Origin of the sequence: Mucilaginibacter panaciglaebae, from assembly GCF_039539265.1 — a bacterium.
GTDB lineage: Bacteria > Bacteroidota > Bacteroidia > Sphingobacteriales > Sphingobacteriaceae > Mucilaginibacter > Mucilaginibacter panaciglaebae.
This window is the reverse complement of sequence record NZ_BAABCV010000007.1, coordinates 1-57,671: the sequence shown is the minus strand read 5'-3', so window position 1 is coordinate 57,671 and position 57,671 is coordinate 1. Positions and strand designations below refer to the sequence as shown.

Below are 57,671 nucleotides of genomic sequence, written 5' to 3'. Positions count from 1 at the left end.
CGAAAACCTGCCTCTATATATCATCAACCGGTTTAAATTAATAAATCGTTCAGACGCTTATAAAAATATCCACTTCCCGGAGGATGCCACTAAACTTGCAGAAGCCAGGCATCGTATTAAATTTGAAGAGCTTTTCTTTTTACAGCTTAAGCTGCTTAAAAACAAACTGCTGCGTGTACAAAAGTTTAAAGGGAATATTTTTGACAAGGTTGGCCCCTACTTTAATGAATTTTACCATAATAAACTACCATTTGAACTCACCAATTCACAAAAAAGGGTTTTAAAAGAGATACGCCAGGATACCCAGCGGGGCGTGCAGATGAACAGGTTACTACAAGGCGACGTAGGGAGCGGTAAAACCGTAGTAGCATTAATGAGCATGCTCATTGCCATTGACAATGGCTTCCAGACCTGCATTATGGCCCCTACAGAAATATTGGCTACCCAGCATTACCAAACCATAAAAAACCTGGTAGGCGATGACTTTATCGAAGTTGCGCTGCTGACCGGATCAACCAAGCCTAAAGAACGTAAGCTTATCCACCAGAAACTGGAGAACGGCGAGCTTAAAATATTAATAGGCACGCACGCCTTAATTGAGGACAAGGTACAATATCAAAACTTAGGCATGGTAGTGATTGATGAGCAGCATCGGTTTGGGGTAGAACAACGCGCCAAACTTTGGCGAAAGAACGTAATTCCTCCGCATATCCTGGTGATGACAGCGACGCCTATACCACGTACCCTGGCTATGACCTTATATGGCGATTTAGATATATCGGTGATCGACGAACTACCCGCAGGCCGTAAACCTATCAAGACCATTCACTTTTATGAAAATAGCCGCTTACGGGTATTTGGCTTTATGAAAGAAGAGATAGCTAAGGGCAGGCAGGTTTATGTGGTATATCCATTAATACAAGAAAGTGAAAAGCTCGATTTGAAAAACCTGATGGATGGTTTTGGGGTAATCTCGCGCGAGTTCCCGCTGCCTCAGTACAAACTAAGTGTGGTTTATGGTAAGATCAAGGCCGCGGATAAAGAATTTGAGATGCAGCGCTTTGTAAAGGGCGAAACGCAGATCATGGTGGCTACAACTGTAATTGAGGTAGGTGTAAATGTACCTAATGCATCGGTAATGATCATTGAGAATGCTGAGCGGTTTGGCCTCTCTCAACTGCACCAACTCAGAGGCCGGGTAGGGCGCGGTGCCGAACAGTCTTATTGTATATTGATGAGTAAGGACAAACTGAGCCCTGAAGGCCGCATACGCCTTAATACTATGGTTAAAACCAACAATGGCTTCGAGATTGCTGAGACCGATTTACAGCTACGTGGCCCCGGTAATATTGAAGGCACCCAACAAAGCGGACTATTAGACCTTAAAGTAGCCGACCTTGCTACTGACCAGGCCCTGTTGATGCAGTGCCGTAAATGTGTCGAAGAAATCTTTGCTGCCGACCCGCAACTGGCTTTGCCAGAGCATCAAATTCTAAATCGGGCGTTCATGGCCAAGGATGCCGGTCTCAGTTGGGATAAGATCTCATAGACTCTATCATCCGCTTGTCTAAAAATCAAATAATCTAAAATCTTAGATTCTGAGTCGTAAATTTGCCACATGGCAGATGCTGACAATCAACCTTTACCCACGAATGATTCTTTTATAGCCTTACGTTATAAAGATTTCCGCTCATATCTGGGCATACGTTTCTTCTTCACTTTTGCTTATCAAATGCAAACTACGGTGCTCGGCTTTTATATTTACCAGCTTACGCACAGTAAAGTTGCTATCGCATTTGTTGGCCTGGCTGAGGCAATACCTGCGGTTACCATTGCACTATATGGTGGTTATATTGCTGATAAATATGAAAAGCGCAAAATGCTGCTTTTTGTATACGCCGGCGCCTTTTTGGCGGCGTTGATTATGTATGCTGTTACACTCAACAGCATTCGTGCTTATGTACCGGTTGGCTGGATATTACCTGTAATGTATACCATGATTTTTTGCAATGGGGTGATGCGCGCATTTTACGGCCCTGCTGCTTTTACCGTCTACGCCCATAGTGTACCTCGCGAGGTATACCCCAACGCGAGCACCTGGAGCAGCTCGAGCTGGCAAGCGGCTTCTATCTTAGGGCCAATGGCCGGTGGCTTTATTTACGGCTTTTCTAACCGTATTGTACCCGGGTTAAGCGGTATTACAGCAACCTTTTTTACGATACTTATTTTTTTACTCTTATCAATAATACTGGTTTACAGGCTCCGCAAATATCCGCCGGTTTTTGTTCCTAAAGAGAACATCTGGAAAAGCTTGTCAGAGGGAATACATTTTGTATTTAACAACAAGATCATGCTTTATGCCATGAGCCTTGATCTGTTTTCGGTGTTTTTTGGCGGAGCCGTCGCCCTGTTACCGGTATTTGCTTTAGATATTTTAAAAGTCGGGTCTGAAGGGTTGGGATTAATGCGTATGGCCGCTTCTTTGGGTGCTGCAATTACAATGGTGGTAATGGCCAGATTTTCGCCCATGAACAGGCCCTGGCGTAACTTACTGATCGCCGTAGCAGGCTTTGGCTGTAGCATCATTGGTTTCGGTTTAGCGCGTAGTTTTTATCTGGCGCTTCTGTTCTTATTCGCGCAAGGGGCCTTTGATAGTGTCAGTGTGGTCATTCGCGGCACAATAATGCAGTTGCTCACTCCCGACCATATGCGCGGGAGAGTATCAGCTGTTAATTCTATGTTCTTAAGTTCTTCTAATGAGATTGGTGACTTTGAATCAGGTATGGCTGCTAAATTATTAGGCACGGTTCCGGCAGTACTATTTGGTGGCAGCATGACTTTACTGATTGTAAGCCTTACCTATTTTAAGTCTAAAAAGCTAATACCGTTATCACTTAATGAAATCTCTGTTGTAGAGGTTAAAGAAGAGTTGAGCGTGTAAAATACTACTCTGTCATTCCTTTAGAGGCCTACTCAGCAAGACGGAAAAAAGAGGTTACTGAATTCAAGCCCTACAAAGTTTTAAAAACTTCGCCGGGCTGATAAGATGCTTACTTAGCCACCCACTTATTATCGGCCGGTGTGGCATCCATAAATATGCCGCCGTCAAGATTGATCGATTTGGCAGTTTTATTAGCTTTAATAGTTATGGTGATCTGCTTTTGATCTTTCTCCCAAACCTGGGCTGTAGCGTGTGTGCTTTCGGTGCTGCCGTCGGCATAGGTTACTACGGCATCAAACGGAGCAGCAAAGCCCCCAACGTTGGTAATACTTAGTTTATAGCCCCCTGCTACAGCCTGGGCATTGTCCAGTTTCAGGTCGATGTAGCCATTGGTGAAGAACCAGTTGTTAAAGAACCAGTTTAGATTTCTGCCAGAACCGGCGTTCATCGAATTAAAATAATCCCACGGGATAGGATGTTTTCCGTGCCAGTTATCCATATAGGTATGCAACGCTTTTTTAAATAAGGCATCGCCCAGCATATCTTTCAAAGCCAGGTAGCTTAATGATGGCTTGCCATACGAGTTATTGCCATAGCCATTGCGTTGCTCGCTGGTAGGGGTGATCACCGGAATATCTTCGGCAGTTGATGGGTCATTGATCCATCTTTCTACCCGGAATTTCTTATAAAAGTCGTCGGCTGCTTTTTTGCCATTTTCGGCAGTGCCAATGAGTAGTTCTAACGTCGTTGCCCAGCCCTCATCCATAAAAGCATAGCGGCTTTCATTAATGCCCATATAAAATGGAAAATAAGTATGTGCCTGCTCATGGTCCTGTACCAGTTGTGCAAACTTGATATCGTCCTGGTGGCTATCGTTCACCATCATCGGATACTCCATATCGGCAAAACCCTGGAACACGGTCATCTTAGGAAAAGGATAAGGTACGCCCGGCCAATTGTGCGAGAACCAGCCTAAAGCATTCCGGCTAAATTGTACTGAATGATGGAAATCGGCCGACTGGTCTGGATAAGCAGCCTGTACGCTGGCTAAACGATGTGTAGCGTCATCAACTAAAACGCTTGCGCCGTCCCAGTTATAATGATCGCTTATACCAACGGTCATGTCCGAGATATTGGTTGCTGTCCAGGTCCAGGTGTTGGTTTCGTTTTGCGCGGTGATGGTTTTCGAGGCCAGATCAGCAGGTGTCGCAATGTGTACGGTACTGTCGCTGGCCATAGATCTTTGCAGGCGTTTAGCAAATTCAGGCTGCAATACTTTATCGGCATTACGCAAGGTGCCGGTGCTCCAAACTATAAAGTTTTTAGGGACAGTAACGTTAAGCGTATAGTTGTTAAAGTCATTGTAAAACTCCTGGGCATCAAGGAATGGCAGCGTGTCCCAGCCATTGTAATCGTCGTACACAGACACACGCGGATAAAAATAAGCCAGGAAGAAGGTAGTTGAATCGATGACGCCTTCGCGGTTGCTTTCTTTCGACAATTCATAATGCCAGTCGATATTCAATTTTACAGAGTCGTGCGGCGCCAGCGGTTTAGACAGACCAACCATTTGATTGGTTCCTGATGCCAAGATATTGTTCCAGTTAACTTTGGCATCCCCGATGGTAAAATTGTCGATCTGGATACCTGGTGTCAGGTAGTCGTCGCTTGCATTGCCAAACCGCGCAGCCCCCGGGCGATGAATGTTTAAGATAAGCTTCATGTTGATCCTTTTCAATGTTTCGGGGCTATTATTAATATAAGTGATCTGCTCGGTACCCTTAACTGTACGGCCTGGCGGGGTCACGCTGATAGCTATATGGTAATTACCGGTATTTTGCCAATAGTTTTTACCAGGCTTCCCGCTGGCATCGCGGGTGCCGGCGTCATAGGCTTTCTGAATGTCGCGCGGTATGTATAGCTTTTGGGCGTGGGCCTGTGCCACGAACAGGCATAAGAGGGCCGAAAGAGAGATGGTTCTGAACATCGGAGTTAGCGTTTGAATAATAAATCAGTTTTGTCGGTGTAAAAGTAGTAATTACTCCTTTGATTTTGGGTAAGGGGAAATGTTACAGTTGGCATTGTAATATGATTGGTGATCCACACGAATGTGTATCACTTTGGATCAATTGGATCACCTGTTATTTATAAAATTCTGATAATTAACGATTTGATTTTGCTGCATTTTGAAAGTGGATCAGTTTGGATCACTTTTTATGACTTTTAAGTCGGGATTTTACATCCATTTGGATCACTTTTTACTGACGAAATAGGGTTACCAGATGTTTGAAATTTGCATCGCTGCAGTAACGTTTGGTTGTGGTGTATTGGTATTGGCTTACTTAGCGTGCGCGTCCCTTTGAAAAGGAAGTTTCAAAAAAATGGAATTAATCATCGCGAATCCTTTACAATATCCATTAAAGAAAAAAGCTCAAGAAGTTAACATAGATAAATATCCCTACCTGATTATTTATCGGATACATGCAAAGCGCAAGCTCATATTAGTTGTTTCAGTATTTCACACCAGTCGCCACCCCAAAAGGAAATATTGATTTCCGGTTAAAAAGATTCCATTTTTCAATCATACCCTCATCTGCAAACTTTTCTTGCAAAATAACCCACAAATCCGCTTGCAAATAAATGAAATAACCGTATCTTTGCAGTCCCGAAAAAGCGGGGTTATATTAATATTTTAATAATTTAATTTAAAGCAAGTGAATACGTTAAGTTACAAAACTGTCTCAGCCAACAAAAAAACCGTTAACAAACAATGGGTTGTTGTTGACGCGGAAGGCGAGATTTTGGGGCGCTTGTCTACTAAGATCGCAATGATCATCCGTGGAAAGAACAAGCCAGATTTTACCCCGAACGTAGACTGCGGCGATAATGTTATAGTTATCAATGCAGACAAGGTTAAATTGACCGGAAACAAGTTTAGCGATAAACAATATGTTTCTTACACCGGTTATCCGGGGGGTCAGCGTTTCATTTCTCCTAAGGAGTTAATGGCGAAACATCCTGCACGCGTAATTGAAAAAGCGGTGCGTGGTATGTTACCTAAAAGTCGTTTGGGCAAAGCATTGTTTGGTAATCTGCATGTTTATGCGGGCGACAAACACCCACATGAAGCTCAAAACCCGAAAGCCATTTAATTAAAACACTAAGGAAAAAGAAATGCCAACAACTAACACTTCAGGCAGAAGAAAAACAGCCGTTGCACGTATCTACCTTAGCGAAGGTAGCGGTGCTATTACCGTTAACGGTAAAGATTACAAAGAATACTTCCCTACATTGCCATTGCAATACGTAGTTACTCAATCAACAGAAGTTGCCGGTGTTGCCGGACAATATGATGTTAAAGTAAACGTAGCAGGTGGTGGTGTTAAAGGGCAGGCAGAAGCCGTACGTTTAGCTATTGCTAAAGCTATTGTTGAACTCGATGCTGATAAGAAACCTGCGTTACGCGCCAAAGGCTTAATGACACGCGATATGCGTATGGTTGAGCGTAAAAAACCAGGCCGCAAGAAAGCTCGTAAGAGATTCCAATTCAGTAAACGTTAATATTTTAAGGAGGACAACACAATGGCAAGAACAACATACGACGAGTTACTGGACGCAGGTGTACACTTTGGTCACCTTACCCGCAAATGGGATCCGAAAATGTCTCAATACATTTTCATGGAGCGTAATGGTATCCACATTATCGATTTAAATAAAACCTTATCAAAGGTTGAAGAAGCTGCTGCAGCTATAAAACAAATTGTAAAATCAGGACGTAAAGTTTTATTCGTAGCTACGAAAAAACAAGCTAAAGACATCGTTGCTGATTATGCAAAAACAGTAAACATGCCTTTCGTAACTGAGCGTTGGTTAGGTGGTATGTTAACTAACTTTGCTACTGTACGTAAGTCAATCAAAAAGATGTCAAACATCGACAAATTGACTAAAGACGGTACTTACACCAACCTTTCTAAAAAAGAAAGATTGATGATTCAGCGCGAGCGCATTAAATTAGAAACTTTGTTAGGTGGTATAGCTGATCTGAATCGCTTACCTGCTGCATTGTTTTTGATCGACGTTAAGAAAGAGCACATCGCTGTATCTGAAGCATTAAAGTTAAATATCCCAACCTTTGCTATGGTTGATACTAACTCTGATCCTTCAAACATCGATTTCCCTATCCCGGCTAATGACGACGCCACTAAATCAATTTCATTGATCACCGGTATCATTATAAAAGCGATAGAAGAAGGTCTGGAAGAGCGTAAACGCGAAAAAGACGACGAAGCTGAAAAAGAAGCAGCACAAGCGAAAGCTAAAGCTGATGCTCCGGAAGGCGCAGAGAAACCAACCACTGCCGGCGAAGGCAAAAGAGCACGTAAGGCTCAGGTTGAAGCTGCTGCAGCTATCGAAGAAGAAGCACCAGCTGCTGATACTACTACAGAAGAGTAATAATATTTAGTCGTAAGTCTTGAGCCTATAAGTCTTAAGTGACTTCAGACTCAGGGCTTGCGACTTTTAACTTATAATAAGAACAAGATGTCTACAGTACAAATCTCTGCATCAGATGTAAATAAACTGCGCCAGCAAACCGGTGCGGGTATGATGGATTGCAAAAAAGCTTTAACTGAAACTAATGGTGATTTTGAAGCTGCTATTGATTTTTTAAGAAAAAAAGGTGCTAAAGTAGCTGCCAGCCGTCAAGACCGCGAGTCGAACGAAGGGGTGGTTGTTTCACGTACATCAGCCGACGGCAAACGCGGTGTAGTTATCGAGTTAAATTGTGAAACTGACTTCGTAGCTAAAAACGCTGAGTTCGTAGCATTTGCTAACGCGATAGCTAATGTAGCTGTTGAAGAGAATCCGCAATCAGTTGAAGAACTAAATCAATTATCAATTGATCTTGAAAATTCTCGTTTAACTATCGCTGAAGCGTGCATCGAAAAAACCGGTAAAATCGGCGAGAAAATTGGCGTTTCTAAATTCCAGGTTATTGAAGGCGAGAAAGTTGTTGCCTACATCCACGGTAACTACCGTTTAGGGGTATTAGTTGCCCTGAGCAAAAACGTTGCCGGCGCTGATGAAGCAGGTAAAGACGTTGCTATGCAGATTGCAGCCATGAACCCAATTGCGGTTGATAAAGATGGCGTTGACGCTACTACTATTGAGCGTGAATTGGAAATTGCTAAAGATCAAATTCGTGCAGAAGGTAAACCGGAAGAAATGGTTGAAAAAATTGCTGCCGGTAAATTGAATAAATTCTACAAAGACTCAACCCTGTTAAATCAGGAGTTTGTTAAAGATTCTTCTAAAAACGTATCTCAATTTTTAGATACCATTGAAAAGGGTCTGACAGTAACGGCCTTTAAGCGAGTAGCTTTAGGAGCTTAATCATATAATCCCCCGATAATATCGGGGGATTTTTTTTGCCAAAAAATTTGCAGAGACGCAATACTTTGCGTCTCTTGTAATAAATTAGCCGGAGACACAAAATATTGTGTCTCTGCAAAAGATGATGAAAACCGTTTTACATAATTGCAGGCTAATAACTGATGGTGTAATTACCAATGGCAAGGCTGTTATTATTGAAAACGGAAAGATCGCCGAAGTCATTGAGGATACTCAAATCCCGGCAGACGCAAAACAAGTAGACCTGAATAATAATTATTTGGCACCCGGTTTAATAGACCTACAGGTTTACGGGAGCGGCGGCAAATTATTGGGAAGCATTTACCAGGAAGAAGCCCTGGCCCAAATGGAAGAAGATTTTCTGACGCAGGGCACTACCGGTTTCTTCGCTACTATTGGCACTAACAGTGACGAATTTTTTGAAAAGGTTATCGCAGCCGCAAAAAACTACCGCGATAACTGTAAGGGGAATTTTTTAGGTGTGCATTTGGAAGGCCCCTTTTTAAATCCGTTGCGTAAAGGTGCGCATATGGCAGCGTATATGCATAAGGCCACGCTTGATAAAGTAAAGCTTTGGCTTGATTTGGGCGATGGTGTTATAAAGATGATGACCATAGCTCCGGAATTGCAAGATGATGATGTCATCAACTATTTAATTGATCAGGGCATAATATTATCGTCAGGCCATAGTAATGCGACTTATCAGCAAGGTAAAACATTCCTTAATAACCCTATAAAAGCGGTAACACATTTGTATAATGCCATGCCGCAGATGCATCACCGCGAGCCTGGATACATCCCTGCGATTTTTGAAGAACGCCCTTACACCAGCATAGTTGCCGATGGCGTTCATGTTGATTTTGCAATGATCCGTTTGGCAAAACGCGAATTGGGCGATAAACTTTTTTTAATAACCGATGCAGTCACCGAAACTACAGAAGGTATTTATCCGCTGCATACATTGCAGGGCAACTATTATGTAATGCCACCTCACAATACTTTGTCGGGCTCGTGTCTAACCATGATCAGAGCCGTACAAAACTGTGTTGAACACTGCGACATAAGTTTAGCCGAAGCGGTTAATATGGCTTCACTATATCCGGCTCAACTTGCATCACTTAACAAGGGGAAGATTGCACCGGGCTTTGATGCCGACATGATTGTATTTAATGACAACTTTGAAGTACAGGCAACGGTACTGAAAGGAGTTATTTAACAAAGTCGACATAAAATTTTAACAATAGCTTTAAATATATATTTTTGATAAACTCCACAACATCCATGAAATACAAAAGAATATTATTGAAACTGAGCGGCGAATCATTAATGGGCGACAGGCAGTACGGCATTGACAATAAGCAGGTATTACAGTACGCGCATGACATTAAAAGCGTTCACGACAAAGGCGTCGAGATAGCTATCGTAGTAGGTGGAGGTAATATTTTCAGAGGATTGAGTGCCGAAAAATCGGGCATGGAACGTGCACAGGCCGACTATATGGGTATGCTGGCTACAGTTATTAACTGTATGGCTTTGCAAAACGCATTGGAAAGCATAGGTGTTGATACCCGTCTGCAGTCGGCTATAAAAATGGAACAGATCTGCGAGCCTTATATCCGCCGTCGTGCTATGCATCATTTGGAGGTGGGTAAAATTGTGATCTTTGGCGCCGGTACGGGTAACCCATATTTTACTACCGATACCGCTGCTTCTTTACGTGCTATTGAGATCAAGGCTGACGTAGTATTAAAAGGCACCCGTGTTGATGGTATTTATACCGCCGACCCTGAAAAAGATCCAAGCGCAACGCGCTACGACGAAATAACTTTTCAGGAAGTTTACGACAAAGGCCTTAACGTGATGGACATGACCGCTATAACCCTTTGTCAGGAAAATAAACTACCAATCATTGTGTTTGATATGAACAAACCCGGTAATTTTATGAAAATTGCCGACGGCGAGCCTATCGGTACTTTGGTTAAATAGTGAGTAAGGTTTAATTTAGCTAAGTCACAGATTTTACTATTTTTGTCAAAAAGATAAAGCAATGAGCGAACTCGTTAAAAAACAGATAACCGAAGCTAAGGCTGCTATGGATCGGGCTATTGACCATGCAGATAACGAGCTAAATAAGATACGTGCCGGCAAAGCAAGTCCGTCGATGCTGGACGATATATTTGTTGACTACTATGGCACTGCTACTCCGTTAAACCAGGTAGGTAGCGTTAATACACCAGATGCCCGCACTATTGTGGTACAGCCTTGGGAGAAATCATTGTTAGGCGCTATTGAAAAAGCTATCATGGAGGCTAACCTTGGTGTTAACCCTCAAAATGACGGCGTGATAATTCGCATCAATGTACCGCCGTTGACCGAAGAGCGTCGCCGCGACCTGGTTAAGAAAGCAAAAAGCGAAGCTGAAAATGGTAAAATTGCCATCCGTAACGTACGTAAAGACGCTAACGAAAAGATCAGAAAACTGAAAGCCGAAGGCGTCTCTGAAGACGAAATGAAAACCGGCGAAGCCGAAGTTCAAAAGCTAACTGATGCCTATATCATTAAGGTAGATCAGTTATCAGAAGCTAAGGAAAAAGATATAATGACGGTATAAATATCCACCGTTTGTCAAATTAAAGGGAATGAGCTACTTAGCTATTCCCTTTTTTTATTTTTGATTTACATATGAATATACTTCTGCAATATTTAAAAAGATACCGCTGGACAGTAGTGCTTGCACTGATCCTTGCGGGCATAAACATTGGCTTTTCGTTGGTTGATCCGCTGATAACCGGCAAGTTAATAGACAATTATATATTACCTAAAAATGGCGCCGTTTATACTTACGAATATCGTTTGCACGGATCATTGATTTTGATAGCTATAGCTATTGGTGCTGCCATGGTATCGCGTATAGCTAAAAACTTTCAGGATTATTTTACCAACATCATCGTGCTCAAAACCGGTGCACAAATGTATAGCGACGGGCTGAAACACTCGCTTGAATTACCTTACCAGGTTTTCGAAGATCAACGAAGCGGCGAAACTTTGGGCATTCTGCAAAAATTAAGGATAGATTGTGAGAAGTTTATTACCTCATTTATTGCCACGCTATTTGTAAGTGTTGTGGGTATTGTGTTTGTGATCATCTACTCCTTAAAAGTAAACTACCAGGTAACGCTGGTTTACTTTGCCTCAATGCCGGTAATTGCTATAGTAAGCACATTGTTAAGCCGTCGTATTAAAAAAATACAAGGCACTATTGTTAAAGAAACTACAGCTTTGGCCGGTTCTACTACAGAATCATTGCGTAACATTGAACTTGTTAAGAGTTTGGGTTTGGCTAAGCAGGAAATCGAACGGCTAAATAAAACCACCTACAAAATTCTTGATCTGGAGTTGAAAAAAGTAAAGTTTGTGCGAAGCATGAGCTTTGTACAAGGTACTGTAGTTAACCTGGTACGTAGTACCATGATTGTGGTTTTATTGATGCTGATATTTAAACACACGCTAACCACAGGTAACTATATTCAGTTTTTGTTTTACTCATTTTTCCTGTTTAACCCCTTGCAGGAACTAGGTAACGTAGTACAGTCATGGCGCGAAGCACAGATATCATTGGGCAATTTTAAAGCCATATTGGATACGCCTATTGACAAGAAACCTGCCAAACCTGTATTGGTTGAAAAGATAAGCAAACTGACGTTCGATAATGTGACCTTTAAGCATCTGACCGCAACGCGCAACGCGCTGAATCAAATCAGTTTCGAAACGCAAATGGGCGAGACTATCGCTTTTGTTGGCCCGTCGGGTTCGGGTAAGACCACGTTGGTAAAATTGCTGGTGGGTTTGTATCAGCCTTTAGAGGGCGGTATCGGTTACAACGACATTAATAGTAAAGAGATTGACCTTGATCAATTGCGTGAAAAGGTTGGCTTTGTTACGCAGGATACTCAATTATTTTCGGGCACTATTCGCGAAAACTTATTATTCGTTCGCCCGGATGCTACAGATGAAGAGTGTCTGGATGTATTACAGCGCGCTGCTTGCCAAACCTTGATGGCTCGTGCTGCCCAAGGTTTGGATACGGTAATTGGCGAGGGTGGTGTAAAAGTATCTGGTGGAGAAAAGCAACGACTATCAATTGCCCGTGCTTTGCTACGCAGGCCAGATCTGTTGGTGTTTGATGAAGCAACTTCATCGTTAGATTCGCTAACCGAAGAAGAGATCACCGAGACTATTAAGGATGTATCAGATGTTAATGACCATATAACTATTCTGATTGCGCATCGCCTATCAACTATTATGCACGCCGATAGAATTTATGTGCTGGAAAAAGGGCGCATTATAGAATGGGGCAAACACGCAGATCTGCTTGATCAAAAAGGGCTATACTACGCTATGTGGAGACAGCAGATTGGCGAGAAATATACGCTTGAGCTGGAAGGATAACTATTTTCCTTCATGTCATCTTGAATGTAGTGAGAGATCTATACACGTGCAATTCTAAGCAATGTATAGATTTCTCGCTATGCTCAAGAGAGTGGCTCTCGTTGTGGAAATGACAACGTTATCTTTTTTACCATAGGTAACGTGAACAAATTATTTTACCCTGTCGCAATTCACCCCTAAACATGTCTCTTCCAACCGCCATGTAATTAATTATTACGCTATAGCTTTGTAACAACCAACGTCCAAGATCATGAAGCAGGTTAAAAACATCGACGAATACATCGCTGATTTCCCGGAGGATGTTCAGGCGCTACTACAAACCGTTCGCGCAACCATCCATAAAGCTGCCCCTGACGCCACTGAGGATATCAAATACGGTATCCCCACTTTTATATTAAATGGCAACCTGGTGCATTTTGGCGGCTATAAAAACCATATCGGCTTTTACCCCGCACCAATGGGCATTGATGCTTTTCAGAAAGAAACCACACCATATCAGGCAGGCAAAGGCACGTTACAATTTCCGCTGAATAAGCCAATGCCATTAGAGTTGATTGATAAAATTGTAAAATATCGGGTAGGCAAGAATCTGTCCAAACCGAAGAAAAAATAGCACCCGCCTCTTGACGTTCGTAGCACAATAGTTACCAACAGTGCTTGTACTTCTTTGGTCATTAACTGAACTTCGCGGTCCCAATAAAGTACTATGACAAGCCATTATAAGAAAATAGCCTCGGAGTTGTCCGTAGCCGAAAAACAAGTTATTGCCACTGTCAATTTGCTTGACGAAGGCGCCACTGTTCCGTTTATATCACGTTACCGCAAGGAGTTGACCGGCAGCCTTGACGAGGTGCAGGTGGCCGGTATACGCGACCGCATACAGCAACTGCGCGAACTGGACAAACGCCGCGAAGCCATCCTTAATTCACTAAAGGATATGGGCAAGCTAACGCCAGATCTGGAAGCGCAGATCAACGCCGCCGAGACCATGGTCTTGCTGGAAGACATCTACCTGCCTTATCGCCCTAAAAGAAAAACACGTGCCACCACCGCCCGCGAAAAAGGCCTGCAATCACTGGCAGATACGCTATTGGCTCAAAACAATTTTGACGTTGAGGCTGAGGCCGAAAAGTATATATCCGAAGAAAAAGGTGTTGCCGGTATTGAGGACGCCCTGAGCGGTGCCCGCGATATTATTGCTGAACATATCAGCGAGGATACTACCGTGCGTACCAAAGTGCGCGAGTTATTTGTGGAGAAAGGCGTATTCAAGAGTCGGGTCGTTCCGGGGAAAGAAGAGGCCGGCATTAAATTTAAGGATTATTTTGAATGGGAAGAGCCGGTTAAATCGGCACCGTCGCACCGTGTGTTGGCTATGCGCCGGGGCGAGAAGGAAGAGATATTGTACCTGGACATAATGCCGCCGGAAGAGGAAGCGATCGACGTTCTGGAGAAGGCATTCATTACTGGCTATAACGCCGCTGCCGATCAGGTAAAGCTGGCTATTGGCGATGGCTACAAACGTCTGCTGCGCCCTTCCATGGAAACCGAAGTACGCCTCCTTACCAAAAAGAAAGCCGACGAAGAAGCCATTCGCGTATTCGCTGAAAACGCCCGCCAACTATTGCTTGCGGCGCCATTAGGACAAAAGCGTATTATGGCTATCGACCCGGGGTTCCGTACCGGTTGCAAAGTAGTTTGTCTGGATGAACAAGGCAAGTTACTGGAGTATACCGCCATATTTCCGCATACCGGCGCAGGCCAGGCTAAAGAGGCGGAGAAGACTGTTCGGCATTTGTTTGAGAAATATGATATTGAAGCCATTGCCATTGGCAACGGTACCGCCGGCCGCGAGACGGAATTGTTTATACGTAAATTGAACTTAACCGGTGTTAACATTGTAATGGTAAACGAAAGCGGTGCATCTATTTATTCAGCGTCTGAAGTTGCGCGCGAGGAATTCCCTGACAAGGATGTTACGGTGCGTGGTGCAGTTTCTATTGGCCGCAGATTAATGGATCCATTGGCCGAATTGGTGAAGATCGACCCTAAATCAATTGGTGTAGGCCAGTACCAGCATGATGTAGATCAAAATAAATTACAAGCTTCGTTGGATGACACCGTGATCAGCGCTGTAAACGCAGTGGGTGTCGAGTTGAATACTGCTTCTAAGCAGATTCTGGCTTATGTTTCCGGATTGGGACCGCAGCTGGCGCAGAAGATCGTGGAATACCGCGATGAGAACGGCGCTTTCAAACACCGCGAGCAGCTCAGGAAGGTGCCCCGCCTGGGCGATAAAGCCTATGAGCAAGCGGCAGGTTTCCTGCGCATCCGCAATGCAGAGAACCCCTTAGATGCCAGTGCTGTCCACCCGGAGCGTTATTCCCTGGTAGCACAAATGGCTAAAGATAAAGGCTGTACTGTAGCCGATCTGATACGTGACGATAAACTGCGCTCAAGCGTCCCGTTACAAAAATATATAACAGATTCTGTGGGCCTGCCAACGCTTAACGATATCATGGCCGAGTTGGCCAAGCCAGGGCGCGATCCGCGCGAACAATTTGAAGCTTTTAGTTTTACTGAGGGCATTAACGCCATAGCTGATCTGAAAGCTGGCATGAAGCTCCCGGGTATCGTCACCAACATTACAGCTTTTGGAGCGTTCGTGGATATCGGTGTACATCAGGATGGCCTGGTGCATTTAAGCCAGATAACTAATAGGTTTATCAAGGACCCGAACGAAGTGCTCAAAGTGCACCAGCAGGTTGAGGTTACGGTTACTGAGGTAGATATTAACCGTAAACGGATATCGCTCTCCATGAAATCGGATGAGCCTAAGCGGGAGGATCGCTCCAGTAATCAGGGCAAACCGCAGCAGCGTAAGTCAAACCACAATCATCAGCCAAAAAGAAAAGAAGCGGAGCCTGAGACTGACATGGCGTTGAAGTTAGCGGCTTTAAAGAATATGTTTAAGTAAGCGTTTTGTTTCGGTAAAATGTGAAACAGATGAAACAAGTGAAACGAAGTTTTAACCTAAAGTACTGACTAACAACGGATTATTAAAAACCCGTGAGACAAAATGAAACAACGGATAAGTCAGTAAAGTTTCGCTGTGTATTTTACTTAATTTATTGATAATCAGCGGGTGCAAAACTTATGTTTTGCGCCCCTTTTTGTTTCATAGCAACCGTTCCTCGTTAGCGATGATCTTTACAAGGAATGTCGGCAGAATCATGTCTATGTCAGATCAGTTTTGGTGTAATCATTGCAGATTATTACTTTAGAGGCTCTGTACCAATTGCAGACCTACTTAAAATAACTGATTTATGATTGTCATCAAAAACTACGAAGAATTTGAAACCCATTTAGGTAAAGAGCTGGGCGTATCTAACTGGCACACCATTACCCAGCAACAAATCAACCTATTTGCCGAAGCCACCATAGACCACCAATGGATACATACTGACGAGGATCGTGCCAAAACCGAAAGCCCTTTTAAAGCTACTATTGCGCATGGCTATTTAACCGTATCGCTGCTGCCCTACTTCTGGCATCAGATTGCTGATGTGCAGAACCTCAAAATGCAGATAAATTACAGTATCGAAAATATCCGTTTTGCCCAGGCGGTTGCCGTAAACAGCCGCGTAAGGTTAATTGCTAAATTAGATGCCATAGCCAACTTACGGGGCATCACCAAAGCTACTATTGGTGTTACTATGGAGATTGAAGGCGAGAAAAAGCCGGCTTACACAGGCGCGGTGGTTTTCTTGTACCATTTCAACAATTAGCCAGATTAAAGGGTGTTTACTTTTTCAAATATTCTTTTAAATTTGAAAAGCTTTGATAATCAACCCTTACCTCAAGCACCATGAAACGCCAATACGTACCTTTATTGCTTATTTTCGGCCTATTGCTGGTTAAATGCAAAATGGATCCGCCGGATATGTTGAATATTCCTGATACGACAGATGGATACCAACCGGTGACAACAGGCACCCAATGGGCCTATCACCAGACACTAAGTACCGGCGCCTCTATGGATGAAATTATGAAGATGAATGGCTCACACGCGGTCATCAACGGCAAAACTTATTATGCCGCAACCGACAAGGCAGATACCGTCGTTCACACATCATACTTTTATCATGGCAATGGCAGTTATTCCATACGCTCAGAAGTGTTAGGTGCCGGTACAACCGTAGAATACTTGTATCTAAAGGATGATTTCCCCGTGGGTCAAACCTGGACCACTCCAATTACCGACAATGGCAAACTGGCAGGCTACCCGGCACAGATAGTAGGCAAAATAGTTAAACAAGATACCACCATGGCGGTATCGTCTATGACTTTTAACCACGTGGCGCATACCCAGTTACAACTGCAATATGATATTGGTAGCGGTGCTGGTTTCGAGACTTATCAGCTTATTGATTTTTATATAGCAAAAGGAGCCGGTATAATTCAGATTGATACGGATGCCGGTCAGCCTACTAACTTACAGTCGCACCAGGAGATCATTAACTACAAAATAGAAAAGTAAGCTTTTCTGTAAGTTTAATGCCATAATACTTCCCCTCAGTACATTAACTAAAGGAGGCTAAGTACTTTTGTGTTCATTTATACTTATGAGCATAAAAAACATTCGCTTAAGCGTGCTGGACCAATCGCCTATACGAAAAGGCCTTACCGCTGAGCAAGCTGTACAAGAAACCATCGCATTAGCAAAATATACCGATCAGTTAGGTTATACCCGCTTTTGGGTTTCAGAACATCATAATACCGGCAGCCTGGCAGGTTCAACGCCCGAAGTGCTGATTGCTTACCTGGCTTCGCAAACTACAGACATCCGCATTGGCTCGGGCGGGGTGATGATGCCCAACCACAGCACCTTAAAAGTTGCCGAAAACTTCAGGATGCTTGAAGCTCTGGCCCCCTGCCGCGTTGACCTTGGCATGGGCCGCGCACCCGGTACCGACCGTATTACAGCATCAATATTGAACCCATCAAATCATTTTGCTGAACAGGATTTTGTGGAACAACTGGCCGACTTACGCAACTACTTTCATGACCGCGCCGATCCGGGCACCATTCAACAAAAGATACGGGCTATTCCGCAGGTACAAACCGTACCGGCTATGTGGCTGCTAAGCTCAAGCGGGCAAAGCGGTTTGTTTGCGGCGCATTTTGGAATGGGCTTTTCTTTCGCACATTTCATTAATCCGGTGGGCGGGCCGCAGGCTGTGCAATTGTATAAAGAACGCTTTCAGCCATCGGAAGACCTGCAGCAGCCGGAAGCCAATATGGCCATATTTGTATTTTGTTCTGACGACGCCGAAAAGGTAATGCAGCATAAGGCTTTGATGGACCATCGCTTTATTCAATTTGAGCGCGGCATGGGGCTCTCGCCATATAACTATGAAGACATTAAGGATGTAGAATACACATTAGCCGAGCAAGATCGGATACGTTATAATCGCCAGCGGGTCGTAGCTGGCTCGCCGGAGATGGTGAAGACCCGCCTGACACAATTGGCAGAAAGCTATAATGTAAATGAAATTATAGCGGTAACCATTGCCGAAGATTTTAATGATCGCCTGCAGTCCTATAAATTATTGGCAGATCTGTTTGAAATAAAAAACAGCCCGGGCAATTAAGCCCCGGACGGTTTGTATTATAAGATCAGCATTAATTATTTTTGAAAGTCATCTTACTAATAACATTCGGCCCGGCGTTGTCAATATAAAGCGACCCGGCCAGGTCAAATGCCAACCCTTGTGGATTGATTACCGATGCAAACGGCGCTGAGCCGCTTACCGGATCGCCTGAGTTGATTGTTCCCTTAATATAAGTACGAACCAAGCCCACCTTATTCATTACCCTTATTTCATAAACGGGTCCCGCCGCATTATTATCGGCTATCCAGATATTACCTGAGGGGTCTACTGCCATTGCACCCGGCTGATAAAACTGTGCGCCGTTACCAGTACCGTCAACAAAACCTGCCGTGCCGTTACCTGCTATAGTAGTTACGGCGCCATCTGGTGTTATCTTTCTGATGTTATGATATTTTTTATCGCTGACATAAACAACCCCTTCCCATTCATCGACAGCAATACCTGCCAGATCGCCAAACTGGGCGGCAACACCCAAACCATCCGCATTTCCATCGGCATCGCTCCCGGCCAGGGTTGACACCATACCTGAAGATGTAATTTTACGTACCCGATGTCCATCGATAACATATAAATTACCGGCCTCATCATGGCTTATACCACCAATAGCTGAAAATTTAGCCGCAGTGCCGGCGCCTTCGGCAAATCCCTCATCACCCGAGCCTGCAAATACGGTCGCTATTTTTTGGGGGGTTACTTTAATAATATTGAAATTATCGGCATTGGCAATGTAAATATCGCCGGAAGGCCTGATAGTAAAATCGGTGATACGTTTATAATCATCGAATGATCCGGTATATCTTACAGCGGTGCCATCTGAATTTAATTTATAGACGCCATGCTCATCATGCCCCCAGATATTGTTGCTTCTGTCAACCTGAACATGCTGACCTTGAAAACCATGTATTTTGTACAAATTATTAACGTCGCCATACATTATGGTAAATTTTGCGGTCGACGCTAATGGTGTAGATCCGCTTGTCATAGTTAATATTCCGGTGTTAGCCGTAGCTGGTATAGCGGCGATGATCTCTGTTGAGGTTACTGAATACAGGTTGAGCCTGTCGCCATTGATAAACACCGAATTGTTACCTGGTACCGTATTAAAGTTTTTACCGGAAATTTTTATCACAGTACCGCCTACGCCGCTGGTGGGCGTAAAATCGCCCAGGGTGGTTGCTTTGGTGATGCTACCAGAGTCATCATTATTATTACTATTGTTTTTGGGGGGCTGCTGCTGTTTTGAGCAACCACTTATGCTGCCAAATGCAATTAAGAATAATGCAGGAATGTAAAATTTCCTTTTTAGATAAATATGTTTCATTATTTGTGTAAGGTTCAAATCAAAAGCCCAAATTAACAAAAACCTTTACGCTTTATCTAATTAAAATCGAAGATCTGTTTGAAATAAAAAACCGCCAGGTCAATTAAGTTCCCGGCGGTTTGTGTTTATAGATTTGGTTTAGAATTGTTTAGCATAGTCAAAGCAATTGGAGTTGGTAATACCCTCTCGCAGGGCAGGGATCAGTGATGGGATAAGGTTTAGGGTAGACTATTCTTGTTTAAGAAACACACAACAAACAAAACACTCAACTCGCAATTGCTTCGACTTTGCCTTAAAATATCTTTATTTAAATGTTAACTTGAGGATAGTATTAGTTCCGGTATTAACAACATATAAGTTACCTTCGGGATCAAGCGCCATACCGTCGGGAGCATTTAATATCTGGCCGTTTAACAGGGTTGTCACTGCACCCAATTTATTTACTAAACGTATAGCATAACCGGTTGTACTGTTTCCGTCGGCTACCACCAGGTTTCCTGATTGATCTGCCAGCACATTAATCGGATCCACGAATTGCGCAGCTGCACCTGGGCCGTCAACCAGTCCCGTGGCTCCCGAACCTGCGAGAGTGGTGACACCGCCCGATTTTGTGATCTTGCGTATATTTAAAAATTGACGGTCTGTTACATATATGCTTCCGTCGCCATCAACTGTTAAACCCTGCAAGTCGCCAAATTGAGCATCGCTGCCAACACCGTCTTTGGCACCAATCAGCACACCGCCCGCAAGTGTAGTCACTACTCCTGACGATGTAATTTTACGTATACGGTGAGAATCTGTAGTGTATATGTTGCCTGCCTCATCCAAAGCAATTCCTATAGGTACTGCAAATTTGGCTTCATTCCCAACACCATCGGCAATACCATTTTGTCCACCTGCCAACGTACCTACCGCACCGCTGGGGGTTATACGTAAGATCTTCCCCGCCACCCGATCGGCTACATAAACATCTCCAAAGCCTTCGGCTTTATGATATCCGCTTCCCCATAAAGAGCCAAATTGATATTGGCCGTTATTATATAGCGTTATAGCTCCGCCTGAAGTTATTTGATAGACACCTTGAGGATTTTCGCCAAACAAATTGCCGTTTTCAGCAAAAGAAATATGTTCGATTTTAGTGGTAAGTGTCAAATAGGTACTTACTGTACTGGTTAGCACCTTAAAATCTATCACCGAAGTAATAGTTGTATCACCGGTTTTGATAGCTATGGGGCCGGTTACCGCATTTAAGGGTATAGTAATAGAAATAGTTTGCGGGCTTGCTGAGTTAACCGTAGCAGGTACACCGCCTACAGTTACTATATTATTGGCAGCAACAGCATCAAAATTACGGCCTGAAATTTCAACCACCGTATTTGGTAAACCGCTTGCGGGGCTAAACCGGTGGATACCGGGACGAGCCTCACCTCCACTATATGTCGGATGTGAGTTTACATAAGGATTATTAGGGTCAGCCTCATAATGCGGCTGCTTCTTGCATCCAGCATTTAAAGTCAGTATTAACATCGTAGTTAACACAGTAGCTACAGCGTGTGCCGGTTTTAAGGTTTTCATGGCTGTTGGTATATAGGTTAAAAAGGCTGCTTTTTGGTTTGCTTTATAAATTTAAAACAAAATATAAATAAGTTGTTGCACCATATTTTCAAAAATGACTTATAAGTCAGGAAAATATATCTGCAAAGACAATTCCTCTAAATTTCGCAGCCAATTCGCTATCAGTATGCGTTTATTATTTTATTTACTCATAAGTTTAATAGCCATAAAAACTAAATTGGTATCTTTGCCGTTAATTATAATACACATAAAATTCATTTCAATTCGTGATCATCTTAGTATTTTTCCTGGCGCATTGGTTCCTGTCGCTATTTTTCCAAACATTTTTTTTGCATCGTTACGCATCACACAAAATGTTTAGTACCCATAAAATAAATGAGCGTATTTTCCATTTACTTACTTTTATTTGTCAGGGTTCGTCTTATTTAAACCCGCGGGCTTATGCGATAATGCACCGCGAGCATCATGCTTATAGCGATACTGAAAAAGACCCGCATTCGCCCTATTTTTTTACTGACGTTTTTCAGATGATGTGGCGTACTGCACAGAGCTATAAACTGTATGAGAAACGCATGAAAGAACCAGATGCCCAATTTGCGGGATATTATCCTGAGTGGCGCCTGGTAGATTACTGGGGATCAACCTACATATCGCGTATTTTATTCGGCCTGGGTTACGTTGCTTTTTATATTGCCTTTGCTACACATTGGTGGATGTTCTTGCTATTACCTATTCATTTTATGATGGGGCCTATACATGGCGCAATTGTAAACTGGTGCGGCCATAAATATGGTTATGCCAATTTTGACAATGGCGATAAATCAAAAAACTCTTTCCCGCTTGACTTTTTAATGCTTGGCGAATTGTTCCAGAACAACCATCACAAGCGCCCCAATAGCTCAAACTTTGCTGCCAAATGGTTTGAGTTTGATCCGGTTTATCCTGTAATGAAGGCATTGCACTGGGTGCGGATCATAAAGCTGCGAAAGCCTGCATCGGCATAATTTACTATTGCATGCAAAAGCGAAAAGGTAAAAGGAGCGTAAACTGACAATCCTTTTACCTTTTTTGTTTTCAGCTCGCGCAAAAACCTTCTATCTTTATCGTGTTTACCTTCTAAACTTGAAAATGAAAGTATCTGCATTGGCCCAAAACTTACGAGGCTCTGAAATCATCAAAATAGCCGGCGAGATCAACGAATTAAAACGCCAGGGACAAAACATTGCCAACCTGACTATCGGCGATTATGATTCAAATATCTATCCTATCCCCGGCGAGTTGAAGAAGGGCATTGTTGATGCTTACGCAGAAAATCAAACCAACTACCCTCCAGCTGACGGCGTTTTAACGCTGCGTGAAAGCGTATCGGTATTTTTGAAAAGCCGTTTAGGTTTAAGCTACAAACCTAATGAGATATTAATTTCGGGCGGGTCTCGACCATTAATTTACTCTACTTACCTGGCAGTTGTTGACGAAGGCGACAAGGTTGTTTTCCCGGCACCGTCGTGGAACAATAACCATTACTGCGACTTATTGAAGGCCAATGGCGTTATGGTACAAACCCGTGCCGAAAATAACTTTATGCCTACAGCCGATGAACTGCGCCCGCATATTAAAGGCGCCACTTTATTAGCACTTTGCTCGCCTTTGAACCCAACCGGCACCATGTTTAGCAAAAAAGACCTGGAAGAGATCTGCGACCTGGTGATTGCCGAAAACAGAAACCGTGCGGCTGGCGAGAAACCACTTTACTTTTTATATGATCAAATCTACTCGCAGTTAACTTTTGGCAATAACCAGCATTTTGACCCGGTTACCTTACGCCCCGAATTGCGCGACTATGTGATATTTATTGACGGCGCTTCAAAATGCTTTGCAGCTACCGGCGTACGTGTTGGCTGGGGCTTTGGGCCCGAAGCACTGATTAATAACATGAAAGCTATTGTTGGCCATATGGGCGCCTGGTCGCCAAAGGCCGAGCAGGTGGCTATGGCTAAATACATTATAGATGAAGCCTCTGTAAATTCATACCTGACCACCTTAAAGTCAAACATACAAGCCAGTTTAACTGCGCTGCACAACGGTTTTCAGCAATTAAAAACCGAGGGGTTTGCGGTAGATTCGATAGCACCTATGGGTGCCATTTATCTAACCATTAAGATCGACTATACCGGCAAAAAAACTCCGGATGGTACCATATTAAACGATTCGGCAGATATTAACTTTTACCTGATTAAAGAAGCTAAGATCGCTTTTGTTCCGTTCTCTGCGTTTGGCACAGGCGACGATGTCAATTGGTTCCGCGCTTCGGTAGGTGCTTGTACTTTACAGGATATTGAGGATGCACTTCCCAGGATTAAAGCGGCATTGGCGAAACTGGTATAAGTCTATGCCATTTTGAGCGATAGCGGGAAATCTATATATGAGTGTTGCGCTAATTAGTTGCGCTTGTGTAAATTTCTCCCCGTCCTCTTCAAAATGACATATTTTGGAAATGCGTTGCCCAACAGCTCAAAAAGATATTTAATGAGCACTTAATAGTGGTTTAATATTTGCGGCTTATTTTATAGATCAACTATCCTAAAATGACTGCAGATATAAATTACTGGTGGGTTGGCGCGCTTATTATAGCAATAGTGTTGCTGATTACGTGGCTTATAAGGCGCGACCGCAAAGACGAAAAGGAATTCAAGAAGGAGATTATCCAATCAGAGATAAAAGCTGACCAACACAAGGAAACTAAAGACAGCGATATAACGCCCTGAGTAATTATATCTCTATATATACACTAAAGGTATTCAGGCCTTTGGCGATATCATACTCATAAGTAAAGTTGTCTGATGCCTTCGTAATGATCAATAAGCCAAAGTGCTCCATGAGGTTACTTACGTCAATGAGCGCATTTTCATCATCAACCTCTTCGCATACAAACCTTATTTGCGCCTCGCTTTCAACTACAGCATACATGCTGTGCAAACCATCTTGAGTTAACAGTTCTTTATATCCCGGACTTTGTAGCGATGAAGTGATATTTCCTGGCTGATAACGGTTACCAAAGTCTTTTTTATCAATGTGAATGCTTTTTCCGTCGACGGTTATATTCAAAAGTGTTTCTTTAGTACCGGCGTGTTTGATGCCATTGGTTAGTAACTCAATTAATATCACCTCAATTTTAAAACTGATAGAATCTTTGTTTGCACCGGCAGGTAATTGATTAATAACAAAGTCGAGTAACTCCTTGACCGACGATTTGATGGATTGGCGGGTGTTAGGTAATAAAAATTGTTTGCTTACAGATTCAGCCATATTTTATTACTTGGAGAGTTCATCGAAATCGCTGTATATCTTAAATACCTTGTCAAGCCTGGTCAGCGCAAACAGGTTAGCAATATCCTTATTTAAACCTACCAGCATCATCTCTTGTTTAAAAGAAATTAAATGTTTAAGTGCCGATACGATTGAGCCTAAAAAAGAGCTGTCGATATATTCAACCGAGCTCATATCAATAGCTATTGATCTTTTGTATTTGTCAAACAGCTCTATAACCTCGGTTTTGAAGGCGTCGGCATTTTCAAGACTAGCCTCTTTAATATCCAATTTTACTAATAGCTTGTCGCTGAGTTCGTTATACACCTCAATCATATATTAATTTTTATAAATGCTGATTATGCTACGGTCGTCAACCTGCTCATTTAGGTTATGGTTAAACAGATTTGATACGATTTCCGTAAAGTTATTTTCTTTTGCAATAAAAGGTTTAAGCGCCTTCGAAAATCGATTATAGTCGCTTTTTTTGCCGTTAGCATCAACAAAATCAATCATGCCATCGGTAAAGATGAACAGCCGGTCGCCTTGTTTTAATATGATTTCTTTCTCATTATAGTTCCCTTCTGCAAATAATCCCAGCAATAAACCCGATGAGCTTATCATATTTAATTCGGCGGACTCAGACCGATAATGCAATAACGGCAAATCGCCAGCGCCCGAATAAGTGATTTTGTTGGTTTCACTATCAATTAGTAATAACGACAAGCTTGATAAAATATCCTTTAACACTTCATCAAAACAAATGATAGAATTAACCTGCTGTAATATTTTTGCAGTCGAGTATTCATTATTAAAAGCGGCAAAACGTACGGCAGACCGCACATAACTTAAAAACCCAAAAGTAAAGAACCAAGCCATCCACTTTTTACCCATAATATCGCCTAGTACAATAAAGTTATAACGGTTATTAACTTTTATAAAGTCTATGAAATCTCCACCGGGGATATCGTGATAAGCCTGATGCCAAAAATCGACATTGAAGGCTTGGATTTCCGGAGCTTTTATAGGGATGGATTTAATATTAAGTGATTTAGCCGCCTTTTTAACTTCGTTTTCAGAAAGCTCCCGCTGCTTGTCAACCGTAAATAGAATATTGTTTATTTTAGATACGATTACATTAATCGGCGTATCCTTGATCACATAGTCAATAGCCTGCAAATCGAGGCCTTTCTCCATTAAGTCTTTGTCAGAAAAGAACGTCAGGAAAACAAATGGGATATCCTGAAAAGCCGGGTCATTCATCAAATATCTGCGAAACTCAAACCCATTCATTTTGAGCATCTCGTAGTCTGAAAGAATTAAATCGGGGTTTACCTCGCCTTTTTTGAGTAATTCGATAGCAGCCTCGGCAGAGGGCGCGCTTTTACACTCAAACCCGGACTTTTTAAATACCCGTTCAATCAGCTTCAGGAAAAGCTGGTCATCATCGACAAGTAATATCTGTTTGGGTTTATGAATAGCCATTAAAAGGTAAGGCTGCCGTGGTTAAAGCAACGGCCAATTTTACTTAATAATACCGATAAATTTAAATTAATATTTCTTTTGATATTTGAAATTGCATAGAACAAAAACGCCACTATGAACAATCACAATGGCGTTTAGCAAGTTTTTCTAAAATTTGTCTTACGACATCTTCAATTTCTTCTGTATATCCGCTACGTAGCCTTTAAACTTTTTATCAGTATCAATTAAATCTTCAACAGTCTGGCAGGCATAAATAACAGTTGAGTGGTCGCGGCCGCCAAAGAAATGACCGATTGATTTCAATGAGCTTTTGGTATGTGCCTTAGCCAGGTACATCGATATCTGACGGGCCTGAACGATCTCACGTTTACGGGTTTGCGATTTTACCATATCGATAGGCACTTCGAAATACTCGCAAACCAGGTTTTGGATATACTCCATCGATATTTCTTTCGACGAGTTCTTCACAAAGTTCTTCAACATTTGCTTGGCCAGGTTCAGGTCAATTTCCTTACGGTTAAGGGTTGACTGTGCCAGTAACGATACCATGGCGCCTTCCAGCTCACGTACGTTATTGTCAATATTATGTGCTACATATTCAATCACATCATCACCCAATTCGATACCGTCCTGATAGGTTTTGTTTTTCAGGATAGCCATACGGGTTTCCAGGTCGGGTACTTGCAGGTCGGCGCTCAGGCCCCATTTAAATCTTGACAATAAGCGCTCCTCTAAACCGGCAAGGTCTTTAGGTGCTTTATCAGAAGTAATAATGAGTTGTTTGCCTGATTGGTGCAGGTGATTGAAGATGTGGAAGAAGAAATCCTGTGTTTTTTCTTTACCGGCAAAGTTGTGCACGTCATCCATGATCAGCACGTCTATAGCCTGGTAAAAGTTAACAAAGTCGTTTATATTATTATGCTTTAAAGCATCAACAAATTGCTGTGTAAATTTCTCGCACGATACATACAATACCAGCTTATCGGGCAAAGTACGTTTAATTTCATTCCCGATAGCTTGTGCCAGGTGGGTCTTACCTAAACCTACCCCACCGTATATCATTAACGGATTGAATGAGGTGCCACCCGGCTTAGCCGCTACAGCGTAGCCGGCCGATCGGGCTAAACGGTTACAATCGCCTTCCACAAAATTCTCGAAAGTATACTGACGGTTCAATTGCGGATCAACATTCAGCTTTTTTAGTCCGGGAATTACAAACGGATTCTTAATATCCTTATTTATTGAAATAGGGATAGGCATTGACTGGTTTTTTGACTCAGCACCGTTTCCGTTTGATGGCATATTGGTAGTATATGGTTTGCTGGTGGATGATTGCTCAACCACTATATTATACTCTAAACGGCCATCTTCGCCTAATTGTTTCTTTATTGTTTTACGTAACAGCTGAACATAGTGCTCTTCCAGCCATTCGTAAAAAAATAAACTCGGAACTTGTATGGTCAGAACGCTACCTTCCATGCGCAATGCTTTGATTGGCTCGAACCAAGTTTTAAAGCTTTGCGCAGGTATGTTGTCTTTTATGATTTGAAGACAGCTATTCCAGACGTTTGTACAAGTTTTTTCCATACGGGATCTTACTAAAATATTGATTTTCAACCCCCCAGCGACACTTCCATTGGGATTGCTACGGAACATCGAATATTCGGAAAAAAAGCGAATTAAAAAATTCTTTTTTCACTTTTTGTAAAAATAAATTTCAAAAAAAGTGCTCATTTTTTTGTAGGGTTTTGAAGATTAAAGGTTATATTTTGGCGGGCGACCATCTATTTATGACCATTCTCATATTAAATATAGCATTTACAGTCTCTTAGGCCATTATTTATAATTTTGCTTAAGCTAAGGCCGTGCATTTCCTATTTATTATTGCCGCTATTAGATGATAGCGGGAAAATGCAGTCGGTAGTTTTTATTCCAAATAGCTCTAGTATTCTCCAAAAACAGATCGCAGAGTATCGGCAATTTCACCGAGGGTGGCATAATTTTCTACTGCTGTTAATATAAAAGGCATCAAATTCTCTGTACCCGCGGCTGCCTCTTTTAATTTTTCAAGGTTTTGTGCTACTATCGGGTTATCGCGATTAGTCTTTAAATTCTTGATATTTTCTATCTGCCGCAGCCGGATACTATCATCAACCCTAAATACATTAGTTACCGGTTGCTCTCCCTGTGCAAATTTGTTGACCCCGACAATTACCCGCTCGCCGGTTTCAACTTCATTCTGATACAGGTAAGCGGCATTAGCAATTTCCTGCTGCATGTAATCCTGCTCAATGGCTTTCACTGAGCCGCCCAAGGCATCTATTTTATCTATATATAATAGTGCGGCAGCTTCCAGCTCATTAGTTAATGCTTCTATAAAATATGAACCGGCCAATGGATCGACAGTATCGGCAACGCCGCTTTCAAAGGCGATGATCTGTTGTGTACGCAGGGCAATCTGAGCAGCCGTCTCCGTAGGTAACGATAATGCCTCATCATACCCATTAGTGTGGAGCGATTGTGTGCCGCCCAATACCGCGGCCAATGCCTGGATAGTTGTGCGTGCTATATTATTTATAGGTTGCTGCGCGGTCAATGTCGACCCACCGGTTTGCGTATGGAAGCGTAACTTTTGCGCATTAGGGTCGGTAGCGCCAAGTTCTTTGGTAATATTGGCCCACATCCGGCGCGCGGCCCTGAACTTGGCAATCTCCTCAAAAAAATTATTATGACAGTTAAAGAAGAATGATAATCGCCTGGCAAAAACATTTATGTCTAAACTTTTGCTTAATGCCGCCTCTAAATACGCTTTGCCATTAGCAAGCGTAAAAGCCAGCTCCTGCACCGCTGTCGACCCCGCCTCGCGAATGTGATATCCGGAAATAGAAATAGTATTCCACCTAGGTAACTCTTTACTGCAATACTCAAACACATCGGTAATTAAGCGCATAGACGGACCAGGTGGATAGATATAAGTACCACGCGCGGCATACTCTTTTAATATATCGTTTTGTATAGTCCCGGATAATTGCTTTAAATCGGCACCTTGTTTTTTTGCTAACGCGATGTACATGGCCAGCAGAATGGGAGCGGTTGCGTTAATGGTCATCGAGGTGGTAATATCGCTTAGCTTGATGCCATCAAACAATATCTCGATGTCATTTAAAGAATCAATAGCAACGCCCACCTTGCCTACCTCGCCCTCCGCCAGTTGGTGGTCTGAATCGTAACCGATCTGGGTAGGCAGATCAAATGCTACCGAAAGGCCCATAGTGCCCTGGCTTAATAAATAATGATAACGCTTGTTTGATTCTTCGGCGGTAGAAAACCCTGCATATTGACGCATTGTCCAGGGCTTGCCGCGGTACATGTCCTTTTGTATCCCGCGGGTATAAGGAAACTGGCCGGGTAATTCAGTCATGTTTGAAGGTTCAGTATAAACCTCCTTTATCTCGATGCCCGATGTAGTTTTCCGCTTGCCTGACATAGCTTTCTAAAATAATTGCTCGAGCTCTTTGCGTATCAGGGCCAGGCCGGCATCGTACGGATTGTTTGCTACATTACTGATCTGTATTAATACAACTCTGCTTAATTCTAAGCCGGTTGCGTTTTCAGGTAAATCTTTAATTGCATTATTTACTAAGCCTAGTGTTTCATCTTTCAATCGTTTTACAATAGCCCAGGTATTAGTGCTTACATATATCTGTTGAGTAACGTTATGCTGGTATTCATTGCGCAGTTCGGCCACTATAAGTACATATAACTCGGAGGCTGAGTAATCGGGATTATTTAAACGGACCAACAAGTTGGCCGGATTGATTCTTTCTATAAATAATACCACGCGCTCATAAGCCTGCAGGCGCAATGGCAGCGTTTGATTGCTGATGGTTTTCTTCAGTTCGGCAAGTTGTATACCTTCGTTACGGTCAAGGTAGGGTTTTAGTAAATAAAAGGCTATCCATACTACGCCCAGGCCAGCAACGGTATATTTTATAATGTCTAATAAAAAGGGATATAAAGTCATATTTAAGTTTATGTTAGGCGCAGGTCATAAATATAGCGGCCGAAACAAAAATCCGCATTTTACATTATATTTGCGTAGTTAATTAAAAATAAGATGAGTACTGCTGTTGAAACCGCACCGGTAACCCTAACTGAAGGAGCCGTCAAAGAATTATATAAATTACGAGATCAGCAAGAAATCAGTGACGACTTTGGCCTGCGCATTGGTGTTGAGGGCGGCGGCTGCTCTGGCATGAGCTACATTTTAGGCTTTGATCAGAAAAAAGACGGCGATACTGAATATATGATTGAAGGATTGCGTGTATTTATGCATAAGGCACATGGCATGTACCTGCTGGGTATGCAAATAGATTTTCAAGATGGATTAAACGCCCGCGGCTTTACCTTTAATAATCCTAACGCTGCCAGTACTTGCGGCTGTGGCACGTCTTTTTCTGTATAGATACAAGAATCAAGCGTAAAGAGTTAAAAAGTAACAAAAGCGCCGGGAATAAATTCCCGGCGCTTTTTCATTGTCAGCTTTCTGTCTTGACTCTATTTAGCAGCCGTCAGTGTTTCTTTTACGCTACCGCAATCCAGCATGGATTTGCCATAGTACGGATTTTCAATAGCTTGCTTGTCGCTTAACCAACTGGCTTTTTTCATAGGGCAGTATTGCCAGTACAATGGCCCGGTATTTAACTGAAACACCTTCAAAACCGCATAGACATTTTTTGACAATGAGGCAAAGTGCTCTCGCTGATGATCAATAGATTGGCTTTCGCTGATGTGCCGACTGTCAAAGCTTAGCTTATCGGCATAATTTTTCCAGGTACTCAGCTCTTTTGGCGTCATGTCTTTAGTCTGTACTGTAGTGATCTGATCATACAGCGCCTTGGCTTTGAGTTGTGCCGCAGCATTGTCATCAGTAACCAAGGAGTTTTTAAGATCCAGATACCCGGTCATAATACTATTGATTGACACACTGGCACCGGTTTGCGCTTCAGTATAAGTGACTGTGCTTAGCAAAATAAGCAGCGCCAAAGCAGATTTAACTATTTTCATGGTTTTAAAATTAATCCTCAAGTTACCAAAATCTTTTTAATATACTTGTTAAATAACCCCGTCGGTGATGTAACAAACCTACCTACCGGTTAGTCTTATGGCTGAGTTTTTTTAATTTTATACCATGCCGGTTCAAACCACGCTTAAAGAAAATGTGTCTATTGCCCTGCAATCAATTGCGGGCAACCGGCTGCGTACCTCGCTCACTTCGTTAATTATCGCTATTGGCATTATGGCTTTGGTTGGGATATTAACAGCTATCGAGGGTATCAAACAATACACCACTGACGCTTTTTCAAGTTTAGGCGCTAACTCATTTACTATACAAAACCGCGGCTCTGGCATTAACTTTGGCAACGGCGGACACCGTAAATGGTATCCGTCAATACGTTATGACCAGGCTCAGCGTTTTAAAACCTTGTATCAGCTACCTGCTTTAGTATCTATCAATTTAGATATAACCGGCACCGCGGTTGCCAAATATGCCAGTCAGAAAACAAACCCCAACGTTAGCATGACCGGCACTAACGAAAACTACCTGCAAACTAACGGGTACAAACTGGCGCTTGGCCGCAACTTTTCTGCGCAGGAATTAGAGTACGGCGCCGGCGTTGTGATTATAGGCGATGAGGTAAAAAACAAATTATTTAAAAACGAAGACCCAATCAATAAATCCATTTTCCTGGGCAGTAATAAATTTAAGGTTATCGGTGTGTTTGCGACGAAGGGCTCCAGTGCAGGTTTTGGTGGGGGCGACAGGCTTTGTATCATCCCCATATTAAAAGCCAAGCAGATTGCGCCGATGGCCAACCCTTCATTTGCTATTACGGTCATGGTTAACAGCGGCAGCGCCCTGGATGCCAGCGTTGGCGAGGCGACTTCGGTTTTTAGGAATATCCGCGGGTTGAATGTGGCTGTTCCTGACAACTTTGAAATTGTGCGAAGCGATTCTATCCAACAAAAATTAGGCGAGCAATTGGGCTATATGACCATGGCCGGCTTTGGTATTGGTATTATTACGCTCATTGGTGCAGCTATTGGTTTGATGAATATCATGCTGGTATCAGTAACTGAACGGACCCGAGAAATTGGCGTTAGGAAGGCTATTGGCGCTACCCCCGCAGTAATACGTAAGCAGTTTTTAATTGAAGCTATCGTAATTTGTTTAATTGGCGGGCTTGGGGGGATGATACTGGGAATGGCAGCGGGCAACCTGATAGCCATACAAATAAGCGGGAAATTTGTAGTGCCGTGGCTGTGGCTACTCTCGGCAATAATATTATGTACGCTAATTGGTCTGTTGTCCGGATTTTATCCGGCTAAAAAGGCAGCCCGGTTAGATCCGGTGGAAGCGCTGCGGTACGAGTAGTCTTTTAATGGCTCAATTAGCGAATGAGTGAGTTATTTATTCAAGCATAAATAAGAAAACATCTATTCATTGCAATTAACGAATTTGCCAATAATACATTCATTGGCTAATTCACTCGTTATTTATTGCAGCATCACATTTTTCAACGGATAATTGGTCAGCAGTCTTTCAACATGTGGAAGGCTTAGTGCATCATGAAATGCAGCCGCATGTTTAGGATGATGCATATCGCTCGAGATAAAGTCGACAATATCTGCATCAACCATGCTCTCAGCCTTATGCTTTATACCTTTGCCATAATAACCGGTAAGCGATATAGTATTTAACTGGATATTACATCCCCAGGCACGCAGGTTAGCCATTTCTTCGACAGTCATATAGCCATATCGCTCAGGGTGCGCCAATATAGGCCTGTATCCTGCTGCGGTCATTTTTTGTATTACCTGGAAGGCGTTTTGAGGCGGGCTGATGAAAGGATATTCAAACAACACGTAGTTATCGCCCATTGTCATTACCTTTTTATCGTCAACCCGTTTCTCGAATGTTTCGTCAAAATAGTGCTCGGCTGCTGCTTCAACTTTAATGTCGATTTCGCGGAGCTTCAACTCGGCTTTTAAAATTTCGAGCGCACCATTAATAGTTTCAGGTGTATTTCTGTAAAAATCGATCATGATGTGGGGCGTGGCTATGATCTTTTTTATGCCTGCGTCCACCATCTTGTTTATTAAAAAGACAGACTCTTCTACGTTCTGCGCCCCATCGTCAATGCCGGGCAAGACATGCGAGTGCATGTCGACAGCTATCGATGCATAGTTAACCGATGCCTGTCGCTTCTCTTCCTTCTTTTTAAAAAGACCAAACATTTATCTTTTATGATATTGTTCTGTATAATATTGCTGGTAATGGCCAGAGGTAACATTGTTCAGCCACTCTTCATTAGCCAGATACCAGTCTACCGTTTTCTCCAAACCCTCTTCAAACGTTATGCTTGGCACCCAGCCCAATTCATTTTTTAGCTTGGTGGCATCAATAGCGTAACGCAGGTCATGTCCTGCCCTGTCTGTAACAAAAGTAATGAGCCCGGCCGATTCACCGTCGGCACGACCCAACTTTTTATCCATAATAGCACAAAGTGTTTTTATCAGATCTATATTTTTCCACTCGTTATGACCGCCAATGTTGTAGGTCGTTCCGCTTGCCGCCTTATGAAAAATAACATCAATTGCACGGGCATGATCTTCAACCCATAACCAATCTCTGATGTTTTCGCCTTTACCATATACCGGCACCGGCTTTTTATTTTTAATATTATTGATAGCAAGCGGGATTAATTTCTCAGGAAAATGGAATGAACCGTAATTATTTGAACAATTGGAGATCACCGTATCCATCCCGTAAGTATCTTGATAAGCGCGCACAAAGTGGTCAGAACTTGCTTTTGACGCCGAATAAGGTGAGTGCGGATCATAAGCAGTTGTTTCGGTAAACATACCATCCTCGCCTAAAGTACCATAAACCTCGTCGGTAGATACATGGTAAAAACGTTTTTTATCGTACTGGCCCTTCCAGGTTTCGCGTGCAGCGGTTAGCAGATTTACCGTACCTACCACATTGGTCATCACAAACTCCAATGGGTTGGTGATTGAACGATCAACATGCGACTCGGCGGCAAGGTGGATCACCGCATCAGGCTGTTCGTCAACAAATAATTGGCGGATAAACTCCAGGTCGACAATATCGCCTTTTACAAAGGTATAATTAGGTTCATTCTCAATATCAATCAAATTAGCCAGGTTTCCGGCATAGGTCAGCTTATCCAGATTGACGATTTGGTAATCAGGGTAATTTTTTACGAAACGGCGTATAACATGCGAACCGATGAAGCCCGCGCCACCTGTAATTATGATTCTCTTCATTTTAACTTAGTGGATTTGCGGCAATATACTTCTCCCACTCCCACGCCGATTGCATCATGGTATCCAGATCAAGCCCGGTTTGCCATTTTAAAATATTTTTTGATTTAGTCACATCGCCCCAAACCTGTTCAATATCACCGGCACGGCGCGGGCCAATTACATAGTTCAGTTTTTTGCCGGTTGAGCTCTCGAATGCATGAATAACTTCTAACACCGTACTGCCTTTGCCTGTGCCCAAATTAAATACATCATAGCCTTTAAACGCTTCGGTCTCCATTAGCTTTAGTGCCGCAACGTGAGCTTTTGCCAAATCCACAACATGTATATAGTCGCGGATACAGCTGCCATCTGGCGTATTGTAATCATCCCCAAAAACGGTGATCTTTTCGCGTTTGCCAATGGCTGTTTGCGTAATAAACGGCACCAGATTTTGCGGCACACCGATAGGCAACTCACCAATTAAAGCTGACTCGTGCGCACCAACCGGATTAAAATAACGCAAGGCGATTACTTTATAGTTGCTGCCGGCTTTTTGCATATCAACCAGTATTTCTTCGGCAATTTGTTTGGTATTGCCATAAGGCGATTCGGCCGCTTTAACCGGCGCATCCTCAGTAACCGGTAATACATCGGGTTGACCATAAACCGTACAGCTTGACGAAAACACAAAATTCACCGGCTTGTGTTTGTACGCATTAAGCACATTGATTAACGAGAAAAAGTTATTTCTATAATATTTTATCGGTCGTTGTACTGATTCGCCAACCGCTTTTGATGCCGCAAAGTGAATGATCCCGGTAATATCCGGTTCTTTTTCGGCAAGCTTATACACGCCTTGTTCATCGCAAAGATCGAGTTTATGAAATACGGGTTTATAACCGATTATCTTAGCTAATTGATCAACAATTTTAGGATCGGAGTTTGACAGGTCATCAACTATTACAGGCTCATATCCTGAATTTACCAGTTCTACCACTGTATGCGAGCCTATAAAACCAAGCCCCCCGGTTACCAATATCTTAGCCATTAATGTTTATTATAATAGGTAAAATCTTTATGTTCAATTTCTTTTTGCGGCAACGATTTAAAGTATTCGTAGGTTTTTTTCAAACCTTCACTTCGTGATACTTTCGGCTCCCAGCCTAGTATAGCCTTAGCTTTCGTAATATCAGGTCGACGTTGTTTCGGGTCATCAGTGGGCAACGGCAGACTGATGAGTTGCTGATCAGTACCGGTTAGCTTAATGATCTCCTCTCCAAACTGACGGATAGTGATCTCGTCAGGATTACCGATATTCATCGGCTGTACGTAATCGCTATGCAGCAGGCGGTAAATGCCCTCGATCAAATCATCGACATAACAAAACGAGCGGGTCTGCGAGCCGTCACCAAACACAGTTAACGGTTCGCCTCGCAAAGCCTGGCCTATAAATGCAGGCAGTACCCGGCCATCGTTCAAGCGCATACGCGGTCCGTAAGTATTAAATATACGTACAATACGTGTCTCTAACCCGTGGAAGGTATGGTAAGCCATGGTAATAGCTTCCTGGAAGCGCTTTGCCTCATCATATACGCCGCGCGGGCCCACGGGGTTAACATTACCCCAATATTCTTCAGGCTGCGGATTAACGCTCGGGTCGCCATACACTTCTGACGTTGACGCAATTAGCATACGGGCATTTTTTGAGCGGGCTAATCCTAATAAATTATGTGTGCCTAATGAGCCAACCTTAAGGGTTTGGATAGGTATCTTCAGATAATCAATAGGGCTGGCAGGCGACGCGAAATGCAATATGTAGTGCAAATCGCCGGGCACATGCACAAACTTGGAAACATCGTGGTTATAAAACTCAAAGTTATCAAGTTTAAACAGGTGCTCAATATTACGCAGATCGCCGGTTATTAAATTATCCATGCCAAGGACATGGTAATCTTCCTTAATAAACCTATCGCACAGGTGCGAGCCTAAGAAGCCGGCTGCACCGGTAATTAATACTCGTTTACGTGACATTAGCTTACCACCTTTCTGCCTATACTGTTATAATAATAACCGCAATCGATCATTTTTTGTATATCATATAAATTACGGCCATCAAAAATAACCTTTGCTTTTAATTTGGCATCCAGTTGCTCAAAATCGGGCGTACGGAAAACCGACCATTCAGTTAAAATCAGCAATGCATCTGCACCTTCTATGGCATCGTATTGATTATTTGCATAATATATCTTATCGCCAACTACGCCCTTAACGTTCTCCATAGCTTCAGGATCAAACACTGAAAGTACAGCACCTTCATTTAGTAGTTTATCTATAATATATAACGCCGGGGCTTCGCGGATGTCATCCGTTTCAGGTTTAAAAGCTAATCCCCAAATGGCAAACTTTTTGCCCTTTAAATCGCCTTTATAATAGTTCTTAACCTTTTCAACCAAAATTGCGCGCTGGATGTCATTCACATCCATTACAGCATTTAATATTTTGAAGTCATAATTATTTTCTTTAGCCGACTTTGCCAGTGCCTGAACATCTTTAGGGAAACAGCTACCGCCGTAACCAATGCCGGAAAAAAGAAAGCGCCTGCCTATACGGTTATCGGCACCGATACCGCGTCTAACCATATCAACGTCAGCACCAACCAATTCGCATAAATTGGCAATTTCATTCATGAACGATATTTTGGTAGCCAGGAACGAGTTAGCCGCATATTTCGTCAATTCTGACGAGCGTTGATCCATAAAGATAACCGGGTTACCCTGACGCACATAAGGCGCATAAAGCTCGCCCATCAGTTTACGGGCGCGCTCATCTAATGTACCAATAACAATACGATCGGGTTTCATAAAATCCTCAACCGCCACACCCTCGCGTAAAAACTCAGGATTAGATACTACCGCAAATTCAATATTGGTGTGCTCTTGCAGTACAGCGGTAATTTTATCGGCCGTACCTACAGGCACGGTCGATTTGGTTACAATAACCTTATATTCTTTAATCAGCCCGGCAATATCTTTCGCTGCACCAAGTACGTAGCTCAGATCGGCTGCGCCATCGCCTCCGGGAGGGGTGGGCAGCGCTAAAAAGATAATTTTCGATTCTTCCAGAGCTGCGGCCAGGTTACTTGTAAAATGTAAACGACCTTGATTGATGTTGCGGGTAAAAAGTAGTTCGAGACCAGGCTCATAGATAGGCAACTTGCCTTCCTGCATCATTTTTACCTTCTTTTCATTGATATCGACGCAGATAACCTGGTTGCCGGTTTCGGCCAAACAGGTGCCGGTAACCAAACCAACATATCCGGTTCCTACTACAGCTATTTTCACGTATGTAATTGTTTAGATGTTGTTATATTTATCGCGACGAAGATACTCATTTCGTATTAATAATGTTATTACTGTATAACACCGGGCTACGTATTTACTACCTTTTGATACTGCTCTTTTCTGCATTCAACAAAAAAGCTGCACTTTGGATAAAAGGCCGCCAAAACATCATTTTTACCACTTTTGAAAAAAGCATCTGGTTCCATTTTGCTTCATTGGGCGAGTTTGAGCAAGGCCGCCCGGTACTGGAGCAAGTAAGAAAACAACAGCCCGGAGCTAAAATTGTTGTCACTTTTTTTTCCCCTTCGGGATATGAGATCCGTAAAAATACGCCCCTGGCCGACGCTGTTTATTATCTGCCTTTAGATACTGAGGCCAACGCCCGCAGATTTATTAATGCTATCAACCCTGCCGTTGTCATATTTACGAAATATGAATACTGGTATCATTTTTTTAAGCAACTAAATAACAGGCAAATACCGCTTTACATTATATCCGGCATTTTTAGGCCCGGACAGCTATTTTTTAAATGGTATGGTAGCCTGCACCGCAAGATACTGGGCTTTGTAACCCACTTTTTTGTACAGGACGAGCAGTCAAAACAACTGCTGCAAACCGTTAACATCACCAACGTAACCATTAGCGGCGATACCCGTTTCGATCGCGTTTGGGCCAACGCACAAAACCCGAAAGCCCTGCCGCAAATTGAAGATTTTAAAGGCGGGCAAAAAGTATTTATAGCCGGCAGTACCTGGCCGGCAGATGAGCAACTTATTGCTAAATTAATCAGCCAACATCCCCGGTGGAAATTCATTATCGCACCACATGAAATAGGTGAAGATAAGATCAACCATCTGGTAAGTTTATTGCCTGAGGGTTCATACATCAGGCACTCACAAATCCAATCTCACATCTCAAATCTCATCCAGGCAGCTCAGGTCTTGATTATCGATAACATCGGTATGCTGTCATCGCTTTATCAATACGGCGATATTGCTTACATAGGCGGGGGGTTTGGAGCCGGCATACATAACACGCTTGAGGCTGCGGCTTTCGGCTTACCGGTTGTATTTGGCCCCAACTATTCGCGGTTTAAAGAAGCTCGCGACCTGATCGCTATCGGTGCAGGTTTCAGCGTGAATGACCAGGCGTCGTTAAAAATTACCGCCTATAATTTAATGCACGACCAATCTTTTTGTGCCGATGCTGGTTATAAAGCAAAGCAATACGTAGCGCATAATATAGGCGTAACAGAAAAAATTATAGCAGAGATTAAATTTTAACCGTGGCAGCCCTGTTGTACCTTTGCATTTCAGTTAAATTTTATTCAAAATAATAATATTGCCACAATGGGCTTTATACAGATCGAAGAATTAGGCACAGCACACTTTCATGAATATGGCGAAGGCAGCAAAGCTTTGCTGGCGTTTCATGGTTATGGCATGACGGGCAGGCAATTTGAGGTGCTTAAACAATCTATTTTAAAAAAGTACCATGTTTACGGGTTTGATCATTTCTTTCATGGCAATAGTCAACTTGATAACTGGACCGAAGCCGAGATACTTGCAGGTATGCCTAAAATGTTGGTACGACAATATGTTGAGTACTGGTTTAAACAATACGGCCGTCAACGATTTTCAGTAATGGGTTATTCTATTGGTGCTAACCTGGCTTTGATACTGGTTGAAGAGTACCCGGATCTGATCGATGATGTTATTTTAATGGCGCCGGACGGGCTGTCGGTTTATAAAGGCTTTGACATTTTACGCAATACCAGCTGGGGCAAATACTTATTTCGCCGGGTAACCAAAAGTAAATGGCTGGCCCCGTCTATACTAAAAACGCTGCGCCGTGTACGTTTTATTGATGACAGCCTTTTCCAAATTGCTTACAGCGAAATGGATACAGAAAAAAAACGTCTTGATGTATATTATACTTTAAACCTTATTAAGCTACTGGTACCAGACGCCGTGAAAACAGCACATCTTATAAATGAATATAACGTGTCATGCTTGTTGATATTTGGCAAACACGATGAGCTTTTTACCAAAAAGGCGGCCATGCCTTTTATCAACCGGCTAAAAAACCCCGAGGTACATGAGGTGCTCATGGGCCATTGGCTGGTAACGCCTGCACTCGACGAATATTTAGTTAGTTTAGCATCATGATACCTGCCCGCCGTGTAACACTGTTCAGTAATTGGTTTGCGTATTACATGCGTTTCAGGATGCGCAGCTACTTTAACCGCCTGGTGGTACAGCCATTCGAACCTAAAGAAGGACATTCGATATTGCTGTTATGTAATCACTTTAGCTGGTGGGACGGGCTATGGGGAAACTACCTGGCTTATTGGCATCTTAACCGCAGGCTATATATTATGATGCAGGAAGATCACTTGCAGAAACGTATGCTGTTGAATTTGTTTGGTGGCTTTTCTATCAACCGCACCTCTCGCGAAATGATCAAATCACTCCACTATGCGGCAAATCTGCTTAACGATAAACAAAACCTGGTAGTGGTATTTCCGCAGGGTTCTCTTATATCTAATCATACTACCGAAATACTTGTTGAAAGAGGTATTGAGCTATTGATCAAAAATATAAAGGGCCCTTGTCAGATCGTATACTCATGTGCCCTGATCGATTACTTTGAAAGCCTGAAACCATCAGTATTTTTTCACCTGTTTGATTGCGGCACCGCAAATCAGGTAAGCTTTACAGAATTGAGCGCTAAAATCAATACCTTTCACCAACAGGCATTGAAAGATCAGTTAAATGTGAAACATTGATGATTTATCCCCGTAAAAATATCGTCATTAAAACCAGTGTAGAACTTTATTTGCGTTGGATAACGGCACGGTATTTTAGCAGGATAAATTTTAACACTATACCGATAGACAAGGGGAAATCAATATTGCTGATTGGCAACCATTTCAGCTTTTGGGATGCCATAGTATTGTATCATATCAACCGGATATTCTTTAAAAAAAAATTCCATGTCATGATCCTTGAAGAGACGGCAATAAAGGAGACACCGCTCACGTACTTGGGTGCATTTTCGGTAAACCGTGGATCAAGAGATATTGTTGAATCGCTTAGCTTTGCCTCCAGCCTATTGAATACCCCCAATAACCTGGTGCTTATTTTCCCCCAGGGTAAGTTGTATTCAAATATGATCGAAGAAATACCATTTGAGCGCGGGGTAATGAACATCATCAAGAAAGCAAGCAACTTCCAACTGGTATTTGCCGCCACTTTTATAGAGAATTTTAACAACTTCAAGCCGGTTGCCAATGTGCACTTGAAACCTGAAAGCGGCACCGGTTTTAAAGACATAGACGCCCTGCAACTGGCTTACCAGCAACATTATATGCACGCACGGCAACAACAACTACAAATAACGAAATAGTGATCATAGCCATAAGCGTTACTTTCTTTTTTATCATACTGCGGTTTGCGGTTACGCTATTCAATTTTCTGTCTGACCCTAAACTACGCAGGGTAAACCGCTTTTATCCGGATCTGGTTTCTATACTTATTCCGGTGCGCGACGAAGCCGCGAACATTGAGACGCTTTTAGAATCTATACGACAGCAGGATTACCAGAATTACGAGGTGCTGATTTTGGATGATGAGTCGAGCGATGCCACCTACCGCATTTGCACTGATTATGCAGCTATCCATCCGCAGTTCAGGGTAATAAAAGGAAAAAAATTACCACATAGCTGGCTGGGGAAAAATTATGCCTGCCACCAGCTGGCTGAAGAAGCGCAAGGTGATTTTTTTTTATTTGTTGATGCAGATGAAAAATTAAATATTGGTTTGATCAATAGCGCCATTCACCGCATGTACGTTAATAAACTATGCCTGCTTAGCCTGTTTGCTAACCAGCAGATGGACACTACGGGCGAGCGTCTGGTGGTGCCGCTGATGCATTATATTTTGCTTAACCTGTTACCCTTAAAGTTGGTGTACCTGGTAAAAAATTACAATGTAGCCGCAGCCAGCGGGCAGTTTATGCTGTTTGATGCTGAAGTATACCGCAAATACCATTGGCACAGACTGGTAAAAGACAAAATAGTGGAAGATGTAGAAATTATGCGACAGGTAAAAGCCAACCAATGCAATGGGGAGGCGCTTATGGCCAATGGCATGATTAGCTGCCGGATGTATAAAGGTTACAGGGATGCGGTAAACGGGTTCAGTAAAAACTTTTTGGCTGCATTTAATTATAATATTATTTGGTTTTTAGTCTATATTGTACTCATTATCGTTGGCCCGATGATAATTATCATGACACTTAACCTGCAGTTGATATTGTTTATGGCCGGCTTAATTTCTTTAACCCGGGTAATGATATCATTATCGGCAGGCCAAAATGCATGGTATAATATAGTGCTGCATCCGGCACAAATGTTTAGTTTAACTTTGGTTGCATTTTTAGCTATACAAAGGCATCTAACCAAAACCATCATATGGAAAGGCCGAAAGATATAAAATCGTTTCACTCTCCGCGTGCGCTGCATGAACGCGAGATCAATACCATCAGAATTATAGTTATATTCCATTTAATAGGGTTACTTGGCTTGTACTTTTTACCTACCAAGCCTTATTTCATACTGTTGGTACCATTTCATCTGATGCTGATGACGTTTATTGTATTTATTAACCACGATGAACTGAATTTGAAATTTTGTTATTTTTTTGTGATGATCGTCCTGGCGGGCTGGCTTATTGAATATATAGGAATACATACCGGCCAGTTGTTTGGTGCATATTATTACGGGCATACTTTAGGCTTTACTATTCGGCAAGTGCCGGTAGTTATGGGGTTTACCTGGTTTATACTTATTTACGCTACCGGTGTATCTATGCGAAAACTACGCATTAACTTAATGCTTGTACGTGTGCTTTGCGGAGCGTTGTTACTGGTTATACTTGATCTGTTAATAGAACCTGTAGCCGACCAGTTAGATTATTGGCATTGGCTTAATAACGAAACGTTAATACAAAACTACTGCTGCTGGTTTATAGCCAGCGCTGTATTCCTTTTAGTTTTTGAGCTGTTTGATTTTAAAAAGCAGAGCATGGTGGCCCCGGCATTGCTGGCATGTCAATTTATATTTTTTGCGGCGCTGCAATAAAATCAACCTAATGGCGTAAATTTGTAACGCAATGGGAGCATATCAGCTAAAGGTTACAATAGACAAGGATTCGGGGTTCTGTTTCGGAGTTATCTACGCTATCGATATGGCTGAAGATATTCTGAATGAGGACGGCTACCTGTATTGCCTGGGCGATATTGTCCACAATGATGAAGAGGTTGAGCGATTGAAGAACCTCGGTCTGCGCATTATTAATCATGATCAGTTAAAAGATCTTCATAATGAAAAAGTACTCATCCGCGCTCATGGCGAGGCTCCCGAAACCTACCGCACTGCGCTCGAAAATAATATCACACTGATTGATGCTTCATGCCCGGTAGTGTTGAAACTGCAAAACCGCATCAAAACTTCGTACGACGCTAACGAAAAGATCCTGATCTTTGGCAAACATGGTCATGCGGAAGTTATCGGATTGCAGGGTCAAACTAATAATGATGCCCTTGTATTTCAGGATATAGCAGAACTGGATAACATCGAACTACCAAAAAACATCACCCTGTATAGCCAGACCACCAAAAGCATGGAGAAGTTTTACCAGGTAAAGGACGCACTTACTGCCCGCGGTTATGAGCTGAATGCAAATGACACCATCTGCCGCCAGGTATCAAACCGCGACAAAGACCTGCCTGCTTTTGTGAAGAATTTTGATAAGATTGTGTTTGTATCCGGCGTAAAATCATCAAACGGAAAGGTGCTGTATGAGGTTTGCCGCAAACATAATCCCAATACTTACTTCGTCTCTTCAACGGCCGAACTAAAGCCATCCATGTTCGCACCCGGCGATAAGGTAGGCATTGCAGGCGCCACGTCAACCCCCATGTGGTTAATGGAAGACGTAAAGGCGGTGCTGGAAGCGTATTAACCCCGGTCTCTGAAGGGGGTGTATAAAATAATCTCTTTTATTTGCCATCCTGAGGCGTTCGAAGCGTGAACCTAAAGGCCTTTGCCCACCTTTACTGATTCAGCGTAACTTCGTTCCATAATGGACTAAGCTTTCGGCTTAACTTGCAAGCATGCCGCTTGCAGCATTTGGGATGAAACCGCAGGTGATCCAAAAAACGACTTAAAAGTCATATTTGGTGATCCAAAGTGATCCACTTTTTGAGTTTGATATTTTTAAAATACTCATTTTCAGCATCTTGAATTCTCGGCATGATCCAAATGATCCAAATTGATACACACTCGCACGTGGATCAGTGCGCACTTTACGTTTCTGACTCGTCATTATTCAGTATCTATCAGGATATCCCATGAAACCACAATAAGAGGCGTGCGGCTTTTACCTCGCAAATGTTTTTTTGATTGATGGTTAATTTCTTATGTTCAGGATAACAGCCTGGATTATAATAATCCTTTTGTAATAAAAATCCTGCCTTAAAGCGTTAAATGCTTTTTTGCTATTTTTACGGCGATGTCAAAAAAAGGAATATTACTGGTAAACCTGGGCACACCCGACAGCCCCAGCACAGCAGATGTGCGGAAATATTTAAACGAGTTTTTAATGGACGGCCGGGTTATCGATGTTAACCCAATACTTCGTACTATTTTGGTGCAAGGCATAATTACGCCATTCCGTGCATCAAAATCGGCCAAGTTGTACCAGGAAATTTGGAGCAAAGAAACCGGTTCGCCTTTATTATATTACAGCAAGTTACAGCATCAGGCCCTGCAAACCCGTTTGGGTGATGATTACCAGGTTGAATTAGCCATGCGTTACCAAAGCCCGTCTATCGAGGCAGCCTTACAACGAATGAAAACTAATTTGGTAAGCGATATCAAGGTTATACCACTTTTCCCTCAGTATGCCTCGGCAAGTACCGGCTCTGTTCAGGAAAAAGTAATGGACCTGGTTAAAACCTGGCAAACTATTCCCAATATTTCATTTGTCAATTCATTTCATGATGATGACCTGATGATACGGGCATTTGCAGAAAACGCACGAAAACATCAACCCGAAACGTATGACCACGTTCTGTTCAGCTTTCATGGGCTGCCGCAGCGTCAAATAAAAAAATGCGACCATACACATAGCTATTGCCTGCAGGTTGATGGCTGCTGCGATACGTTGAACGATACTAATAAATTCTGCTACTCTGCACAATCATATGATACCGCGCGCCTCATAGCAGCTAAATTGGGTTTGCCAAGAGGGAAATATACCGTTTGCTTTCAATCGCGTCTGGGTAACGACCCCTGGGTGCAGCCTTATACAAGCGAGATAATAAAAACGTTAGCCAACGAAGGTAAAAAGCGGCTGCTGGTATTTTGCCCCGCCTTTGTCGCCGACTGCCTCGAAACTGTCTACGAAGTCACTGAAGAATACGGGGGCGAGTTTAAAGCCCTGGGCGGCGAGCATGTGCAACTGGTGGAGAGCCTTAACGACTCGCCATTGTTTATTGATTTGCTGGAGCGAATGGCGAGAGCGGTGTAATGCTGCTACCACGTTATCCCGAGCGGCCCCGTGGCAACTGAGATGCATTCTATTTTTGTCATTTCGGCGATAGCAAGAAATCTATACACGCGCTAACAAGTAGTAACATCAATATACCGGTTTCTCGCTATCGCTCGAAATGAACATATTGATATATTGTTCTTACCGCTTCTCTACCCTATCATAAAATCCGCCAAAAGAATTCATCTTTACACCTTCTTCCCTAAAAAACTCACCTGGAAAACCTAAGTCGATCTTTGAAACTTCATCTAACTTTTGCAGATGTTCAGGGCTTAGTTTTACATCAATAGCTTTCAAGTTCTCTTTAAGCTGATCAACTTTGGTAGCACCTACAATAGGGATGCACGAAAAGCCCTGATGCGTTGTCCATTGCAAAGCTACGTGGCTTGGCGCAACGCCCAGTTCGCCGGCTATCTCCACAACGGTTTGGGTGATACGCACGCTATGGTCATCCAGGCGGCGGCTTTCAGGTTTAATACGGCCTTTTTCGCCCCGCAGATATTTGCCGCTTAACACCCCGCCGCCTAATGGCGCCCATGGCGTAACGGTCATACCAAAATGCCTGGCCATCGGTATAAGCTCGCGTTCAGACGTGCGTTGTATCAGGCTATATTCAACCTGCAGCGCAACAAACTGGCTCCAGCCCATCAGCTCGGCCAGTGTATTGCCTTTGGCTACCATCCAGGCAGGCGTGTCGCTTATGGCAGCGTAATTAACTTTTCCCTGGCGGATGAGGTCGTCCATACCCCGCAGCACTTCGTCTATCGGTGTCAGGTCGTCCCAGATGTGCAGGTACAGGATATCAATAAAATCGGTTTTTAATCTTTTTAAGCTTTCCTCTACACTACGCATCATATTTTTACGGTTATTTCCTGATGCATTGGGATTAGTCTGGTTATCTTTTAAGGAATATTTGGTGGCCAATACAAAATAATCGCGGTCATGGTTTTGCAGGTATTCGCCAATGATCTTTTCGCTGGTGCCCAGTTTATACACATTGGCCGTATCCAGGAAATTGCCGCCTGAGTCGGCAAAGGCATCCATAATGGCAAAGCTGGTTTCCTTGTCGGCCCCCCACCCGGCTTCTGTGCCGAAACCCATGGTACCCAAGCATAGTTCTGATACTTTAAGGCCCGAGCGGCCCAGTAATTTGTAGTTCATAGTTTTATGTTATCAGTTAAAACAAATGTAAGTTTTGGTTTGCTATCAAGTTTTACTACTTCAAACAATAATTTTTGACAATGGTTATTTAAATATGAGAATCATAACGTTACATACCCGTATCAATGTTGACGACCTGTTTAACCGCCTGCAAGAAAAATTAAATCCTTATTTTTTCTTGCACCGGCAGGAACATATTCTTTTTGAAACTGTAAAAACCGGCGATGCGGTTGAGATATATCAAAACGAATTATATGAGGGGCCGCTATTTCACATAGAGGTTGATGGCACGCACTTAAAGATTAGACACAATGAACATTATGTTGATGATGTAAACTCGCTTACCATCTTTTCAATACTTGGTAGCATATTTGAAGATTTGACGGATGATATCCGCGGGGTGGAAATGGTACAAGAGGGGTAAAAACAAACAATTTTGCTGAGGAACGAAGCATCTTCCGCGGGGCGATTGTATAGTTTGCAGATCCTTTTCGCTATCGCTCAGTATGACACTAAAATTGACATAAACATAAACGGCCTATATTGCTACAGGCCGTTTATGTTTTAAAGCTACCGGAGACTATCCGTTAATCCAGCTAAACTTATATTCTAAAGTTGGATTTTTCATTCTGTCAGCAACACGCAGCAAGCGGTCTGGTAAAGCTACCAGGTAATCGCGCGCTTTTTCGCCAGATTCACTAAGCCCGCTAATACCTTCAATATGCCAGTCTTTGATCAGTTCTTTCAGGATATCCACATAATCAATTGCAGTATAGATTCCCAGGCGTTGCGCAGCGTCGGTAAAGTGGCCAAAGGTTTGACCAATCTTTAACCCAACCTCACGCAGGAAGTGCGCAGGCATCACAATTTTTTTGCGCATCATATCCTCAAAAGCCAGCATCGCCTCGTCAGGGTCAACTTCAAATATCTTTTCAATAAAATATTTATAAGCCTTTGCATGCCGCATCTCATCAGATGCAATAACACCGCACATTTTTGACAGCAGGATATCGCCATCCTTTTTTGCCTGCGATGCTACCCTGCGGTGCGACACATTGGTGGCCAACTCCTGGAAGGATGTGTAAATAAAGTTACGGTATGGATCATGTCCGGTGCCGATATCAAAACCGTCAGCAATTAAATATTGGGTTGATACCTCCATAGCGCGCATATTCACGCGGCCTGACAGGTATAAGTATTTGTTCAGTAAGTCGCCATGGCGATTTTCCTCGGCAGTCCAGGCGCGGGTCCATTTCATCCAGCCGCCCTCTTCGTTTTTGGATACACCTTCCACCATGGTCAGCCATGATTCATAGGTGGGTAGTGCCTCTTCGGTAATGGTATCACCAACTAAAACAGCAACCAGATCATATGAAAGGCCCTCGGCAGATTCGCGTAAAGCCTTAACCTCACTAAAAAAAGTATCTTTTGTTGAGTCTGGTAAAAAATCTGTCGGTTGCCAGATAGTCTCTATTGGTTTCAAGTATTCCTGCATCTTTTCGAGCATGAATTTCTCGATGTGAGCCATTACCTCTTTTCTTTTTTCTTCAAAAAACACCATAGTAATTAATTAATCTACAAAAGTAGTAATTTAACATTCAATAATACATCAATTTTTACTGATATAGCCGATAGCATCCTTCATACAATCGGGCAAATTTACCAATGCAGGTTTCCCGTTAAAAATAGAAAAATCACTGTCATACTCCCACATAATACCGGGTATATTCAGTTTTTTTAAACTTCTGCGTATGGCTTTAATGTAATGGCAGCGACTATCCTGATCAGTATACCTTTTATACGAGCCGTATTCAGTACAAATTAGCGGCACATCATATTTCTCTGCCCACCTCTTGACTATTGCTAATTTATCAACCATCGACTGCTCATTACCGTCGGTACGGTATTGATAGTAATTTGTCTCGCCCCAGGTTCCCTTAGTTTTAGGGTTCATAGTGGGAAATTTCTCCGCACTATAAGGAAAAGGCACCCCGGTAGTAGCCACCTGATCGCCTACCCAATTTGCACCCTGGTGGGTAAATAAAAAAGGCTCATAAAAATGTACCGTATAGATGATATTCTCATCAGCCATGCGCTCTGTGCGGCTCAACTCATAGATGCTGTTAAAGTTCGACGCACCTACTATAAAAGTCCGCTTCTTATCCACTTTGCGCAGGGCGGTTACAATGTTATAAGCGGCATCCTTCCAGATCTGCGGGCTCATATGGGGCGGCTCATTGTACAGCTCAAAAAAAACATCATCAGGGCTCTGTTTAATATAACGTTTAGCCACGGTAAGCCATACATTAATAATGCGCGGGGTTTGGGTTAAATAATTGTTATCATTTAATTCGCCATAATGGTAATCAATTATTAGTTTTATTCCGTATAAGTGACACAACTTAACAACTTTATCTATATGATTGAAAACGTTTTCGAGAGGTATGTTTTTAGCTTCGAAAAACGAGAAAGCAACCGGCAATCTGAGACTTTTAAACCCAAGTGTTTTAAGCAATTCAAAGTCTGTTTTGGTTAGTTTGTCTTGGTTCAACATATCCTTATTCCAGGTTTGCTCGAGCCAGGAAACACTTATGCCATTATCTAAACTTTTAGCCCTTTTAAAGGCCAACAAACGTTGGGCCGAAGGGTTTGGATTGTTTTTTGCTATGGTTGAATGCACAATAATGACCAACATCGCAATTACCAAACAAACTGCCTGCGTTATATTTTGTATAATTTTATTCACTTATTTAACTATAAACAAAGTTCAATCTTTATATAATTTAAACTTGTAATGTTTGTTCAGATTACTAAAGAAGAATTTTCAAAAGAAGTTTTAAAAAAAGCCTGGTATCAGACTAACAATATTATCTGGACTATCCTTTTTTTATATCCTCTAATTACTATTATCGACGTAATTTATAATCCGGACATTTGGGTTCAGTTTTTAATTGTACGCTTAATAACAGATATTGTAATCTACGGTTTGTATACATTTTTCAGAAGCAAGAAAAAATACAATTACCGCATATTATTACACATAGCCTTTTTCTCACTCTCGTGTACATCGGCGTTGCTTTGTACACTGGCCAACTCGCAGCAATTTAATGTATATTTTCTGGTTTATTCAGCCGTTATCCTGTTTTTCAATATTCAGGTTTTTTGGGAGCCGGCACATTCTATTATACAAACGCTGGTAGCATTTATATTGCTCACCATTTTTTTTAATGCTTTCAGCGATTATAATATTGATTTATTTATAACTAACGGCGGGCAGTTTTTCTTTATCGTTGCTACCATATCCTGCCTTATTCCAAGCGCACGTTTTAAAGTATTAGAGCGCGAAGCAAAGCAACAGTTATTGATCGAAAAATCAAACGAACAGCTTAAAGCACAAAACCGGGATATCATTGAAAAGAATGCCATTATTGATATGCAATATGAGCGCCTGTTAAAAATGGACGAGCAAAAAAACAGCTTCATCAATATAGCAGGCCACGACCTGAAAAACCTGATCGGTTCTATCATCATGAGTAACAACATGATCAAGGACGAAGAATACCGTTTAAGTACCGATCAAAAAGAATTTTGCGCTTATATCAGCGAATCGGCCGAAAAGATGCAGTACATGCTGGCCAAACTAATGGATGTAAAAGAGATCGAATCGCCCGACCTGAAGTTCAATATGGAAACATTTGATGTAAACGTTGAGGTTAGACGAATATTCAGAGGCCTGGTTGAAACCGCCCAAATGAAAAATATTCACCTGGTTGATAACATTCTGAAGCTACCGCTTAATGTAAAACTCGATAAAGTATTCGCCGGGCAGATATTTCAGAACCTGTTATCAAATGCGATTAAATTTTCGCAAACTAATAATAATATACGTGTGGTGACCAGCTTGCAACGCCAAAAATTTGTTTTCGAGATTATTGACGAGGGCATAGCCATAGGCCAGGAAGAACTGGATATGATGTTTAACAAGCTAAAAACATTAAACGACGCAAACACCAGCCAGGAAAGTCGCCTGGGTTTAGGTTTATCAATAGCCAAGCTAATTACCCAGGAAATGGGTGGCGAACTATTTTACCGCAGCGACGACAATGGTAATTATTTCAGAGTAGAATTTTACGTAATTAACTAATACCGTATCCAATGAATAAATTTTTTACCTCACTGGCCCTTTTCTTTTTAATAAGCACGGCAAGCTTTGCCCAAAAAATTCTGTCATTTCGTGCCATGGGGCATGACGATGACGCAATTATAGGCATGATAGGCACCAGCGCTTACTATTTAAAAATTGACCCGAGTATTGAGTTAAACGGAAGTAAATTGGTGCTTTACGTACAGCCCTCACAGGCGCTAATCAAAAACCTATCGTACGTTAACGTTATTATTAATGACCGACCGGCATTTAGTAGCCGCCTTACGCAGGACTCAATTATGCAGATATCGCTTAACCTGAGCCGCATGGATATGTCGACTGACAAATTTCTTAAAATACAGGTTAAGACCTTATGCACAGTTACTGACGAAAAATGTAAGGATCTGGATAACCCTGCCATGTGGATGAAGGTTAAGAGTTATTCATACCTGTCATTAGTTAAGAGTACGGCCAATTTCTTTAACAATGTAAACATTGGCAACTGTTTTGAAACCATGCGCGCCATTGTGTATCCAAAAAACCCAACGCTGCATGACCTTAAAGCAGTAGCCTGGGCCTATTCAAGGTTAAAAAAGGCCGATGTTAAAAATATCATGGTATACCGCGAAGGTACCCTGCCCGATACCGTTAGAAATTACATTGTATGTGGTAACCTTTCAAGCCTTACTTCCGAAAGAAGGGCCATGCTAAAAGTTACACTCCAAAGAGGCGAAGGTTTATTCTATCTGAATAAATCGGTAGTGAGAGCTGTGGATACTTTAACGCGTTTAGTAAATGCAAACGGAAAATTATTAACTGTACGGTCATTAGAAGAAACTGTCGCCCCGTCAGAAATATTATACGTCAGCGGTGGTGATGATGCCGGTTATGAAAAAACGATCACTGCTTTAGGCAACATGAACATTTTGAACTCCACCTTTGGCGATTACCTGTTAATTAACAACGCCGAGAATAAGTTCTTCAAAACCATTGATGAAAACCGCTCCAAGTTATCATTCCGTCAAATAGGCGGTACTACCAACTTCCTTTCGGGTATTGGTAACTTAAAGAGTACTTACAACTTTAAAAACTCCGACTTTAGCTTCACACCTAAAGAGGTTGAGATACGCGTTATAGCTAACTACAGCAGCCTGGCCGCTAATGACCGTGGTTACGTTAACATTTACCTGAATGGTATGTTGATCAGTTCTGAAAAATTGGATGCATCGGGTAAGTTAAATACTTCTGTAACCATTAACCGTTATCAGCACCACAAGTACAACACACTGGAGATTGAATTTAGATTTTATACCAGTGGTGGTAATTGTAATGCCAGCTTCAACGGTTTCTTTGCCGAGGTTGATGTTGATAAATCTTACCTCGAATCAAAAAACCCATTTATAACCAGCGACCTGAGCTTCTATCAATATCCTGAAGCATTTAACTCTGGTACAACCCGCATTGTGGCAACTAAAAAGTATGCGCCATATGCTGCGGCTGCCATGGGCGAGATCATTTATGAGTTGAACAATAACATCAATGCCAATAATTTTCCCGAGTTTGAGTACTCTGACGGCATCGATAAGAACGATTTAAAGAAAAATAACATCATCGCCCTGTTATCGCACGATGACCCTTTGATGGACGACTTCCCGGATGCGCCGATCAAGTTTAACCGCAGGTTCCGTTTGTATAACAATGAGAATAATAAAGTGGTGTATGAACTGTCCGACTCGGTGTCTAGCGGTTTGGCGCAGATTTTTTACGGGCGAAGCAATAATGCAGTATTGGTGATTACCGGTACGGGCAAGCACATTGCCGATGCATTTACAGCGGCATCGCGGTCTATTACAGAGCAGTTGTCGACACTTTCAAGTAATGTAGCTATCTCTGATGTAAACAATAATAAGTATCTGTTTAACATCAGTAAATCAAGCGAGAATCTGGAGTATGTTGATACCAAAAGCGTGCTTACCCGTTTCTGGGAAAACTACAACTTATATATCTTGCTGGGTATGTTAGTATTGATATTGCTTTCGTTCTTGTACATACGTGCCAAGGTTCAAAAGTCAACAGATATCTTTAGCGAGTAATTTGTTGTAACAACAATATTTTATGTGCCGGCGCTACATTTAAAATGGAAAGCCGGTATTTGCCTAAGTTGTTTAGCTGTTTAACATTTTATTATATATTATATAATGCATATCTCCATTCCTGAGCTTTTACTCCAAGACGGCTTCTTAACATCGGCCGATCTGGATAAGATCGATGATTTTTCAAAAAGGTCAGGACTGTCATTTATAAAAATACTGCTCAACTTTGGATACCTGAGCCGTAAAAATTACGAGCGTTCTCTGGTAAATGCAGGCTATGAATTTAAACAGATACGTGAGGAAGATTACGACCTTGACATACTTGAAAAAACCGAACTGAAATTTGCCGACGCCCATTTGGCCCTGCCCCTGCGTATTGAAAACAACAAAGTGGTAACCCTGATGGCTAACCCCAGCGATGAGCTGTTTATTGATTACATTAAGTTCACTTATGACCTGGAGCCTGAGATAATCCTGGCATCAGACCTTGATATTACATGGTACAGCCACGTATTACTAGGGCAAAAATATGTAAAGTCGGCCGTGTTTGAGTTGCTGCACCGTGACCCAGAAAGTTCTGCCCTTACTACGTTTACCACGCCGCAATTAATTATCACTTTTAGTATTTTTACTTTGGTTGTTGTGGGGATGATGCTGAGTTTTGTCAATACATCTATTATTATTAATGTATTGCTAAGTTTGTTCTTTCTGGTGTCCATTGTCTTTAAGCTTTTCCTGGCTTTAGTCGGATCAAGATTTGAGCTGCATCAGGCCGTTACCCGCGAAGAAGTAAGGCAGGTTGAAGAAGATGACTTGCCAATCTATACTATCCACCTGCCGGTTTATAAAGAAGACAAGCTAATCAAAAAACTAATCTGGAACCTGCAAAGTTTGGATTACCCGCGCGAAAAACTGGACATTAAGCTGCTGATCGAGGAGGACGACGACAAAACCCTTAACGCCGTGCGTAATCTGGATTTTCCGGCTGTGTTTGAGGTAATTGTAGTGCCATTCCATATGCCCAAAACCAAGCCTAAAGCTTGCAATTACGGATTGCATTTTTCAAGAGGAAAATTTCTTACCATTTACGACGCAGAGGATGTACCTGACACAGATCAGCTTAAAAAGATCGTCAGCTTATTTAATAAATTGCCTGATAATTATATCTGTATTCAGTGCGCCCTTAATTACTTTAACCGTAATGAGAACTTCTTGACCCGCATGTTTACCCTCGAGTATTCATACTGGTTTGACTACATGCTGCCAGGTCTGGATACGTTCGATATACCTATTCCGTTAGGTGGCACCAGCAACCACTTTAAATTTGAATTTTTGATTGAGTTGGGCGGATGGGATCCGTTTAATGTAACTGAAGACGCCGACTTGGGTGTTCGTGCGTATGCAAAGGGCTATAAGGTAGCCATTGTAAACTCAACCACTTATGAAGAAGCCAACAACGAAATGTTTAACTGGGTGCGCCAACGTTCTCGTTGGATAAAGGGTTATATGCAAACTCACCTGGTGCATATGCGCAACCCCGTAAAGCTCTGGAAAAAAATAGGATGGAAAGGTTTTTTGGGGTTTAACTTTTTTATCGGCGCAACACCTATCACCTTTTTAGTATATCCGTTGCTATTAGGCATATTTTTATGCTACCTGATGTTTGACCTAACCTCAATCCGTTCATTTTTCCCGGATTGGGTTTTATTTATGTCTATCATCAACCTTATGATTGGTAATATACTCATGATCTATGTAAACATGATGGCCGTATTTAAGCGCCGCTATTACGAGCTTATTTTATTTGCTGTTGCCAACCCTATTTACTGGCTGTTGCATTCGTGGGCGGCATATAAAGGTTTGTACCAATTAATTGTAAAACCTTTTTATTGGGAAAAAACAAACCACGGTTTAAGTAACGTTAATAACGAACCTGCCCCTGCCGAATGATGAACTTCAAGTTTAAACTAATGATAACCCGGAGCCAGTCGCTGATAATTATCACGCTGCTGATAGCGGCATATTATCTGGTTTGCGGTATCTATTTAAACAGCTTGGGCTACTTTAATCAGGAGTCACTTTTTTATGTCGAAAAAACACGGATCATTTTTGAGGGAGTTGGCTATAAACTAAAAGTAATTGGTTTAACGGCACCAGCCATACCTTTCTTTGCCACATTTGCATTCACGCCGGTCAGCTCATTGCTTGCGCCGGTTATTGCCTCGGCATTGGGTACCGCTGCACTTTTTTATCTGATGGCTACTACCCTGATAAAAAAGACTGATGATGATTATTATCTGCTGTTGTTAATACTCATATTCCTATTTCATCCAGGTCTGTTATATACAGCTTGCTCTGGTAAGGCCATATACATGGCGTTGATCTTCTTTTATATGTTCTTTCTGAACATATTTAAATTTTATACATCAAATACTACCTTCCATATATCCATAGCCAGTATTTGCCTGGTAGTGCTGTTATTTTGCGATTATAAGTTCATCTGGTTAACGCTATTCTTTATTCCGCTGATATTCTCGATAGCCCTGCAATCATTAAACCTGGCCGAAAAGGAGTCGTTGTTCCGGATGACACAAAGCTTTAACAGCCCCTCCTTGCGTCGCAAACTCATTAATAAAACCTTTGCGATGTATGTTATCCTGTTTATTCTTCCCATCACATCAATTATCTGTTATAAGTTGCTTAATCTTGCCAATGCCAACGATACCGACTATTTTCTGAACAGCCCGTATGCTACCTGGAATGTATTGGCCGAGCGCCTTATGTACGAAAAAACTGCATTAAGGCCAGATTTCAAAACTCCCGAAACATCGCTGCTTATATCGATGCGCATGATCATGTTTTGTCCGCTGATTTTATTTGCTATCACACTGTTTTGGCGCAGCACTTACCAGATATTAACCTTGTTAACGCCTTTTGCTTTTGTCGAGTTCTTACACATTAAGTATGAAAAGGTCATTTTGGTTCATGAGTATTATCTGATGTTTTTAATACTGGCCATTTTATGTTTTGCAATTAAGGCACAACCGCTAAAAAACAGTTTTTGGTTTAAGTCTGTGCTGACTATCATTATACTGGTCCAGTTTTATACAGGCTACTACTTTTTAGCCAATTCATTAATTGACGACGAACGCAATTTCATAACAGTATTGAAAGACAGAACCCCCGACGAGCAACAGGACGAAAATCATGATATGGCAAACTATATTAATGGCTTGCCCGACGGCTCAAAGGTATTGATTGATGATGCCATTGCTTACCCAATAGTAGCTTTTACTAACGATGTCGGCAATTTAACTCTGCCTTATCAGGAAAACTTCCTGAGTGCTATTGAAACACCCAACCAATATGTAGGGTACATACTCATTGCCAACACTAAAAATGCCCTGGCCGGATATACCATTTTAAACGCCCGGTATGCACCTGTAATGTATCAAACAGGAAACAACTACTCCACCCTTCAAAAAGCTTACGAAACTGAGCATTGGGCGCTTTATAAGCTCTACTAAGCGGCATTTTTTATCGCCCTGCCCTTTGTGTTTTAATGATTTAAAACATTTAAGGTCGTTGCCCGTATTGTTTTATACACTAAATCAACATGGCGACAGACAAAACCCCATCAACCGAAAAAGAGTTAAGTTACATAACTAAGGTATGGCAAACCGTGGGGATAGTGGCTTTGCTGGTGGTTACCATTTTGGTAATAAGGGTTGCTTTTGATATTTTGTTGATGATATTGGCCGGCTCATTAATAGCTACTTATTTCCACGGCCTTGGCGATGCTATACAACACCGCACCAAACTTAAACGTAAGCCGGCAATGTTAATCTCAATTGCGGGTACGGTAATTTTGTTAGGCGTTTTATTTTGGTTTATGGGTACCAAAATCCAGGCGCAGGTAGCCGAACTAAGTAATACGCTGCCGACTACGATTAATAATGCCAGGGCCAAATTATCACAATCATCCGTAGGTCAAACCATTTTAAAAAGCTTTTCGGGCGATAATTCGCAGAAGCTAATGAGCACTGTTCAAGGCTTTTTCAGCACCACGTTTGGCGTACTTGGCGACATGTATGTTATTTTATTTCTGGGAATATTTTTTACCACCAATCCCTCGCTCTATAAAGATGGAATTATTGTACTTGTTCCCCACAGCAAAAAGTCGCTGGGAAAACACATTTTAAACCGCATAAGCCTGACATTAAAAGGATGGCTAAAAGGCACACTGTTTTCTATGCTTTGCGTAACTATATTGATTGGCACTTCGCTTACCATTGTAGGTATGCCCGTTGCTTTAATATTGGCATTGATAACCGGTTTGCTGGAAATGGTGCCCAGCATCGGGTCGCTGGTGGCTATGATACCCGGTGTGCTGCTGGCGTTTACTATAAGTACCAACATGGCCATTTTAGTTGCGATAATCTATATTACCTCGCAAACTATAGTTGCCAATATAATAACTCCGCTAATCCAGAAAAAAATGATTAACCTGCCACCGGCACTAACGCTGATCAGTCAGCTTATCATGGGTTCTGTATCCGGTGCTTTGGGTGTAATATTGGCTGTACCGCTGTTGGTTATCTTTATTATTTTGGTTGATGAACTGTATATTAAAAAGATAGCGCACAATGATGATAGCGAAGTAGACAAAAAGCTATTGGATTGATCATTTTGCCTGCACGCCGCTTGCATAAAAGCAAAAAGCCCTGTTGAATAAACAACAGGGCTTTAGCATAAAATTTGGCACCGACCGGCCGCTCCCACGTTTTACCGCAGTACCATCGGCATCAATACGGTATAAAACAG

53 protein-coding genes (1 of these 53 running past the window's edge) are annotated in these 57,671 nt (G+C 42.3%); 35 read left to right on the top strand and 18 right to left on the bottom strand.

What is annotated here, in order from left to right:
* Together recG and ABD772_RS10785 are read left to right on the top strand one after the other, a co-directional pair.
* Nucleotides 1-1,549, top strand: the 3' portion of a protein-coding gene (gene recG, locus ABD772_RS10790) for an ATP-dependent DNA helicase RecG (RefSeq protein WP_345103885.1). Its footprint begins 560 nt before the window's first position; the window shows 1,549 of its 2,109 coding nt (coding positions 561-2,109); its start codon lies off the left edge, out of view; the stop codon is at nt 1,547-1,549.
* A gap of 69 nt (nt 1,550-1,618) precedes the next feature.
* A complete protein-coding gene (locus tag ABD772_RS10785; protein ID WP_345103884.1) occupies nt 1,619-2,941 on the top strand; it encodes an MFS transporter in 1,323 nt (440 codons plus the stop codon).
* A gap of 109 nt (nt 2,942-3,050) precedes the next feature.
* Here ABD772_RS10785 and ABD772_RS10780 read toward each other — a convergent pair whose 3' ends face one another.
* The gene (locus ABD772_RS10780) at nt 3,051-4,928 is read right to left on the bottom strand and encodes a M1 family metallopeptidase (protein WP_345103881.1); all 1,878 of its coding nucleotides are present in this window, start codon (nt 4,926-4,928) and stop codon (nt 3,051-3,053) included.
* A gap of 394 nt (nt 4,929-5,322) precedes the next feature.
* Here ABD772_RS10780 and ABD772_RS17570 point away from each other — a divergent pair, with 394 nt between their 5' ends.
* The 14 genes from ABD772_RS17570 (at nt 5,323) to ABD772_RS10715 (ending at nt 18,453) form a co-directional block, all read left to right on the top strand.
* Entirely contained in the window at nt 5,323-5,493 is a 171-nt protein-coding gene (locus ABD772_RS17570; RefSeq protein WP_425562826.1) for a type II toxin-antitoxin system RelE/ParE family toxin, read from the top strand.
* A gap of 162 nt (nt 5,494-5,655) precedes the next feature.
* Complete coding sequence (rplM, locus tag ABD772_RS10775; RefSeq protein ID WP_345103878.1) at nt 5,656-6,093, top strand: 50S ribosomal protein L13; 438 nt, start codon at nt 5,656-5,658, stop codon at nt 6,091-6,093.
* A 22-nt stretch (nt 6,094-6,115) separates the two neighbouring features.
* Nucleotides 6,116-6,502, top strand: coding sequence for a 30S ribosomal protein S9 (rpsI, locus tag ABD772_RS10770; RefSeq protein WP_345103875.1), 387 nt, complete (start codon nt 6,116-6,118; stop codon nt 6,500-6,502).
* Nucleotides 6,503-6,523: 21 nt separating this feature from the next.
* Nucleotides 6,524-7,393: a 30S ribosomal protein S2 gene (rpsB, locus tag ABD772_RS10765; protein ID WP_345103872.1), complete on the top strand. Its 870-nt coding sequence runs from the start codon at nt 6,524-6,526 to the stop codon at nt 7,391-7,393.
* An 87-nt stretch (nt 7,394-7,480) separates the two neighbouring features.
* Entirely contained in the window at nt 7,481-8,332 is an 852-nt protein-coding gene (gene tsf, locus ABD772_RS10760; protein WP_345103869.1) for a translation elongation factor Ts, read from the top strand.
* 124 nt (nt 8,333-8,456) lie between these two features.
* Nucleotides 8,457-9,566, top strand: coding sequence for an N-acetylglucosamine-6-phosphate deacetylase (gene nagA, locus ABD772_RS10755; RefSeq protein ID WP_345103866.1), 1,110 nt, complete (start codon nt 8,457-8,459; stop codon nt 9,564-9,566).
* Between the two features lie 65 nt (nt 9,567-9,631).
* Nucleotides 9,632-10,336: a UMP kinase gene (gene pyrH / locus ABD772_RS10750; RefSeq protein ID WP_345103863.1), complete on the top strand. Its 705-nt coding sequence runs from the start codon at nt 9,632-9,634 to the stop codon at nt 10,334-10,336.
* A 61-nt stretch (nt 10,337-10,397) separates the two neighbouring features.
* Nucleotides 10,398-10,961 carry a ribosome recycling factor gene (gene frr / locus ABD772_RS10745; protein WP_345103861.1) on the top strand — a complete coding sequence of 188 codons (564 nt, stop codon included), beginning with the start codon at nt 10,398-10,400 and terminating at the stop codon, nt 10,959-10,961.
* 71 nt (nt 10,962-11,032) lie between these two features.
* On the top strand, nt 11,033-12,799 hold the full coding sequence (locus ABD772_RS10740; RefSeq protein ID WP_345103858.1) for an ABC transporter ATP-binding protein: 1,767 nt from the start codon (nt 11,033-11,035) through the stop codon (nt 12,797-12,799).
* 250 nt (nt 12,800-13,049) lie between these two features.
* Nucleotides 13,050-13,412, top strand: coding sequence for an iron chaperone (locus ABD772_RS10735; RefSeq protein WP_345103855.1), 363 nt, complete (start codon nt 13,050-13,052; stop codon nt 13,410-13,412).
* Between the two features lie 93 nt (nt 13,413-13,505).
* Nucleotides 13,506-15,776, top strand: coding sequence for a Tex family protein (locus ABD772_RS10730; protein ID WP_345103852.1), 2,271 nt, complete (start codon nt 13,506-13,508; stop codon nt 15,774-15,776).
* A 349-nt stretch (nt 15,777-16,125) separates the two neighbouring features.
* Complete coding sequence (locus ABD772_RS10725) at nt 16,126-16,587, top strand: MaoC family dehydratase (RefSeq protein ID WP_345103850.1); 462 nt, start codon at nt 16,126-16,128, stop codon at nt 16,585-16,587.
* 80 nt (nt 16,588-16,667) lie between these two features.
* On the top strand, nt 16,668-17,339 hold the full coding sequence (locus tag ABD772_RS10720; protein WP_345103848.1) for a hypothetical protein: 672 nt from the start codon (nt 16,668-16,670) through the stop codon (nt 17,337-17,339).
* Between the two features lie 85 nt (nt 17,340-17,424).
* Nucleotides 17,425-18,453, top strand: coding sequence for an LLM class flavin-dependent oxidoreductase (locus ABD772_RS10715; protein WP_345103845.1), 1,029 nt, complete (start codon nt 17,425-17,427; stop codon nt 18,451-18,453).
* A 31-nt stretch (nt 18,454-18,484) separates the two neighbouring features.
* Here ABD772_RS10715 and ABD772_RS10710 read toward each other — a convergent pair whose 3' ends face one another.
* Together ABD772_RS10710 and ABD772_RS10705 are read right to left on the bottom strand one after the other, a co-directional pair.
* Nucleotides 18,485-19,795, bottom strand: coding sequence for an IPT/TIG domain-containing protein (locus tag ABD772_RS10710; RefSeq protein ID WP_345103842.1), 1,311 nt, complete (start codon nt 19,793-19,795; stop codon nt 18,485-18,487).
* A 303-nt stretch (nt 19,796-20,098) separates the two neighbouring features.
* Nucleotides 20,099-21,370, bottom strand: a complete 1,272-nt coding sequence (locus tag ABD772_RS10705; protein WP_345103840.1) for an IPT/TIG domain-containing protein — start codon at nt 21,368-21,370, stop codon at nt 20,099-20,101.
* A 266-nt stretch (nt 21,371-21,636) separates the two neighbouring features.
* Between ABD772_RS10705 and ABD772_RS10700 the strand changes: the two genes are divergently transcribed.
* From ABD772_RS10700 to ABD772_RS10690, 3 genes are all read left to right on the top strand, one after another.
* Nucleotides 21,637-22,374 carry an acyl-CoA desaturase gene (locus tag ABD772_RS10700; RefSeq protein ID WP_345103837.1) on the top strand — a complete coding sequence of 246 codons (738 nt, stop codon included), beginning with the start codon at nt 21,637-21,639 and terminating at the stop codon, nt 22,372-22,374.
* Between the two features lie 124 nt (nt 22,375-22,498).
* The gene (locus ABD772_RS10695; protein WP_345103835.1) at nt 22,499-23,755 is read left to right on the top strand and encodes a pyridoxal phosphate-dependent aminotransferase; all 1,257 of its coding nucleotides are present in this window, start codon (nt 22,499-22,501) and stop codon (nt 23,753-23,755) included.
* 200 nt (nt 23,756-23,955) lie between these two features.
* The gene (locus ABD772_RS10690) at nt 23,956-24,135 is read left to right on the top strand and encodes a hypothetical protein (RefSeq protein WP_345103832.1); all 180 of its coding nucleotides are present in this window, start codon (nt 23,956-23,958) and stop codon (nt 24,133-24,135) included.
* Nucleotides 24,136-24,139: 4 nt separating this feature from the next.
* Here the strand turns inward: ABD772_RS10690 and ABD772_RS10685 are convergent, their stop codons facing one another.
* The 6 genes from ABD772_RS10685 to ABD772_RS10660 all read right to left on the bottom strand — a co-directional run bounded on the left by ABD772_RS10685 (nt 24,140) and on the right by ABD772_RS10660 (nt 30,185).
* Entirely contained in the window at nt 24,140-24,676 is a 537-nt protein-coding gene (locus ABD772_RS10685; protein WP_345103829.1) for a hypothetical protein, read from the bottom strand.
* A gap of 6 nt (nt 24,677-24,682) precedes the next feature.
* The gene (locus ABD772_RS10680; protein WP_345103827.1) at nt 24,683-25,012 is read right to left on the bottom strand and encodes an STAS domain-containing protein; all 330 of its coding nucleotides are present in this window, start codon (nt 25,010-25,012) and stop codon (nt 24,683-24,685) included.
* A 3-nt stretch (nt 25,013-25,015) separates the two neighbouring features.
* Complete coding sequence (locus ABD772_RS10675; protein WP_345103824.1) at nt 25,016-26,161, bottom strand: SpoIIE family protein phosphatase; 1,146 nt, start codon at nt 26,159-26,161, stop codon at nt 25,016-25,018.
* A 159-nt stretch (nt 26,162-26,320) separates the two neighbouring features.
* Nucleotides 26,321-27,748, bottom strand: coding sequence for a chromosomal replication initiator protein DnaA (gene dnaA, locus ABD772_RS10670; protein ID WP_345103821.1), 1,428 nt, complete (start codon nt 27,746-27,748; stop codon nt 26,321-26,323).
* A 355-nt stretch (nt 27,749-28,103) separates the two neighbouring features.
* The gene (locus ABD772_RS10665; protein ID WP_345103818.1) at nt 28,104-29,648 is read right to left on the bottom strand and encodes an acyl-CoA mutase large subunit family protein; all 1,545 of its coding nucleotides are present in this window, start codon (nt 29,646-29,648) and stop codon (nt 28,104-28,106) included.
* A 6-nt stretch (nt 29,649-29,654) separates the two neighbouring features.
* Nucleotides 29,655-30,185, bottom strand: a complete 531-nt coding sequence (locus tag ABD772_RS10660) for a DUF7935 family protein (RefSeq protein ID WP_345103816.1) — start codon at nt 30,183-30,185, stop codon at nt 29,655-29,657.
* Nucleotides 30,186-30,278: 93 nt separating this feature from the next.
* Here ABD772_RS10660 and ABD772_RS10655 point away from each other — a divergent pair, with 93 nt between their 5' ends.
* Complete coding sequence (locus ABD772_RS10655; RefSeq protein WP_345103814.1) at nt 30,279-30,626, top strand: HesB/IscA family protein; 348 nt, start codon at nt 30,279-30,281, stop codon at nt 30,624-30,626.
* Nucleotides 30,627-30,718: 92 nt separating this feature from the next.
* On the opposite strand, the gene ABD772_RS10650 is transcribed toward ABD772_RS10655, so the two are convergent.
* Entirely contained in the window at nt 30,719-31,228 is a 510-nt protein-coding gene (locus ABD772_RS10650) for a DUF3347 domain-containing protein (protein ID WP_345103811.1), read from the bottom strand.
* A 124-nt stretch (nt 31,229-31,352) separates the two neighbouring features.
* On the opposite strand from ABD772_RS10650, the gene ABD772_RS10645 reads away from it, so the two are divergent.
* On the top strand, nt 31,353-32,597 hold the full coding sequence (locus ABD772_RS10645; RefSeq protein ID WP_345103807.1) for an ABC transporter permease: 1,245 nt from the start codon (nt 31,353-31,355) through the stop codon (nt 32,595-32,597).
* A 122-nt stretch (nt 32,598-32,719) separates the two neighbouring features.
* On the opposite strand, the gene ABD772_RS10640 is transcribed toward ABD772_RS10645, so the two are convergent.
* From ABD772_RS10640 to ABD772_RS10620, 5 genes are read right to left on the bottom strand one after another with little or no spacing between them, the layout of a single operon-like run.
* Nucleotides 32,720-33,460 (bottom strand): tyrosine-protein phosphatase, encoded by a 741-nt coding sequence (locus ABD772_RS10640; protein WP_345103804.1) that lies wholly within the window; start codon nt 33,458-33,460, stop codon nt 32,720-32,722.
* A complete protein-coding gene (rfbB, locus tag ABD772_RS10635) occupies nt 33,461-34,513 on the bottom strand; it encodes a dTDP-glucose 4,6-dehydratase (protein ID WP_345103801.1) in 1,053 nt (350 codons plus the stop codon).
* 1 nt (nt 34,514) lies between these two features.
* A complete protein-coding gene (gene galE, locus ABD772_RS10630) occupies nt 34,515-35,540 on the bottom strand; it encodes a UDP-glucose 4-epimerase GalE (RefSeq protein ID WP_345103798.1) in 1,026 nt (341 codons plus the stop codon).
* On the bottom strand, nt 35,540-36,523 hold the full coding sequence (locus tag ABD772_RS10625) for a UDP-glucuronic acid decarboxylase family protein (protein WP_345103795.1): 984 nt from the start codon (nt 36,521-36,523) through the stop codon (nt 35,540-35,542). Before ABD772_RS10625 ends, galE begins: the two co-directional genes overlap by 1 nt.
* A complete protein-coding gene (locus ABD772_RS10620) occupies nt 36,523-37,833 on the bottom strand; it encodes a UDP-glucose dehydrogenase family protein (protein ID WP_345103793.1) in 1,311 nt (436 codons plus the stop codon). Before ABD772_RS10620 ends, ABD772_RS10625 begins: the two co-directional genes overlap by 1 nt.
* Nucleotides 37,834-37,895: 62 nt before the next feature.
* On the opposite strand from ABD772_RS10620, the gene ABD772_RS10615 reads away from it, so the two are divergent.
* From ABD772_RS10615 to hemH, 8 genes are all read left to right on the top strand, one after another.
* A complete protein-coding gene (locus ABD772_RS10615; protein ID WP_345103790.1) occupies nt 37,896-39,116 on the top strand; it encodes a 3-deoxy-D-manno-octulosonic acid transferase in 1,221 nt (406 codons plus the stop codon).
* Nucleotides 39,117-39,182: 66 nt separating this feature from the next.
* Nucleotides 39,183-40,001 carry an alpha/beta fold hydrolase gene (locus ABD772_RS10610; protein ID WP_345103787.1) on the top strand — a complete coding sequence of 273 codons (819 nt, stop codon included), beginning with the start codon at nt 39,183-39,185 and terminating at the stop codon, nt 39,999-40,001.
* Complete coding sequence (locus ABD772_RS10605; protein WP_345103784.1) at nt 39,998-40,621, top strand: lysophospholipid acyltransferase family protein; 624 nt, start codon at nt 39,998-40,000, stop codon at nt 40,619-40,621. The genes ABD772_RS10610 and ABD772_RS10605 overlap by 4 nt, the downstream gene beginning before the upstream one ends.
* A complete protein-coding gene (locus ABD772_RS10600) occupies nt 40,621-41,241 on the top strand; it encodes a 1-acyl-sn-glycerol-3-phosphate acyltransferase (protein WP_345103782.1) in 621 nt (206 codons plus the stop codon). Before ABD772_RS10605 ends, ABD772_RS10600 begins: the two co-directional genes overlap by 1 nt.
* Entirely contained in the window at nt 41,241-42,329 is a 1,089-nt protein-coding gene (locus tag ABD772_RS10595; RefSeq protein WP_345103780.1) for a glycosyltransferase family 2 protein, read from the top strand. Before ABD772_RS10600 ends, ABD772_RS10595 begins: the two co-directional genes overlap by 1 nt.
* On the top strand, nt 42,308-42,976 hold the full coding sequence (locus ABD772_RS10590; protein WP_345103777.1) for a carotenoid biosynthesis protein: 669 nt from the start codon (nt 42,308-42,310) through the stop codon (nt 42,974-42,976). The genes ABD772_RS10595 and ABD772_RS10590 overlap by 22 nt, the downstream gene beginning before the upstream one ends.
* Before the next feature lie 31 nt (nt 42,977-43,007).
* On the top strand, nt 43,008-43,859 hold the full coding sequence (locus ABD772_RS10585) for a 4-hydroxy-3-methylbut-2-enyl diphosphate reductase (RefSeq protein WP_345103775.1): 852 nt from the start codon (nt 43,008-43,010) through the stop codon (nt 43,857-43,859).
* A 549-nt stretch (nt 43,860-44,408) separates the two neighbouring features.
* Nucleotides 44,409-45,428: a ferrochelatase gene (gene hemH / locus ABD772_RS10580; protein ID WP_345103772.1), complete on the top strand. Its 1,020-nt coding sequence runs from the start codon at nt 44,409-44,411 to the stop codon at nt 45,426-45,428.
* 162 nt (nt 45,429-45,590) lie between these two features.
* Here hemH and ABD772_RS10575 read toward each other — a convergent pair whose 3' ends face one another.
* Nucleotides 45,591-46,610: an aldo/keto reductase gene (locus ABD772_RS10575; protein WP_345103770.1), complete on the bottom strand. Its 1,020-nt coding sequence runs from the start codon at nt 46,608-46,610 to the stop codon at nt 45,591-45,593.
* A gap of 94 nt (nt 46,611-46,704) precedes the next feature.
* Between ABD772_RS10575 and ABD772_RS10570 the strand changes: the two genes are divergently transcribed.
* Nucleotides 46,705-47,034, top strand: a complete 330-nt coding sequence (locus ABD772_RS10570) for a hypothetical protein (RefSeq protein WP_345103767.1) — start codon at nt 46,705-46,707, stop codon at nt 47,032-47,034.
* A gap of 156 nt (nt 47,035-47,190) precedes the next feature.
* On the opposite strand, the gene ABD772_RS10565 is transcribed toward ABD772_RS10570, so the two are convergent.
* Together ABD772_RS10565 and ABD772_RS10560 are read right to left on the bottom strand one after the other, a co-directional pair.
* Nucleotides 47,191-48,171 (bottom strand): acyl-ACP desaturase, encoded by a 981-nt coding sequence (locus ABD772_RS10565; protein ID WP_345103764.1) that lies wholly within the window; start codon nt 48,169-48,171, stop codon nt 47,191-47,193.
* Nucleotides 48,172-48,219: 48 nt separating this feature from the next.
* Complete coding sequence (locus ABD772_RS10560; RefSeq protein WP_345103761.1) at nt 48,220-49,356, bottom strand: glycoside hydrolase family 5 protein; 1,137 nt, start codon at nt 49,354-49,356, stop codon at nt 48,220-48,222.
* A gap of 48 nt (nt 49,357-49,404) precedes the next feature.
* Here ABD772_RS10560 and ABD772_RS10555 point away from each other — a divergent pair, with 48 nt between their 5' ends.
* The 5 genes from ABD772_RS10555 (at nt 49,405) to ABD772_RS10535 (ending at nt 57,531) form a co-directional block, all read left to right on the top strand.
* Nucleotides 49,405-50,754 carry a sensor histidine kinase gene (locus ABD772_RS10555; RefSeq protein WP_345103758.1) on the top strand — a complete coding sequence of 450 codons (1,350 nt, stop codon included), beginning with the start codon at nt 49,405-49,407 and terminating at the stop codon, nt 50,752-50,754.
* 11 nt (nt 50,755-50,765) lie between these two features.
* Nucleotides 50,766-52,847 carry a cellulose biosynthesis cyclic di-GMP-binding regulatory protein BcsB gene (locus ABD772_RS10550; RefSeq protein WP_345103755.1) on the top strand — a complete coding sequence of 694 codons (2,082 nt, stop codon included), beginning with the start codon at nt 50,766-50,768 and terminating at the stop codon, nt 52,845-52,847.
* 105 nt (nt 52,848-52,952) lie between these two features.
* A complete protein-coding gene (locus ABD772_RS10545) occupies nt 52,953-54,797 on the top strand; it encodes a glycosyltransferase family 2 protein (RefSeq protein WP_345103751.1) in 1,845 nt (614 codons plus the stop codon).
* A complete protein-coding gene (locus tag ABD772_RS10540; protein ID WP_345103748.1) occupies nt 54,794-56,374 on the top strand; it encodes a hypothetical protein in 1,581 nt (526 codons plus the stop codon). The genes ABD772_RS10545 and ABD772_RS10540 overlap by 4 nt, the downstream gene beginning before the upstream one ends.
* A gap of 89 nt (nt 56,375-56,463) precedes the next feature.
* Nucleotides 56,464-57,531 carry an AI-2E family transporter gene (locus ABD772_RS10535; protein ID WP_345103745.1) on the top strand — a complete coding sequence of 356 codons (1,068 nt, stop codon included), beginning with the start codon at nt 56,464-56,466 and terminating at the stop codon, nt 57,529-57,531.
* Nucleotides 57,532-57,671 lie beyond the last annotated feature (140 nt).

What these genes read in the sequence shown, in the direction of transcription:
- galE (WP_345103798.1), bottom strand. Translation starts at nt 35,540, where the DNA reads ATGGCTAAGATATTGGTAACCGGGGGGCTTGGTTTTATAGGCTCGCAT.
- ABD772_RS10730 (WP_345103852.1), top strand. Translation starts at nt 13,506, where the DNA reads ATGACAAGCCATTATAAGAAAATAGCCTCGGAGTTGTCCGTAGCCGAA.
- ABD772_RS10600 (WP_345103782.1), top strand. Translation starts at nt 40,621, where the DNA reads ATGATTTATCCCCGTAAAAATATCGTCATTAAAACCAGTGTAGAACTT.
- ABD772_RS10675 (WP_345103824.1), bottom strand. Translation starts at nt 26,161, where the DNA reads ATGGCTATTCATAAACCCAAACAGATATTACTTGTCGATGATGACCAG.
- ABD772_RS10540 (WP_345103748.1), top strand. Translation starts at nt 54,794, where the DNA reads ATGATGAACTTCAAGTTTAAACTAATGATAACCCGGAGCCAGTCGCTG.
- ABD772_RS10655 (WP_345103814.1), top strand. Translation starts at nt 30,279, where the DNA reads ATGAGTACTGCTGTTGAAACCGCACCGGTAACCCTAACTGAAGGAGCC.
- ABD772_RS10680 (WP_345103827.1), bottom strand. Translation starts at nt 25,012, where the DNA reads ATGATTGAGGTGTATAACGAACTCAGCGACAAGCTATTAGTAAAATTG.
- hemH (WP_345103772.1), top strand. Translation starts at nt 44,409, where the DNA reads ATGTCAAAAAAAGGAATATTACTGGTAAACCTGGGCACACCCGACAGC.
- ABD772_RS10715 (WP_345103845.1), top strand. Translation starts at nt 17,425, where the DNA reads ATGAGCATAAAAAACATTCGCTTAAGCGTGCTGGACCAATCGCCTATA.
- ABD772_RS17570 (WP_425562826.1), top strand. Translation starts at nt 5,323, where the DNA reads ATGGAATTAATCATCGCGAATCCTTTACAATATCCATTAAAGAAAAAA.
- ABD772_RS10660 (WP_345103816.1), bottom strand. Translation starts at nt 30,185, where the DNA reads ATGACTTTATATCCCTTTTTATTAGACATTATAAAATATACCGTTGCT.
- dnaA (WP_345103821.1), bottom strand. Translation starts at nt 27,748, where the DNA reads ATGGAAAAAACTTGTACAAACGTCTGGAATAGCTGTCTTCAAATCATA.
- ABD772_RS10685 (WP_345103829.1), bottom strand. Translation starts at nt 24,676, where the DNA reads ATGGCTGAATCTGTAAGCAAACAATTTTTATTACCTAACACCCGCCAA.
- rpsI (WP_345103875.1), top strand. Translation starts at nt 6,116, where the DNA reads ATGCCAACAACTAACACTTCAGGCAGAAGAAAAACAGCCGTTGCACGT.
- ABD772_RS10690 (WP_345103832.1), top strand. Translation starts at nt 23,956, where the DNA reads ATGACTGCAGATATAAATTACTGGTGGGTTGGCGCGCTTATTATAGCA.
- ABD772_RS10780 (WP_345103881.1), bottom strand. Translation starts at nt 4,928, where the DNA reads ATGTTCAGAACCATCTCTCTTTCGGCCCTCTTATGCCTGTTCGTGGCA.
- ABD772_RS10570 (WP_345103767.1), top strand. Translation starts at nt 46,705, where the DNA reads ATGAGAATCATAACGTTACATACCCGTATCAATGTTGACGACCTGTTT.
- ABD772_RS10550 (WP_345103755.1), top strand. Translation starts at nt 50,766, where the DNA reads ATGAATAAATTTTTTACCTCACTGGCCCTTTTCTTTTTAATAAGCACG.
- ABD772_RS10695 (WP_345103835.1), top strand. Translation starts at nt 22,499, where the DNA reads ATGAAAGTATCTGCATTGGCCCAAAACTTACGAGGCTCTGAAATCATC.
- ABD772_RS10535 (WP_345103745.1), top strand. Translation starts at nt 56,464, where the DNA reads ATGGCGACAGACAAAACCCCATCAACCGAAAAAGAGTTAAGTTACATA.
- ABD772_RS10665 (WP_345103818.1), bottom strand. Translation starts at nt 29,648, where the DNA reads ATGTCAGGCAAGCGGAAAACTACATCGGGCATCGAGATAAAGGAGGTT.
- ABD772_RS10615 (WP_345103790.1), top strand. Translation starts at nt 37,896, where the DNA reads ATGTTATTACTGTATAACACCGGGCTACGTATTTACTACCTTTTGATA.
- ABD772_RS10650 (WP_345103811.1), bottom strand. Translation starts at nt 31,228, where the DNA reads ATGAAAATAGTTAAATCTGCTTTGGCGCTGCTTATTTTGCTAAGCACA.
- ABD772_RS10565 (WP_345103764.1), bottom strand. Translation starts at nt 48,171, where the DNA reads ATGGTGTTTTTTGAAGAAAAAAGAAAAGAGGTAATGGCTCACATCGAG.
- ABD772_RS10625 (WP_345103795.1), bottom strand. Translation starts at nt 36,523, where the DNA reads ATGTCACGTAAACGAGTATTAATTACCGGTGCAGCCGGCTTCTTAGGC.
- ABD772_RS10555 (WP_345103758.1), top strand. Translation starts at nt 49,405, where the DNA reads ATGTTTGTTCAGATTACTAAAGAAGAATTTTCAAAAGAAGTTTTAAAA.
- ABD772_RS10585 (WP_345103775.1), top strand. Translation starts at nt 43,008, where the DNA reads ATGGGAGCATATCAGCTAAAGGTTACAATAGACAAGGATTCGGGGTTC.
- ABD772_RS10590 (WP_345103777.1), top strand. Translation starts at nt 42,308, where the DNA reads ATGGAAAGGCCGAAAGATATAAAATCGTTTCACTCTCCGCGTGCGCTG.
- frr (WP_345103861.1), top strand. Translation starts at nt 10,398, where the DNA reads ATGAGCGAACTCGTTAAAAAACAGATAACCGAAGCTAAGGCTGCTATG.
- tsf (WP_345103869.1), top strand. Translation starts at nt 7,481, where the DNA reads ATGTCTACAGTACAAATCTCTGCATCAGATGTAAATAAACTGCGCCAG.
- ABD772_RS10605 (WP_345103784.1), top strand. Translation starts at nt 39,998, where the DNA reads ATGATACCTGCCCGCCGTGTAACACTGTTCAGTAATTGGTTTGCGTAT.
- ABD772_RS10575 (WP_345103770.1), bottom strand. Translation starts at nt 46,610, where the DNA reads ATGAACTACAAATTACTGGGCCGCTCGGGCCTTAAAGTATCAGAACTA.
- nagA (WP_345103866.1), top strand. Translation starts at nt 8,457, where the DNA reads ATGAAAACCGTTTTACATAATTGCAGGCTAATAACTGATGGTGTAATT.
- ABD772_RS10740 (WP_345103858.1), top strand. Translation starts at nt 11,033, where the DNA reads ATGAATATACTTCTGCAATATTTAAAAAGATACCGCTGGACAGTAGTG.
- rpsB (WP_345103872.1), top strand. Translation starts at nt 6,524, where the DNA reads ATGGCAAGAACAACATACGACGAGTTACTGGACGCAGGTGTACACTTT.
- ABD772_RS10545 (WP_345103751.1), top strand. Translation starts at nt 52,953, where the DNA reads ATGCATATCTCCATTCCTGAGCTTTTACTCCAAGACGGCTTCTTAACA.
- ABD772_RS10640 (WP_345103804.1), bottom strand. Translation starts at nt 33,460, where the DNA reads ATGTTTGGTCTTTTTAAAAAGAAGGAAGAGAAGCGACAGGCATCGGTT.
- ABD772_RS10735 (WP_345103855.1), top strand. Translation starts at nt 13,050, where the DNA reads ATGAAGCAGGTTAAAAACATCGACGAATACATCGCTGATTTCCCGGAG.
- ABD772_RS10710 (WP_345103842.1), bottom strand. Translation starts at nt 19,795, where the DNA reads ATGAAACATATTTATCTAAAAAGGAAATTTTACATTCCTGCATTATTC.
- ABD772_RS10705 (WP_345103840.1), bottom strand. Translation starts at nt 21,370, where the DNA reads ATGAAAACCTTAAAACCGGCACACGCTGTAGCTACTGTGTTAACTACG.
- pyrH (WP_345103863.1), top strand. Translation starts at nt 9,632, where the DNA reads ATGAAATACAAAAGAATATTATTGAAACTGAGCGGCGAATCATTAATG.
- ABD772_RS10785 (WP_345103884.1), top strand. Translation starts at nt 1,619, where the DNA reads ATGGCAGATGCTGACAATCAACCTTTACCCACGAATGATTCTTTTATA.
- ABD772_RS10725 (WP_345103850.1), top strand. Translation starts at nt 16,126, where the DNA reads ATGATTGTCATCAAAAACTACGAAGAATTTGAAACCCATTTAGGTAAA.
- ABD772_RS10645 (WP_345103807.1), top strand. Translation starts at nt 31,353, where the DNA reads ATGCCGGTTCAAACCACGCTTAAAGAAAATGTGTCTATTGCCCTGCAA.
- ABD772_RS10610 (WP_345103787.1), top strand. Translation starts at nt 39,183, where the DNA reads ATGGGCTTTATACAGATCGAAGAATTAGGCACAGCACACTTTCATGAA.
- rfbB (WP_345103801.1), bottom strand. Translation starts at nt 34,513, where the DNA reads ATGAAGAGAATCATAATTACAGGTGGCGCGGGCTTCATCGGTTCGCAT.
- ABD772_RS10720 (WP_345103848.1), top strand. Translation starts at nt 16,668, where the DNA reads ATGAAACGCCAATACGTACCTTTATTGCTTATTTTCGGCCTATTGCTG.